This window comes from Microbacterium sp. UNCCL10 (assembly GCF_000746195.1).
Taxonomy (GTDB): Bacteria; Actinomycetota; Actinomycetes; order Actinomycetales; family Microbacteriaceae; genus Microbacterium; species Microbacterium saccharophilum.
On sequence record NZ_JQKT01000007.1, the window covers coordinates 955,595 to 1,012,152 of the forward strand.

Genomic DNA, 56,558 nt, shown 5'->3' on the forward strand with positions numbered 1-56,558 from the left:
GATCGTCCCGCCGGAGATGTTCGGCCGGGTGCTCGGTGTGATCCGCACGCTCACCTGGGGGCTCTTCCCCATCGCGACCGTCGTCGGCGGCTGGGTGGGCCGCGCAGATCTGCGGATGCCGTTCTGGATCGGCGGCGCCGTCGTCGTGCTCACCGCACTGGTGAGCGCCCGCCTCGTCGTGGCAGGCACCCGCCGTGCGGGAGCAGAGTCACTCTCGGCAGCCGCCGCTGACTGATGCTCAGCCGAACTCGTCGCCGACGTCGTGGCGGACGACGACGTTCCCGGCCGCGTCGAGCTCGACGAGGACGCCGGTGTCGAGCTCGGCGATGGGCCGGCCCTCGAGCCACGTCAGCGTCCAGCGCGGCCGGGGCTGCCCGAGCTGATCACCCGGCATCGCGGCATCGACCGCCGCGATCTGCGGCCGCAGGACGGCCGGGACCGCGGTCGGCGGCTCGTCGCCGCTCGACCAGCGCGTTCCGAGCTGCATGTCAGGCCTCCTGCACCGTCAGGACGATCTCCGTCACGGCGATCGACTCGCCCGTGCCGTAGGTGATCTCGCCGATCCGGCCGACGGCCTTGAGGTCGCCTTCCGCCGTCTGGATCGCGGCGATCGCGGCCTCCGGGCCCGTGATCGTGAGCGTGTCGACGGGGGTCTTCTGCGAGGCCTTCGCCTCGGTCTTCGCGCGGCGGACGCCGATGAGCGCCTCACCCACGGTGCGCAGGACCGCCGGGTCGCCCTCGATGCCGAGCGGCTCGGGCCAGCTCGCGTTGTGCACCGAGCCCTCCTCGAACCACGACCACGCCTCTTCGGCGGCGAAGGACAGCACGGGCGCGAGGAGCCGCAGGAGCGTCGACAGCGCCAGGCGCAGGGCGAGGGCGGCGGAGGCCTGCCCCACGTCGGTCTGGTTGTACGCGCGCTCCTTGACGAGTTCGAGGTAGTCGTCGCAGAAGGTCCAGAAGAACCCTTCCGTGAGCTCGAGGGCGCGGGCGTGGTCGTAGGCCTCGAACGCCTTCGTCGCCTCCCGCACGACGCCGTCCAGGGTCGCCAGCATCGACGCGTCGAGCGCGTGCGTCACCTCGGCGCCCTCGGGAACCGGGAAGGACAGCACGAACTTCGCCGCGTTGAGCACCTTGATCGCGAGACGGCGGCCGATCTTGACCTGCGTGGGGTTCTGCGGGTCGAACGCCGCGTCCGCGCCGAGCCGGCTCGACGCCGACCAGTAGCGCACCGCGTCGGTGCCGTGCGTGTCCAGGATGTCGGCGGGCGTGACGACGTTGCCCTTGGACTTCGACATCTTCTTGCGGTCGGGGTCGACGATGAAGCCGGAGATGGCGGCATCCGTCCAGGGCGCGCGGTCGTCCTCGAGGGCGCTGCGCACCATCGTGGAGAACAGCCATGTGCGGATGATGTCCTGCCCCTGCGGCCGCAGGTCGAACGGTGCGACGAGGTTCCAGAGCTCGCCGTCGCGCTCCCAGCCGCCCGCGAGCTGCGGGGTCAGCGACGACGTGGCCCACGTGTCGAAGATGTCCTTCTCCCCGTCGAACCCGCCCGGCACGCCGCGCTGGTCCTCGGTGAAGCCCGGGGGCACGTCGGTCGTCGGGTCGATGGGCAGACTCGCGTGGTCCGGCGTGAGGACGCGGTCGTAGTCGCGCTCCCCGTTCTCGTCCAGGGCGTACCAGACCGGGATCGGCACGCCGAAGAAGCGCTGGCGCGAGACGAGCCAGTCGCCGGTGAGACCGTTGGTCCAGTTCTCGTAGCGGACGCGCATGAAGTCGGGATGCCAGTTCATCTCCTGCCCGAGGGCGATGAGCTTGTCGCGCAGCTGCGCGTCGCGCGCGCCGTTGCGGAGGTACCACTGCCGGGTCGACACGATCTCGAGGGGGCGGTCGCCCTTCTCGTAGAACTTCACCGGGTGCGTGAAGGGCTTGGGGTCGCCGATGATCTCGCCGGACTCCTGCAGGAGCTCGACGATGCGCTTCTTGGCGCTGAAGACCGTCTTCCCCGCGATCTCGGCGTACGCCGCACGCGCGGCATCCGTCACGATCACGTCCGGAGCCTCCGCGAGGACACGGCCGTCCTTGCCGAGGATCGTGCGGTTGGGGAGGTCGAGCTCCCGCCACCAGATGATGTCGGTGACGTCGCCGAACGTGCAGATCATGGCGATGCCCGAGCCCTTGTCCTTCTGGGCGAGGGGATGCGCGAGGACGGGGACCTCCACGTCGAACAGCGGCGTGCGGACCGTCGTCCCGAAGGACGCCTGGTACCGCTCGTCGTCGGGGTGCGCCACGAGCGCGACGCACGCCGCGAGGAGCTCCGGACGGGTCGTCTCGATGTGGATGTCGCCGGTGCCGTCGGTGCGGTGGAACGCGACGCGGTGGTACGCGGCGGGCTGCTCGCGGTCCTCCAGCTCGGCCTGCGCGATGGCGGAGCGGAAGTCGATGTCCCACAGCGTCGGCGCCATGGCCTGGTACGCCTCGTCGCGCTCGAGGTTCCGCAGGAACGCGAGCTGGCTCGTGCGGATCGTGTCGTCCGAGATCGTCCGGTAGGTCTGCGTCCAGTCGACGGACAGGCCCAGCTGACGGAACAGCGCCTCGAAGTGCTTCTCGTCCTCGAGGGTCAGGCTCTCGCACAGCTCGATGAAGTTGCGGCGGCTGATCGCCACCTGGTCGGCGGGCTTCAGGCTCTTGGCGTCGCCGGCGAACGGCGGGGTGAAGTCAGGGTCGTAGGGCAGCGACGGGTCGCAGCGCACCCCGTAGTAGTTCTGCACGCGGCGCTCGGTGGGCAGGCCGTTGTCGTCCCAGCCCATCGGGTAGAAGACCGTCTTGCCGCGCATGCGCTCGAAGCGCACCTTGACGTCGGTGTGGGTGTAGCTGAAGACGTGCCCGATGTGCAGCGACCCGGATGCCGTCGGCGGCGGGGTGTCGACGGAGAAGACGCCGGCGCGACCGGCGGCCTTCGCGGCATCGCGGTCGAACAGGTACGTGCCCTGCGCGGCCCAGGCCGCGTCCCACTTCTGCTCGAGGCCCTCGAGGGCCGGCTTGTCGGGAATGTGCGCGTTCGTCATGGGACTCCTCGAGCCGTATATGCGGCACTGTGTGAGCGTGCCTGAGTGTGGGAATGTCCGGCCATTCTACCGGGGTCCCGGGGCGGCGCCGGGTCGGCCGGGTCAGCCGAGGACGCGGATGCCGAGTGCCCGCGCGAAGGCGCCGGCGTGCAGCAGCAGCTGCGCCGCGGACATCGTCGCGCCGCGGAGCGCCGCGGGCTCGGTGTAGGACAGCGCCTCCAGGCCGCGCAGGTCGAGGTCCGTCGCCCGGAGCCCCCGCGTGTCGACCTCGTCCACGCGCGTGTCCTGGAAGGCCACGCGCGTCACGTCGGCCTCCGGCAGATCCATGGTCCCGATGACGCAGCCGACGAACTGCAGATCCGCGATCCGCGCGGAGGGGAGGCTCAGGTAGTCGATGCGGACGTCCCGCAGCACGACGCCGTCCAGCTCGCCCCGCAGCAGGTCGAGCGTGCCGATCCGCCCGCCGACGATCTCCACGCTCCGCCACCGCCCGTCGCGGGCGACGATCTCGGTCGCGCGCGGCTCGGCCAGCCGGACGTCGGTCAGCACCGCCCCCGTCAGGTCCAGCCGGTCGGCGCTCATCCCCTCCACCACGGATTCGGTGAGCCGGCAGTGTGCGGCATCCACCGCGCCGGTGACATCCGCGACCCGCGCGCCGAGCAGATCCCCGTGCCGGGCGAGGCCGGTGACGGCCTCCAGCCGGGCGGGCAGATCGGGTGCTGCATCGCGGGGAGGGACGGGGGAGTCGGTGCGCCGGGCCATGCCGGGACCCTATCGCGCGCGTATGATGGGACGACCAGCATCGATCCGGCCATCACCGGGGAGCTTCCGGAAGAAACCCCACGGGGGAGTAGAACCGGACGGGGCAGGCCCGTCACAGCCGCAGGGAGAGTGGCCCTCCGGGGCAAGCGGGGTGGTACCGCGGTCGTCAGATCGTCCTCGCAGGAAGCACCGCGACCTGCTGGAGAGACATGACCTACCCGAAGCCCTCATCGTTCGGCCCCGCCGCCGATCTCGTCGCGAGCCCGCGGTTCCCGCAGATCGAGCAGGAGATCCTGGCCTTCTGGAAGGACGACGACACCTTCCGCGCCTCGATCGCGCAGCGCGCGGACGCACCCGAGTGGGTCTTCTACGACGGCCCGCCGTTCGCGAACGGCCTGCCGCACTACGGCCACCTCCTCACCGGCTACGCCAAGGACCTCTTCCCGCGCTTCCAGACGATGCGCGGCCACAAGGTCGACCGCGTCTTCGGGTGGGACACGCACGGCCTGCCCGCCGAGCTCGAGGCGATGAAGCAGCTCGGGATCACCGAGAAGAGCGAGATCGAGCAGATGGGGATCGCCGCGTTCAACGACAAGGCGCGCTCCTCCGTCCTGGCCTACACGCGCGAGTGGGAGGACTACGTCACGCGGCAGGCGCGCTGGGTCGACTTCGAGCGCGGCTACAAGACGCTCGACCCCGGCTACATGGAGTCGGTGCTGTGGGCGTTCAAGACGCTGTGGGACAAGGACCTCGCGTACGAGGGCCACCGCGTCCTGCCCTACTGCTGGCGCGACGAGACGCCGCTGAGCAACCACGAGCTGCGGATGGATGACGACGTCTACAAGATGCGTCAGGACCCGTCCGTGACGGTCACGTTCCCCCTCGTGGGCACGAAGGCGGAGGCGCTGGGGCTCACCGGCGTCCGCGCCCTCGCCTGGACGACGACGCCCTGGACGCTGCCGACGAACCTCGCCCTCGCCGTCGGACCGGAGATCGAGTACGCCGTGCTCCCGGGCGGCCCGGAGGGTGTCGCCGACGTGCACGAGGACCGCGCCGAGGCGGACGCGCACCGCTACCTTCTGGCATCCGCCCTGCTCGGCGGGTACGCGAAGGACCTCGGCTACGCGTCGGCGGAGGCCGCGCACGCCGCCGTCGAGCGGACGATCCTCGGCGCCGAGCTCGCCGACGTGCACTACGACGCCCTCTTCGACTACTACGCGGATGCCGCGACCTGGGGCACCGAGCGCGCCTGGCGCATCCTCGTCGACGCCTACGTGACGACGAGCGACGGCACCGGCATCGTCCACCAGGCCCCGGCCTACGGCGAGGACGACCAGCGCATCACCGAGGCCGCCGGCATCCCGCTCATCATGAGTCTCGACGACAGCGGCAAGTTCCTGCCGCAGGTGACCGATGTCGCCGGGCAGCTGTGGATGGATGCGAACCGGCCGCTCATCCGCCTCATCAAGGCCGAGGGCCGGCTGCTGCGCGAGGCGAGCTACGAGCACTCCTACCCGCACTGCTGGCGGTGCCGGAACCCGCTCATCTACAAGGCCGTCTCCAGCTGGTTCGTGCGCGTCACGGCCATCAAGGACCGCCTCGTCGAGCTCAACGAGCAGATCACGTGGGCGCCGGAGAACGTCAAGCACGGACAGTTCGGCAAGTGGCTCGAGGGCGCGCGCGACTGGTCCGTGAGCCGCAACCGGTTCTGGGGGTCGCCGATCCCGGTGTGGAAGAGCGATGACCCCGAGTACCCGCGGGTCGACGTGTACGGCTCGCTTGCCGACATCGAGCGCGACTTCGGCCGCCTCCCCGTCAACGAGGCGGGCGAGGTCGACCTGCACCGCCCGTACATCGACGACCTGACGCGCCCGAACCCCGACGACCCCACGGGGCGCGCCACCATGCGCCGCATCGAGGACGTCTTCGACGTGTGGTTCGACTCCGGCTCGATGCCGTACGCGCAGGTGCACTACCCGTTCGAGAACCGGGAATGGTTCGACGAACACGCCCCGGCGGACTTCATCGTGGAGTACATCGGGCAGACACGCGGGTGGTTCTACGTCATGCACGTGCTCTCCGGCGCGCTGTTCGACCGCCCGGCGTTCACGGGCGTCGCGTGCCACGGCATCGTGCTGGGCAGCGACGGGCAGAAGATGTCCAAGTCGTTGCGGAACTACCCCGACGTCAGCGAGGTGTTCGACCGCGACGGTTCGGACGCGATGCGCTGGTTCCTCATGGGATCCTCCGTGCTCCGCGGCGGGAACCTCGTCGTCACGGAGGAGGGGATCCGCGCCGGAGTGCGCGAGTTCCTGCTGCCGCTGTGGAACGCGTGGTACTTCTTCGCCACGTACGCCGGCGCCGCCGGCGGGCCGGACGGCGCCGGCTACGACGCGCAGTGGCGCACCGACTCGACGAATGTGCTCGACCGGTACATCCTCGCCCTCACCGGCGACCTCGTCCGCGACGTCGCGACCGACCTGGAGGCGCTGGACTCCACGATGGCCGCGGCCAAGCTCCGCGACTTCGCGGAGGCGCTGACGAACTGGTACATCCGCCGCTCCCGCGACCGGTTCTGGGTCGGCGTCTCGGCCGACGAGACCTCCACGGAGGCCTTCGACACCCTCTACACGGTGCTCGAGACCCTCACGCGCGTCGCGGCGCCGCTCATCCCGCTCGTCGCCGAGCGTGTCTGGCAGGGGCTCACCGGCGGGCGCAGCGTGCACCTGCAGGACTGGCCCGACGCCGACGCGTTCGCCCCCGCGGCCGACATCCGCGTCGCGATGGACACCGTCCGCGAAGTCTCCTCCGTCGCCAACGCGCTGCGCAAGCGCGAGGGCAAGCGCGTGCGGCTGCCCCTCGCGAGCCTGACCGTCGCCGTCGCGGACGCGGCAGGCCTCGCGCAGTTCGAGGACATCCTCCGGGAGGAGCTCAACGTCAAGCGCGTCGAGGTCGTCGAGCTCGTCGAGGGGCTCGCCGAGCGGTACGGCATCAGCCAGCGGCTCGCCGTCAACGCGCGCGCGGCCGGACCGCGCCTCGGCAAGCAGGTGCAGCACGTCATCGGCGGTGCCAAGGCCGGTCTGTGGTCCGTCGTCGACGGTGTCGTCGTCGTCGACGGGATCGCCCTCCAGGAGGGGGAGTACGAGCTCACGCTCGAGGCGGGCGGAATGGCCGCCGGCACGGCGATCGCGCTGCTGCCCGCGGGTGGCTTCGTGCTGCTCGACACCGCCACGACGCCGGAGCTGGAGGCCGAAGGCCTGGCCCGCGACGTCATCCGCGCCGTGCAGGACACCCGCAAGGCCGCCGGCTTCGAGGTCAGCGACCGCATCCGCCTGCGACTCGTGTTCGCCTCGGCGGCGGACGCGGATGCCGTCTCCGCCGCCTTCGACACGGCCGCCGTCGCGGGGGAGACCCTCGCGCTCGAGCACTCCATCGCCGTCGAAGGACGCGACGTGCCGGTGCGGGGCGGCGAGACCGACGAGTCCTGGCAGCGCGCCGCGTTCGGCGCCGCGCCGGAGCACGTCGCCTACCAGCGCGAGGGCCTGTTCGCCAACGAGGGCGGCTTCCACGTCGCCGTGTCCCGGATCGGAGCATCCGCATGAACGACCGCGCGAGAGCGGATGCCGTCTACGCGGCGCTGCTGACCCGGCAGGGCGAGCGCTGGGTGCAGCCCCGCGTAGAGCGCACCAGGCGCGTCCTGGAGCTGCTCGCCGACCCGCAGCACACCTACCGGGTCGTGCACGTCACCGGCACGAACGGCAAGACGTCCACGAGCCGCATCATCGAGACGATCGTGCGCGCCCACGGCCTGCGCACCGGGCTGTTCACGAGCCCGCACCTGGAGCGCTTCACGGAGCGGATCATGATCGACGGGGAGCCGATCGCGGACGCCGCGATCGCCGACGCGTGGGAGGAGATCTCCCCGTTCGTCGACCTCGTGGATGCCGAACTCGCCGCCACCGGCGAGGCGCCGCTGACCTTCTTCGAGCTTCTGACGGTGCTGGCGTTCGTCGCCTTCGCAGACGCCCCGGTGGACGTCGCCGTCATCGAGGTCGGGATGGGCGGGGCGTGGGACTCCACGAACACCGCGGACGGCGACGTCGCCGTCTTCGCGCCCATCGACATCGACCACGCCGACCGGCTGGGCGACACGATCGAGGCGATCGCCACCGTGAAGTCCGGCATCATCAAGCAGGATGCCGCCGTCGTCTCCGCCGCCCAGGACCCGGCCGCCGCCGCCGTCCTGCGTGCCGCGGCCGCCGCGCACGACGCGTCCCTCGCCGTCGACGGCGACCAGTTCGCCCTCACGGCGCAGCGGCTGGCCGTCGGCGGGCAGCAGATCTCGGTGCGCGGCCTCGCCGGCACCTACGACGAGCTGTACCTGCCGCTGTACGGCGCGCACCAGGGCCGAAACGCGGCCCTCGCGATCGCCGCCGTCGAGTCGCTCATCGGCGCCGGGACGCAGCCGATCGCGCCCGACGTCCTCGCCGATGCCCTCGCGAACGTCACCTCGCCGGGCCGTCTGCAGCTGATCGGCGTCGCGCCGACCGTGTTCGCCGACAGCGCCCACAACCCGCACGGCGCGGCCGCCCTCGTCGCGGCGCTCCGCGAGTCGTTCGACTTCGACGAGTGGGGCCTCGTGCTGGGGGTGTTCGGCGACAAGGACACCGCGGGCATCGTCTCGACCCTCGCCCCGGCCGCCGCGCACGTGTTCGCCACGGCACCGGACTCCGAGCGCGCCGCCGACCCGGAGCAGATCGCCGACCTCGTGGAGGACGCCGGGTCGCCGGTGACCGTGCACCACGGCCTCGCCGACGCGGCCGAGGCCGCCCGCGCGTGGGCGGCCGCGTCCGACCGTCGCGCCGTCATCATCGCCGGCAGCGTCGTGCTCGCCGGGGAAGCCGTGATGCTCGCCGCGGACGACGACTGGAAGAGCGGGTGGCAGGAGTGAGCGAGCGCGTCCGGCGACCCCGCCGTCCCCGCGGCGCCGCCGAGTCGCTGGCATCCATCGTGCTGGCCGCGGAAGCCCTCGTGGTCTTCCTCGGCGGCATGGTCGCCTACGGGCTCGGCGCCCTCCCGGACGGGGTCCCCGGCTGGTGGGCCATCGTCGCGGGCAGCGTCCTCGCCGTCCTCATGGTGGCCACCGGAGCCGTCGCGCGCCACCGCTGGGGGATCGCGCTCGGCTGGGTGTGGCAGCTCGTCGTCGCACTGGGCGCCATCGTGCTGCCGGCGCTGCTCCTGGTCGCCCTCGTTTTCGGTGCCATGTACGCGTATGGCACCATCAAGGGCGGCGCGCTGGACAAGCGCAACGCACAGCTGGCCGCTCAGGCGGAATCGAACGGAGACTGACATGCACACGGAAGAGACCCTCGTCCTCGTCAAGCCGGACGGCGTCGCGCGCGGACTCACCGGCGCGATCCTCGCCCGCATCGAAGCCAAGGGCTACGCGCTCGTGGACATCGCCCTCGTCGAGCCGGAGCGCGACACGCTCGAGCGGCACTACGCCGAGCACGCCGGCAAGCCCTTCTACGAGCCGCTCCTGGAGTTCATGATGTCGGGTCCCTCCGTCGCGATCCGCCTCGCCGGCAACCGCGTCATCGAGGGCTTCCGTTCGCTCGCCGGCACGACCGACCCGACGACGGCCGCGCCCGGCACGATCCGCGGCGACTTCGGCCGCGACTGGGGCCTCGCGGTGCAGCAGAACCTCGTGCACGGCAGCGACAGCCCCGAGTCGGCCGCGCGCGAGCTGGAGATCTGGTTCGGCTGAGCCGGGATCCGGCGTCCGTGCGGAGCCGCGGATGCTGTGACGCCGACCCGCCGCATGTCCCGCCATGCGCGGGTGCGGCGCGGCGCGACCCGCATGAACCGGGACACGGCAGGGCGCGCTGCGGTTACAGGGTGCCGATCCAGTCCAGCCGCAGCTGGGCGATCAGTGCGATCACGGCGTAGCTGAGGATCGCGAGGAGCGGGACCCACCCGAGGAGGGTGTCCGCCGCCGCGCGCACGCGGCCCGGTGCCGGTGCGACGCCCGAGCGCAGCACGTGCAGGGTGACGGCATAGAACGTCGGGATCGTGACGATCCACGTCACCATGCACCACGGGCAGAGGGTGCCGAGGACGAACACGCTCTGCGCGATGAGCCACACGACGAAGCCGAACGCGAACGCCGTGCCGGCCCAGAACAGCCACCAGAACCAGCGGGCGAACCGGGCGCCCGCGAGGATGGCGACGCCGACCGCGATCGGGGCGACCCAGCCGACGAGCCCGAGGAGCGGGTTCGGGAAGCCGAAGACCGCGCCCTGCCAGGAGTCGAGGTTCTTCCCGCACTGCACGACGATGTTGACATCGCAGGATGCCGTCGACCCGGGCTCGGCGAGGAGGTGGAACTTCTCCACCGTCAGCTCGAAAGCGGCCAAGAGGCCCACGGCGCCGGCGATGATGAGCCATACCGCGAGCGCCCGCGGACGGGTGTGCGTGAGGCGGGTGGGCATGGTTGCGATTATCGCATCGACCGGCGAACGGACTCCCGGCACCGCACCGGCACGCGCCGCGGACAGCGAAACGAGCATTCGGGCACCGAAAGTGCGATAATGGTCGCCGATGCTCCCCGCGGCCGCGCCGCGACCGGACATCACCGAAGACTTCGGGCGATGAACGCCCTTCGCAGCACGAGCCACGGCCAGATGAGCAAGCTCCCGCTGCAGACCGAGTGAGACCGCGGCTCCTCCGAACCGGAGCGGCGCCGCCAGATTTTCGCCGGACGGCGCGCGGTGCCGTCCCGCTAGGAGTAAGCCAGTGATGGCCGATGAGCACACCGAAGATTCCCCGTCCGACAACGAGCAGCCCGTCACGCTGAACGACGCGCCCGCCGCGGAGCTCGCCGATGTCGTGACCTCCGTCGAGGCCGTCGAGGAGCACGCGCCCGCCGCCGACGACGCGACGCCTGCGCCCGAGGCCGATGGTGCGGCCGACGCCGAGCCGGAGACCCCGGTCGAGCCGGAGACCTCGGCCGAGCCGGCGACCCCGGTCGAGCCGGAGACCCCGGCCGAGCCGGAGACGCCCGCTGAGCCGGAGACCCCGGCCGAGCCGGAAGCGCCCGCCGAGCCGGAGAAGCCGTTCACGGCCGTGAGCCTGGGCCTCCTGCCGGAGAACTTCGTCTCCGCCGTCTCGACGCAGCTGGTGTTCTACGCCCCGGCGATCGCGCCCCTGCCGCCCCGCCACGACGACGACTCCCGGGAGGAGCAGGACGCCGAGTCGCCCTCCAGCGCCCGGCGCCGCAACCGCCGCCGCGGGGGAGCGAACGGGGCCGACGCCCCCGACGAGGCGCCCGCGCAGCCCCGTCGTCGCGCCGTCGAGCTCATCACCGAGCCGCAGCGCATCAAGGGCTCCACGCGCCTGGAGGCCAAGAAGCAGCGTCGCCGTGACGGTCGCGAAGCCGGCCGTCGCCGCCCCGTCGTCACCGAGGCCGAGTTCCTCGCGCGCCGCGAGGCCGTCGACCGCGACATGATCGTCCGCTCCAAGAACGGCCGCATCCAGATCGCCGTCCTCGAGGACAACGTCCTCGTCGAGCACTACGTCGCCCGCAACCAGGACGCGTCCCTCATCGGCAACGTCTACCTCGGGCGCGTGCAGAACGTGCTGCCGAGCATGGAAGCCGCGTTCGTCGACATCGGCCGCGGCCGCAACGCGGTGCTGTACTCGGGCGAAGTCGACTGGGATGCCGTGGAGACCGGCAACCAGCCCCGCCGCATCGAGCTCGCCCTCAAATCCGGCGACCGCGTCCTCGTGCAGGTCACGAAGGACCCCGTCGGGCACAAGGGCGCCCGGCTCACGAGCCAGATCTCGCTCCCCGGTCGCTACCTGGTGTACGTGCCCGGCGGCAACATGAACGGGATCTCCCGCAAGCTCCCGGACACCGAGCGGGCGCGCCTCAAGCGCATCCTGAAGGAGGTCCTCCCGGAGTCCAGCGGCGTCATCGTCCGCACGGCCGCCGAAGGCGCCACGGAGGAGCAGCTCACGCGCGACGTGCAGCGCCTCACCTCGCAGTGGGAGCACATCAGCGCGCAGCTGGAGAACATCCAGGCGCCCGCTCTCCTGCACTCCGAGCCCGACCTCCTGGTCAAGATCGTCCGTGACGTCTTCAACGAGGACTTCCGGAAGATGCTCATCCAGGGTGAGGACGCGCACCAGACGATCACCTCGTACCTCGCCGGCGTCGCGCCGGACCTCATCGAGCGCATCGAGAAGTACGAGGACGAGCAGGACCCGTTCGACCGGTTCCGCGTCACCGAGCAGATCGAGAAGGCGCTGGACCGCAAGGTCTGGCTGCCCTCCGGCGGCTCGCTCGTCATCGACCGCACCGAGGCCATGACGGTCGTCGACGTCAACACCGGCAAGTTCGTCGGAACCGGGGGCAACCTCGAGGAGACCGTCACGAAGAACAACCTCGAGGCGGCGGAGGAGATCGTCCGGCAGCTGCGGCTCCGCGACATCGGCGGCATCATCGTCGTCGACTTCATCGACATGGTCCTCGAGTCCAACCGCGACCTCGTGCTGCGTCGCCTCGTCGAATGCCTGAGCCGTGACCGGACGAAGCACCAGGTGGCCGAGGTCACGTCGCTGGGCCTCGTGCAGATGACGCGCAAGAAGCTCGGACTGGGCCTCCTCGAGACCTTCAGCGAGGCGTGCGAGGTCTGCGCCGGTCGGGGCGTCATCGTCCACCACGACCCCGTCGTCAAGCACCGCGCCCCGCAGCAGAGCAGCTCCGCCCGCCGCCCGCGGCAGGCGCCCCCGGCTCCCGCCGGCGGCAACGGCGGCACGCACGTGATCACCGAGGGCGCGAAGTCCGCCCTCGCCCAGATCGCGGCGTCCACCATCCACACCGCCGCCGACGACGCGGGGGAGCAGCCGGTCGTGGAGACCGCCGAACCCGTCGAGCGCCCCAAGAAGTCGCGCAAGAAGAAGACGGATGGCGCGCCGCCCGCCTCGCGAGCTCCCAAGACCGAGAAGGACCTGCTCCTGGAGACCGTCCTGAGCGCGCTTCCCGAGCCGAAGGCTCCCGGGCAGGGGCGTTCGCGCCGCCGCGTCACGACGGCCGCGCTCAGCGGCACGCCGGTCAGCACCGCGCCGTCCGAGGACTGATCACCCGGCGCCGCGGGCTCTGCGCGTCAGAGCCCGCGGCGCTCGCGTGCTGTCACCCGCAGGCCGGAGCCGATCAGGCGTCGGACGAGCTCGTGCCCGCTCACGCGCTCGGCGCCGCCCGCGACGAGCCGCTCCAGCGCGTCCTCCGGGACGTCGTAGTGATCCAGGTCGAACGCCCGCGGGGGGATGCCGTGCGCCCGCGCGAACGCGTGCAGCTCCGCCAGATCGCTGTCGCTGACCATGTGCGACCACAGCCGGCCGTGCGCCGGCCAGATTGCTTCGTCGACGAGGATGGCCACGTCCCGATCCTAGGCATGGCGCCGATTCCGACACGCCAGACGCGTGCTTTTGCCCTCCTGCACGGCATCCGGTAAAGTGGACCCTTGGTGCGTCGCGTGTCGCTGGCCTATGGCGACCGAGAGCTTTGCTTCCGCACCAAGACTTCCCAGTCTCACAAAGACAGACGGAGCCGTGCGCTCCACAGAAGAAAAACAGGTGTGAAGTGGTTTACGCAGTTGTGCGCGCCGGTGGCCGTCAGGAAAAGGTCGAGGTCGGCACCATCGTCGTGCTGGACCGTCAGGCGGCGAAGGTCGGCGACAAGATCGAGCTGCCCGCCGTCCTCTTCGTCGACGGCGACGCCGTCACGACCGACGCCGACAAGCTCGCGAAGGTCGTCGTGACCGCGGAGGTCCTCGGCGAGGAGCGCGGCCCGAAGATCGTGATCCAGAAGTTCAAGAACAAGACCGGCTACAAGAAGCGCCAGGGCCACCGTCAGGACCTCACGCGCGTCAAGATCACCGGCATCAAGTAAAGCCAGGGAGACGCAGAGATGGCACACAAAAAGGGCGCAAGCTCCACCCGTAACGGTCGCGACTCCAACGCCCAGCGACTGGGCGTGAAGCGCTTCGGCGGCCAGACCGTCCTCGCCGGCGAGATCATCGTCCGCCAGCGCGGAACCCACTTCCACCCGGGCGCCAATGTCGGCCGCGGTGGCGACGACACGCTGTTCGCTCTCGAAGCGGGCGCCGTGCAGTTCGGCACGAAGGGCGGCCGCAAGGTCGTCAACATCGTGGCGGCCGCAGAGTAGTCGTACACACTTCCTTGGCGAGGGGCGGGCTTCGGCTCGCCCCTCGCCTGTTCCCGTCAGGAGACATTCCATGGTGACCTTCGTCGATCGCGTCACGCTCCATCTGAGGGCGGGCAAGGGCGGCAACGGTTGCGTCTCCGTCAAGCGCGAGAAGTTCAAGCCCCTCGCCGGTCCGGACGGTGGAAACGGCGGCCACGGCGGCGACGTGGTGCTCGTCGCAGACCCGCAGGTCACGACCCTGCTGTCGTACCACCACTCACCGCACCGCTCCGCCGGCAACGGCGGCTTCGGCATGGGCGATCACCGCTCCGGCGCGCTGGGCGAGCCCCTCGAGCTGCCTGTGCCGGTCGGCACCGTGGTCAAGGACGTCGACGGCGAGGTCCTCGCCGATCTCGTCGTCCCCGGCACGCGGTTCGTCGCCGCTCCCGGCGGTCAGGGCGGGCTCGGCAACGCGGCGCTTGCGACCACCAAGCGCAAGGCGCCCGGCTTCGCGCTGCTCGGCACGCCGGGCTGGGAGGGCGATGTCCTCCTCGAGCTGAAGACCGTCGCCGACGTCGCGCTCGTCGGCTTCCCGTCGGCCGGGAAGTCGAGCCTCATCGCGGCCGTCTCCGCCGCCCGCCCCAAGATCGCGGACTATCCGTTCACGACGCTGCACCCGAACCTCGGTGTCGTGCAGGCCGGCGACGTCCGCTACACGATCGCCGACGTGCCCGGCCTCATCGAGGGGGCGAGCGAGGGGAAGGGCCTGGGCCTGGAGTTCCTCCGCCACGTGGAGCGCTGCACCGCCCTCGTCCATGTCCTGGACTGCGCGACCCTCGAGCCCGGCCGCGACCCGATCAGCGATCTCGACGTCATCCTCGCCGAGCTCGCGGCCTACCCGGTCCCGGAGGGTCAGCTCCCGCTGCTGGAGCGTCCGCAGCTCGTCGCGCTCAACAAGGTCGACGTCCCGGAGGCGAAGGACCTCGCCGACCTCGTGCGCCCCGACCTCGAGGCGCGCGGCTACCGGGTCTTCGAGATCTCCACGGTCAGTCATGAGGGCCTCCGCCAGCTGAACTACGCGCTGGGCGACATCGTCGCGCAGCACCGCGCCGACCTGGCCGCCGCACCGGCGCCGGAGCGCGTCATCATCCGCCCGCAGGGCTCGCGCCGCGAGTTCGAGATCCGGGTCGAAGGCGGCACCTACGGCAACGTGTACCGGATCCTCGGCGCGAAACCGCTCCGCTGGGTGCAGCAGACCGACTTCCAGAACGAGGAGGCCGTCGGCTTCCTCGCCGACCGGCTCGAGAAGCTGGGGGTGGAGGACGAGCTCTTCCGCGTGGGAGCCGAGGCCGGGTCCACCGTCGTCATCGGCGAGGGCGACGGCATCGTCTTCGACTGGCATCCGACGCTCTCCTCGGCCGCCGAGCTCATGACCGCACCACGCGGCACGGACCCGCGACTGGATCTCAACCCGCGCCGTACGACGTCGCAGCGCCGCGACCGCTACCACGAGCGCATGGATGCCAAGGCCGACGCACGCGCCGAGCTCGAGGCGGAGCGACTCGCCGTCCGCGGCGGGGAGGACGAGGACGAGCTGTGACCGTGAGGGAGCGCGCCGGCCTCGCCGGGGCACGTCGTGTCGTCGTGAAGGTCGGCTCGTCATCGATCAGCGGCGAGAACGCGCACAAGATCCAGCCGATCGTGGAAGCCCTCGCAGCCGCGCACGCCCGCGGCACCGAGGTCGTGCTCGTCTCCTCCGGCGCGATCGCGACCGGGATGCCGTACCTGCTCCTGGATGAGCGTCCCGTCGACCTCGCGACCCAACAGGCGGCCGCCGCCGTCGGCCAGAACGTGCTGATCTACCGCTATCAGGATGCGCTGCGCCCCTTCGCGATCGTCACCGGTCAGGTCCTCCTGACCGCGGGGGACCTCGAGAATCCCACGCACCGCTCCAACGCGCGCCGCGCCATGGAACGGCTGCTGGGCCTGCGCATCCTCCCCATCGTGAACGAGAACGACACGGTCGCGACCCATGAGATCCGCTTCGGCGACAACGACCGGCTCGCCGCGCTCGTCGCGCAGCTGATCGGCGCCGACGCGCTCGTGCTGCTGAGCGACATCGAGTGCCTCTACACGCGCCCGCCCGGCGAGCCGGGCGCCCGCCCGATCGACCGTGTCGAGTTCGGCGACGACCTCCACGGGTTCGAATTCGGCTCGGTCGTCGTCAACAGCGTCGGCACCGGGGGAGCGGCGACCAAGGTGTCCGCCGCCCGACTCGCCGCCACCGCGGGCGTCGGCGTGCTCGTCACGAGCGCCGACCTCGTCGAGGAGGCACTGCGGGGCGCCGAGATCGGCACCTGGTTCGCGCCGAACCCGGCCGCTCCGGTCCCGGCCGGCACGGCGCCCGTCCACACCTCGTCGACGATCTGAGCCGGGCCGCTCCGGCGCCCCGCCTCGGTAGACTGGCGGGATGACCGTCATCGCCGCCACCGCGCGGGAGCGCATGCTGCTGGCCAAGGACGCCTCGCGGAGCGTCGGGCTTCTCACCGACGCGCAGAAGGCCGACCTGCTGCGCGCCATCGCGGACGGCATCGACGCCGCGGCGGCGGAGATCGTCGCCGCCAATGCCGAGGATCTCGAGCGCGGCCGCGCGAACGGCCTCTCGGCCGGCCTGCAGGACCGCCTCCGCCTCGACGAGGCGCGCGTGCACGCCCTGGCATCCGCCGTGCGCGACGTCGCCGACCTGCCCGACCCGGTCGGACGGGTCCTCGACGAGCGGACGATCGCCGGCGGCGTGCGGCTGCAGAAGGTCTCCGTGCCGTTCGGCGTCATCGGATCGATCTACGAGGCACGCCCCAACGTCACCGTCGACATCGCCTCGCTCGCGCTCCGGTCCGGGAACGCCGTGGTCCTGCGCGGCGGCAGCGCCGCCCAGTCGTCCAACGCGGCCCTCATCGCCGTGATGCGGGGCGTCCTGGCCGCGCAGGGTGTCGACCCCGAGGCGATCCAGACCGTCGACGACTTCGGCCGCGACGGCGCCCGCGAGCTCATGCGCGCCCGCGGACTCGTCGACGTGCTCGTCCCGCGGGGGAGTGCGGAGCTCATCCGCACCGTCGTCGCCGAGTCGTCGGTCCCCGTCATCGAGACGGGAGCCGGCGTCGTGCACATCGTGCTCGACTCGTCCGCGCCGCTGGACTGGGCGCGCGACATCGTCGTGAACGCGAAGGTGCAGCGGCCCAGCGTCTGCAACGCCGTCGAAACCGTCCTCGTCCTCCGCGACGCCGCCGAACGGCTGGTCCCGCCCGTCGTCGCGGCGCTGCAGAGCGCCGGCGTCACGGTGCACGGCGACGCCGATGCCCGGCGCCTCGCGCCCGGCATCGTGCCCGCCACCGAGGAGGACTGGGCGACCGAGCACATGAGCCTCGACCTCTCGCTGCGGATCGTCGACGACCTCGACGAGGCGCTCACGCACATCCGCACGTACTCCACACAGCACACCGAGTCCATCATCACGACCGACGATGCCCACGCCGAGCGGTTCCTCGCCGAGGTGGACGCCGCCGTCGTGATGGCGAACGCCTCGACGCGGTTCACCGACGGAGGCGAGTTCGGCTTCGGTGCGGAGGTGGGCATCTCGACGCAGAAGCTGCACGCGCGCGGGCCTATGGGCCTCCCTGAGCTCACGAGTGTGAAGTGGCTCGCCCGCGGGTCCGGGCAGATCCGGTCCTGACCGCCTAAACTGGGCCGAGCGCCACCCGAACCGAAACGGAGCACGAATGACCCTCGCCACGATCGTCGCCCTCGCCACCGAGGAGCACCACGGCAACGTCCAGGCGGAGACCTTCGTCTTCGGCATCATCGCCTTCGTCGTCTTCCTGCTGCTGGGCTTCGTCACGCTGTCCTACCGCAACGTGGCCAACCGCCACGCCCACAAGGCGGAGGCGTACGCGCAGGCTCACGGCGCCGAACTCCAGGCAGGGCACCACCACTAGGCCGCGCGGATGGCAGCCACGCGCGCCCCGCGCATCGGTGTGATGGGCGGAACGTTCGACCCGATCCACCACGGGCACCTGGTGGCGGCCAGCGAGGTCGCCCAGTCGTTCGACCTCGACGAAGTGATCTTCGTGCCGACCGGCATCCCGTACCAGAAGGAGAAGGTCTCGCCCAGCGAGCACCGCTACCTGATGACGGTGATCGCGACCGCATCCAACCCGCAGTTCACCGTCAGCCGGGTCGACATCGATCGGACGGGCCCGACCTACACGATCGACACGCTCCGCGATCTGCACGCGCAGCGACCGGACTCGGAGCTCTTCTTCATCACCGGCGCAGACGCCATCGCGCAGATTCTCAGCTGGAGGGACCATGATGAACTCTGGGACCTCGCTCATTTCGTCGCCGTCTCCCGACCGGGGCACGTCCTGAGCACCGCAGGACTGCCCACCGACGATGTGAGCATGCTCGAGATCCCCGCCCTGTCGATCTCGTCGACGGACTGCCGGGCCCGCGTCGGACGCGGACACCCGGTGTGGTACCTCGTCCCTGACGGCGTCGTCCAATACATTGCGAAGCACCACCTTTACCGGAGCGAGGCATGAGCACACCCGACCAGCCGGAGACTCCTCAGCTGACCCGCCGCCAGCTGCGCGAAATACGCAACACCGCATCGACCCCCATCATCACGCCCGACATGGCGCGCGCCGAGACCGGGGAGACCCCGGTGACGGATGCCGCGGCGGAGGCCCCGGCGGAGGTTCCCGCGCCCGCGTCCGCGCCGGTCGCACCGCTTCCGCGCGCCGCCGTGCCCGTGGACATCCCCGAGGCGCCGATCGCCGACTCGGCCGTCGACCTGGGCGGCCACGCCCTCACCCGCCGCGCCGCCCGTCAGCAGGAGCGGCTCCGCACCGCGGCGATCCCCGTGCAGTCCGCCGCTCCGGCAGGCGACGCCCCGGCCGACGGGGCCGCCGGGTCCGCCGGGCAGGATGCCGGAGACCCGGTCGAGGAGCTCGTCGCCACGCGCGACGACGCTCCCGAGGACTCCGCGTCGACCGGCCCCGTCACGGCGGTCATCGAGGCGGAACCAGACGTGGCCGAGGACGCAGAACCGGCATCGGCGGAGGCAGCGGAGACAGCGGTCGACGAGGCACCGGCGTCCGACGACTCCGTGCCCGTGGCGGCCGAAGATGCCGAGCCCGTCGAGCCCGGCGAGCACTCCGACGCAGCCGAGCCCGAGGAGGCCGCGCCCGCTGTCGCCGGTGCGGCGTTCGGCCTCGGGCGCAGCGATGAGCCCGCCGAGGTCGACATCGAGATCGCGCTGCCGCCATCCTTCGACCAGATGCTGCCCCGCGGCGGCAACAGCGGCGCGTCCCTGTCGACGGCGAACGCGCTCATCCTCTCGCAGACGCCCGAGACCGGATCGCTGGTCTCTCCCGTCGCCGCGACCGGCGAGGTGCTCATCACCGGCACCTTCGCCCTCCCGGACACCTACGGCTCCACCGGACGTGTCCCCGGCTCCGCCGACGGCAAGGACGTCGACGCCGTCCTGCTCGACGGCGAGCTCCCTTCCGCCTCCTCTCCGACGCCGATCGCCGCCAGCGCGGCGGTCAGCACCATCAAGAGCGCTGAGGACATCATCCGTCCCCCGGCGCCGGAGAAGGGCAGCAAATTGATGATGGCGCTGGCCATCACGGCGGGCGTCCTCGCGCTCGCCCTGGCGGGGGTCCTCATCCTCGCCTTCGTGACAGGAGTGTTCTGATGGCAGCAAGCGAACAATCGCACCGGATGGTGCAGATCGCGGCAGCCGCCGCGGATTCCAAGGGCGGGGAGGACTTCGTCGCCTTCGACGTCTCCCAGCCCCTCCCGCTCGTCGACGCGTTCCTGCTGGTCACCGGCCGCAGTGAGCGCAACGTCGCGGCGATCGCCGACGAGATCGAGGACCAGCTCCTCCAGGCGGGCTTCAAGCGCCTGCGCCGTGAGGGCCGGCAGGAGTCCCGCTGGGTGCTCCTGGACTTCGGCGACCTCGTCGTGCACATCTTCCACGAGGAGGAGCGGGTGTACTACGGCCTCGAGCGGCTGTGGAAGGACTGCCCCGTCATCGCGGTGGACATTCCGACCCACACCACCGCGCAATAGGCGTCGTGGTTCGCGGCACCCCTCGGCGTGTAGTAATCTAGTGGGGTTGCCGCGAGCGGCGACGGAGGGCCTGTGGCGCAGCTGGTAGCGCACCTGCATGGCATGCAGGGGGTCAGGGGTTCGAGTCCCCTCAGGTCCACCAAAACTCCCGGTAAAGCACTGAATCTTCACTCCCTGATCAGGGAGCTTGAATGTTGGGTAGTCGTTTACTGGACACTTCGCCGGGTCGCCGCAGTGCGCTCTCGGACCTTCTCGAAGTATCTGGAAGGTACGCGGCACCGCCCGCGCACCTTCGCTATATGGACGGCGTTGGCACCTCAGAGTCGGGACACGGGAACTACGTGTCGTTGGCTGAGCTCGCCGCGCAGCTGAAAGTTTCCGTGCAGACGATTTACGACCTGCGGAGCAAGGGTCGCGGACCGCGCGGCTTCCGTATCGGCACGCAGCTGAGGTTCCGTGAGAGCGAGATCGATGCGTGGGTCAAGCGCATGGAACTGGCCGACGGGCAGCGTCACGCCGGTGGTGCGTCGTGAACGGCGGGCGGCCACGCACCCTGATCGGCTCGTACGGAACCATTAGCGTGACCAGGCGCGGATCGTCGTACGTGGCTTTGGCGCGCATTCGCGACGCCGACGGGCGCCTGCGCAGAGTGACGGGCGCGGCCCGCACAGACTCGGCAGCTCGGGCGAGGTTGAAGCAGCGTCTGCTCGAGCGGCCGGGTTTCGGCACCGGGGGATTGCTCGACCTCACCAGCTCGTTCCGGGATCTCGCCGACCTCTGGCTCGAGGACCTCGATCTGCAGAAGCTCTCCGATGGGACAAAGGAGAACTACCGCGACGATCTGCGCCTCCACGTGCTGCCGCAGTTCGAGCACTTCACTCTGGGCGAGATCACGACGGGGCGCGTCGAGTGGTTTCTCCGCTCCGAGCGCGCGGTGTCGTACTCTCGCGCGAAGCATTCCCGAACGATGCTCAACCTGCTGTTCGGGTTCGCCCTTCGACACGATGCCATCCTTCGGAACCCTGTTCAGGGGACGAGTCCGTTGCGCCGGCCGAAGGGCGAGCCGCAGGCGCTGAGCCTCGACCAGATCACCGCAATTCGCGACGCCGCGAGTCGCTGGCGGACCGGACGCGAAGTGAAGGGACCCAAGCCCGACGGTCAGGTTCGCGACATCATCGAAGTGCTCCTCGGAACCGCGCTGCGTATCGGTGAGTGTCTCGCCCTCCGGGTGTGCGATGTCGAGGACGGTCCCGGCGGGATGACGATCTCGGTGAAGGGGACGGTCGTGTTGCGCACAGGCAGCGGCGCCGTCCGTCAAGACCACCCGAAAACCGAGCACTCCATCCGCCGGATCGCGGTCCCCGACTTCGCTGCGGACGTCCTTCGAGCACGGATCGCCGGCATCCCGGCCACCGACTCACAACGGACCGTCTTCGCCAATCGTGCGGGTAAGCCACTGAGCCCGTTCAATGTGCGACGCACGTTCCGAGCGTTCCTCGAGCTGGCAGATCTCGCGGGGGAGGGGATCACCCTTCGCTGGTATCGGCGGACTGGTGCAACTGTCATCGCGCGCGGGGCGAGCGCCGACGCTGCCGCCACGTTCCTTGGCCACGGATCGACCGCCATCACAGAGGGGCACTACATCGAGCCCGATCGCAGCGTGGATCGGGGGCCAGCAGGAATCCTCGAACGGACCCTGCGACGCGTGAATCCTGACACCTCGCTGCTCTCGACCGATGACGGAGCGGTCGATGATCCGGCGCTCGACTTCCTCGACAGCGAAGACATCGAAGCGGCCTAGTAACTATTCGATCAGTTGGCCTCAATCGTTCATGCCCAACTCGCGATCGGCCCGCCGTTGGGGTCGTGGTTCCGCAAGAACTCGCCGTGGACCCGTTCGCATGCGAGGCGGAGGGTCGAGGACCAGCCGATGGCCTCACCCCGGAAGCTGACACGGTAGCGAACTTCAGCGGCGTTCACTCGACGGAGCTCAATCGTGGCGTACACGCAGTCGAACCCGTCCACCAAGGTCCACGTGCCAGCGGGACCTTCCTGCGCTACGAGCAGCTGGTGCCATCGGTGCGGTTCGGCCATGGCGCACCCTCCTCCGGCCGAACACGCATGCAAATAGACCGACCAATAGACATCGCCGTGCGAGCTGTTGGGCGCGGGATGCGCACCTTCCTGCCATGACCGATCGTGAGCGTGCTGACGCCGTCCTGGAGCACGTGGCTGTGCTCGCGTTCCTGTATTACCCCGGTATCGAGGTAGATGATCCGAGCTACAGCCTCGCCGAAGATATCGATTGGTGTCTCGCGCGGCTCGGTGACGTGTCCGACGTTGAGCGGGAACGAATGGGCGCGCTCTTCGCGCGAGCGATCATCGACCCCACCGCGACGCGCGAGGAGCTGTTCACGACGCTCGCTGAGCTCGACGGCGTGCTCATGGTGGATCCGATATGAGTGACGCCCAGCCGAGCGATGACGAGCGTGCTGCGCGCCTGGCCGCACAGCGGAAAGCATGGAACGAGGCCCACCCGACGTACTACGCCGAGTACCGCGCGCGGAACCGCGAGGACATCCGCCGCAAGAACCGGGAACGCGAACGTGATCGTGCTCAACGCGAGCGGGAGGAGAAGGCGCGGCGTCAGAAGGGGATCGATCGCGCGAAGGCCTGGGCCAAGGAACACCCGGAGGAACGCCAGCAGGCGCGCGCGCGATACAAGCAGAAGCACCCGGAGACGTACAAGCAGGCGCAGCGCGACTACTACTACCGCAATCGCGCCGCGATCGCTGAGCGCCAGCGGGCACGTGAGGCTGCTGACCCGGAGAAGGCGAACGAGGCGCGACGCCGCGCGGTCGACCGTGCCCGTGGTGTCGGCCGCGCCCCTGCGTCGTCGCCCACTCCTGACCAACGCGCGACGTATCGCGAGCGGGAGAACGAAGCACGGCGCCTGCAGCGTCGCCGCGCACGCGCCGGGTTGCCCGAGCGTCGGCTTCACCGGGTACTAACCCCGGAGCGACGTCACAACGATGCAGCGGCCGACGCCTTCTTCTCGCAGAAGCGGGGCGGTGAGGACATCGCCCGAATCAGAGATCAGGATGAGCCGACTCCTCCCGACTTGGTGCACGCGTTGCAGGAGCGTTCCGAGAACCGGCGCGTTGTGCGCGAGATCCTTGCGATCGCCGAGGAGTACTTCACCGATCATGAGGTCGAGTTGCGGGCGAGGGTCGCCGAGATCTCGCGACAGCGCTTCCGCGCAGGTCTTCTCCCGCTCGATGTGTACACCGAGCCGCGTCGGCGTGCACTCGAGGTGGCGAGCACCGGATACCTCCGAAGGAGCGCGGTCTCGCCGGCGACGTCCTTCGCGACGTTCCGGTGGCTGACGGCGGATCTAGCAAAGCAGGACCCTCGCATCACGCTTTAGTCAATCTCGATTGGAGTGAACTAGCAACCGTGGACGGCGTTGAGATGCTGGGTACCCCTGGGCTCGACGCTGCATGACGAATCGTGTCGATGACTCCGACTGTCGCGATGATTCCCAACTGTGAGGACTATCGGTCCACCAGCCCCCCGGCGGCCTTGGACGTGCGTGGTGACGTTGAGTTCACTGCTCTCCTCGGTGGCGTTCGTGTCCCAGTGGGAGAACAGTGAATCGAGACAAACTGAGCGGATCACGTATCGGGGAGTTGCGCGATCGCGGTCAGCCCACCGGAGTGAAGGGGTTCCTTCACGGGCTCTTCGTCCCGCACTCCCACGACGCAGCGGACTCGATCGATGACGCGTTGGAAGCGAACAAGTCGGGCATAAGGGCGCTCAAGATCAGTCTGCTCATCCTGCTCGCCACGACCGTCCTGCAAGCGATCGTTGTCGCTTTCAGCGGCTCCGTGGCCCTCCTCGCCGACACCGTCCACAACTTCTCCGACGCTCTCGCCGCCGTACCTCTCTGGGCCGCGTTCATCCTCGGACGACGAGCCGCGTCACGCCGATTCACATACGGTCTCGGTCGCGCCGAAGACCTCGCCGGACTGTTCATCGTCTTCGTCTTCGTCTTCGTCGTCGCCCTCTCCGCCGTCGTCGCCGCCTGGCAATCCATCGACCGAATCCTCCACCCGCAACCCCTCGCCAACATCGGCTGGGTCATCGCCGCAGGCACGAAATCGTCGCAATCTACCGCATCCGCGTCGGCCAACGCATCGGCTCCGCAGCGCTCGTCGCCGACGGCATTCACGCCCGAACCGACGGATTCACTTCACTTGCAGTTGTCGCCGGCGGAATCGGCGTCCTCTTCGGCTTCCGCCTCGCCAACCCGATCGTCGGCCTGATCATCTCCGCCGCGATCTTCATCCTCCTCATCGGCACCATCCGCAGCGTCGGGCGCCGCCCACTCGACGGTGTCGAGCCCGAGCTCGTCGACAGAGTCGCGCACGCCCTCGCGGACGTCGACGGCATCGACCGCGTAGACCGCATCCGGCTTCGCTGGAACGGGGACCGCCTCGAAGGCGACGCAGTCCTCACCGTGGATTCCAGGGCCTCACGAGAACGACTCGACCAGGTCAGTGCCCAGGCCGCTCGCAGCGTCCGCGAACACCTCCCGAACGTCGACGAACTCCTCGTGGACACGACAGGTGCCGGCGGTCTCGGAGTTCGCGTACCTGTCGACTAGCGCCGTAGTCCATGCTTGAACTCTCGGATCTTCCTCTCTGGTGAATGGATTGTCGTGCCGTCTGCTATCAAACGTCCTGCCAAACACGAACGCTGGACCTCCACTCAATTCGTTCTCTACGCCTTCTCGTTCAACGGGTTGTGCTTGATAGTGCTGCTGGCGAATCTCCTCACCGGCAACGTCTGGTGGAAGGTCGCGGTCCCGATCGCTGTCGTCTGCCTTCTCATCGGAGGGCTGGCGGGCTTTCAAGCCCGGCGGTTGCGGCTTAAGTGTCGTTAGGAGTGAACCCAGAGTTGTAGGTAGTTCTAGTCGCCGCGTCCCCCTGCGCTCTGGCGATCGCTGTCCCGGTGACGGTGATCAGCGCCATCGGTGCCGCATCCAAGTTCGGTGTCGTCATCAAGTCGGGTGAGGCGTTCGAGCAGCTGGGCACCGACGGATCATGACCGCCAACATAGCCCTCGCTTTGGCGATCATCATCGTCCTGTTTCCCCTCGCCTTGTTCGGGGTGCTGGGACTGGCCGGGGTGGTCCTGGTTCACGAGATCGCCGAGTTGATCGTCATCGCCAACGGTGTCCGCGCGGCCCGCCGCCCCGCCCTTGCCCGCAGCATGTCCTCCACAGTCGCACCAGAACCCGCGCTGACGGCTGCCTGATTCTGGGCACCGCACCCGGGTGATTCGCGCAAGGTAGGCTACTCGGGATGATCTCGGCCACTCGGACACAGGATGCTGTGATTCTGAGTGAGCGTCTATTGATAACGAGGATCATTACGAGCGTGGCTCTCGCGCTACTGCTTGTCGTCGGGGCATGGATGGCGACCCACACCGAGCCCGATGCGGTCGCACCGACCGCATCGTCCGTCACGGTGCATGGAGACGCGCACATCGCCGCTGGTACACCGGTGATCGACCACGGCACGACGAACCCCACGCTGTTCGGCGTCGCGATGTGTGCGCTCGGGGTGTTGTGCGGGCTGCTGGTGGTTGTGGTGACCCGGTGGGTCCATCGCACCCGGCGACCGCAACCCGAGCGAGGACTGTCGCCGCTACTGAGAGCGCTATTGCCCGTGCCTGCACCGCCCCGCGCGGCCGCGTTCACGCTGGCACAGTTGAGCATTTCCCGAACCTGACACCTGGCACGCCACCGTCTGTGGTGGCGCCCTTCTCCGGCGCGCCCGCCGGGGAGATCTCTCTCATGCCCATGTGTCGTGACCGTTCGGAGTGCCCAATGAAAACCCCCGTGAAAGTGACGTTGATCACTGTCGCTGTTGTCGTCGCCTTGATTCTGGCGGCGGTCATCTATGTCCTGGTCAATCAACGCTCGACGCCTTCCCCGGGCGGGGAGGGGGAGCGGGCATCGGTGGTGCGACCGAACTCACATGTGTTGGACGACGGGGGTGAAGGTGCGGTCACGGTGGTGGAGTTCCTCGACTTCGAGTGTGAGGCGTGCGGAGCGTTCTACCCGATCGTCGAAGACATTCGAGAGAAGTTCGCGGGGCAGATCACCTATGTCGTCCGCTACTTCCCGCTCCCCGGTCACACCAACTCCACCAACGCGGCCTTGGCTGCGGAGGCCGCTGCCGGGCAGGACCGCTTCGAGGACATGTATCACCGGCTGTTCGAGACACAGGCCGAATGGGGCGAGTCGCAAGAATCCCGCGCTGATTTGTTCCGCGGATTCGCGGAGGAGCTCGGGCTGGACATGGCTGCCTACGACGCGGCGATCGCGGACCCGGAGACGCTGGCCCGGGTGGAGATGGACCTCAACGAGGGTCAGGCGCTTGGTGTTTCCAGCACCCCGACGTTCTTCGTGGAGGGGGAACCGCTGGAGCTGCAGCAGTGGAACGACCTCGAGGACGCCATCACACAAGCATTGAGCACGGCCGAGTGATGCCTACCAGTCTTGCGCGCCGCCGCGCGATCATCGTTGGCGCCGGCCAGTCGGGCCTTGCTGTCGCTGCGGCGCTCAGCGCGGAAGGGCTGCGGCCGCAGCAGGATTTCGTCGTGATCGACGCAGCGGCGCCTGGACATCGCAGCTGGTCATCGCGATGGCACTCGATGGTACTGCTTAGCGACGCCCGACACAGCGCCCTCCCGACTCGCCGGTATCCCGGGGATCAACGATCGCACCCCAGGGTGGATGAAATGGTCGACTACCTCAAGGTGGTTAAGGCCAGCATCGGCGTGGAGACAGCCTGGGGTGTCCGCGTCACCGGGGCCGAGCGACGTGGCGACGGATCTACGCTGCACCTGTCCACCACCGCGGGTGAGGTGCAGACCCGCAACATCGTTTGCGCCACGGGCGCTGCAGCCCACCCCCGACTTCCCGAGTGGGCCAGCGCGTTGACGGTCCCCGGTGTCGCGATCCACAGCAGCAGCTACCAGTATCCTCGTCAGATTCCCACCGGGGATGTGCTTGTCATCGGCGGTGGTAACAGCGGTCTGCAAATCGCACGGGAACTTGCCGCTTCCCACACGGTGACCATGGCGGTGCGTACCCGCCGCTCGCACCGGTCGTTGGCGAGCTACCCGTTGGCCGCCGGCGGTCGGCGGCCGTTGTTCGGCGGGGATCTTCGTCCCGAGCCGGTGTTCGGCGACAGTTACGAACGGCTGCAACAGGCCGGGGTGCGAGCCGTCCCCGCGGTAGCGGACGCGCGGGGCGGTGCGGTGACCTTCGCGGACGGGACGACGGCATCACCGGGTTCGGTGATCTTCGCGACCGGCTACCTCCCCGGAGACGACTGGCTCCCCGATGAGGCACGCATCCGTGGGCCGCGGCGCACAACGACACCCGTTCCGGGGCTGTTTGTCGCGGGATTCCCGCAGTACAGCCGCCGCGGCGTCGACACCATCGCCGGGGTCTCCGCGGACGCGACAGCGATCGCACACCACATCATCAACCGGCCGTAAGAGAGGGACCAACATGGGCGCTGGACACAGCCACGACACGGGCGAAGCCACCCCCCGGAACAGGTTGCTGATCGCGTTCTCGATCACCGCATCGGTGTTCGTGATCGAAGTCATCGGCGCAGTCATCACCGGCAGCCTCGCGCTGCTCGTGGACGCCGTGCACATGCTGACCGACCTGATCGGGCTCGCCATGGCGGTCACCGCCGCGCATCTGATGAACCGGCCCCCGTCTGACCGGTACACGTTCGGGCTGCGGCGTGCGGAAGTGCTCGCCGCTCTCGCCCAGGCCGCCCTGCTCCTCGGTGTGGGGATCTTCGCGCTGGTTGAGGGCGTAAGGCGACTGTTCGAGCCGCCCGAGATCGCGCCGGGCAGCCTGTTGTTCTTCGGGATCGTCGGCCTGGTCGCGAACATCGCGTCCCTGCTGGTGCTGATGAGCGGTCGCACACGCAACCTGAACATGCGCGCCGCGTTCCTCGAGGTCTTCAATGACGCACTCGGCTCCGTCGGCGTCATCGTCAGCGCCATCCTGATCGCCACCCTCGGCTGGTACCAGGCAGACGCGGTCGCCGGCATCCTGATCGCTCTGTTGATCATCCCGCGCACCTTCATCCTGCTCCGCGCCTCCGGCAGTGTCCTGCTCGAATCCACCCCTCCCGGCCTTGACCTGGCGGAGGTACGCCGACACATCCTCGATCTCCCGCAGGTGGTCGCCGTGCACGACCTGCACGCCTCCCAAGTTTCCACGGACCTCCCCACTCTGACCGCACACGTCGTCGTCGACGACACCCTCACCTCGCAACAGTCCGCCCGGCTCCTGCGAGAGCTCCAGGAATGTGTCGCCGACCACTTCCCGGTGAGCATCGAGCACGCCACGTTCCAGATCGAACCGCAATCCCACCCCGGAGAACACACCACCCATGCCTAGCCCCCGCCGCTCACTCATCACCACCCTGGCCACCCTCCTCCTCGGAGCGGGACTAACCCTGGCGGTGGCGACCCCCGCCCAAGCACACGACGAACTGGTCTCCTCCTATCCGGCAGCGGACTCCACAGTCTCCGATTCACCGGCAGAGATCACCCTGTCCTTCAGTGGTGAACTCATTGCGGGAATGCAGTCCGCGGCCGTCGAGGTGATCGCCCCGGATGGGCAGAACATTGCCACCGATGCCCCGTCAGAGGATGGCACCTCCATCACGCAGCACCTCACCCCGAACCCGCCGGCAGGCATGTTCACGGTCCGGTGGAAAGTCGTCTCCAGCGATGGTCACCCGATCAGCGGCGAATACACCTACACCGTCGCACCCGGCGACACCGCCGCGAGCAGCCCCACCGCCACACCGAGCACGGCTCCGCAAACTCCCGTACCGTCCGCGGCCGCGACCGAAACGTCCGCTGACAACGGGTACGGCGGCGAGACCTCCGGCGGCGGCGACGCCTTCCCGATCCTCGCTGCCATCGGGGGAGCGATCATCCTCGGCGGCTCCCTCATCGTTGTGTTGATGGTCGGCAGGGAACGGCGACGCCGCGACCGTGCCGACGCCGCGCGAGCCGCCCGGGACACGACCGCGGGGAAGGACTCGACGGATGAGTCCTGACCAAGCACGCAGGTTCGCTCTCGCCTGCATCGCAGCAGCAGTTGTGGTGCTGATCGATCGGGCCAGCAAGGCGGCCGCGTTATCCACGCTCAGTGAGGATGAGCGGATCCCGCTGCTGGGTGAACTGCTCGGCCTGCAGCTGGCTTTCAACCCGGGAGCGCTCCTGTCCCTCGGGTCCGGGGCGACGTGGCTGCTCACCCTGCTGGGGGTGGCCGCGACCGCCGTGCTCATCGTCGCCGCCACTCGCGCCCGCACCACCGGCTCGGCGTTGGGAATCGGGCTGATCCTGGGCGGCGCGATCGGCAACCTCATCGACCGGCTTTTCGCCCCGCCGGCGTTCGGCCGCGGCCATGTCACCGACTTCCTCGCCTACGGCAACTGGTTCATCGGCAACCTCGCCGACGTTGCCCTCGGCGCCGGCGTGGTCGTCCTGGCCGGAAGTCTCTGGATCCGTCACCGCCGCACTCACACAACGGCAACGGATGATCCCACGGCCTCGGGTACCACCGTGGAGGCGGGACGATGACGGCGAAACAACGAACCCCCTCGACCTACCAGCGCAATGCGTTCGCGCCGAGCCTGCTGGCCGCGGCCGCCCTGTTCGTTGCCCCCGCGCTCATCGGCAACGACTGGTTTTTGGCGGTGCTGTTCCTGACCGCCATCCTGGGCGTGATCGTGGCGTGGTTCGCGGTGCAGGCGCGACAGTGGTGGTGGGTGCCCGTGTTCGCGGTGATCGTGGTGATCTGGAATCCGGTGTTCCCGTTCCCGTTCGCAGGGCCCGTCTGGACGGCCGCGCAACCGGCCGCAGCCGTGGTGTTCCTCGTCGCCGGTGCGCTGATCAAAGTGCGCCGCCCATGACCATCCGCAGATGCGGGACCCGGAGGGCTGTCGCCCTGCTCCTCGCCGCGACGTTCCTCACCGGGTGCGCGGCGGATGATTCGCTCGCGCAGCAGTACCGCGACGGCAACGAGAAGGGCTACATCTCCGGCGATTTCCAGGTCGTGGAGATCCCGCAAGCGGAGCGGGGTGATCCGGTCGTGTTCGAGGGGGTGACCGAGACCGGTGACACGGTGACCAGCGACGACTACCGGGGCGGGGTGCTGGTGGTGAACTTCTGGTACGCCGCATGTGGTCCGTGCATCGTGGAAGCGCCGCTCCTGGAAGAGGTGTGGCAGGACTACCAGGACCAGGGTGTCGCGTTCCTCGGAGTGAACACCTACGACCAGCCCGCCACCGCGCTCTCTTTCGCCCGCGACAACAACATCACCTACCCGAGCGTGATCGACGTGAACGACGGTCAAGTCAAACTCGCATTCGCACAGCTCACCCCCATCCAAGCCACCCCCACCACCCTCGTCATCGACCGCGACGGGAGAGTCGCGGCCCGGATCATCGGACAGCTGGCCACCGCATCCATCCTCTCCACCCTCGTCGCCGACACCCTCGCGGAAGACACCCCGTGAACCCGGGGACGGCGATCGTCGACGGCGCCCTCTGGGTGGCTGTCCCGGTCGCGGTGCTCGCCGGGCTGGTGTCGTTTCTCTCCCCGTGCGTGCTGCCGCTCGTGCCCGGCTACCTTGGCTACCTCGGCAGCACCACCACCGACATCCGAACAGTCGGAACCGGGTCAGGGGTCGCGGTGCGGACGGAGCGTGCACGGCTGTTGCTCGGGGTGGCGCTGTTCATCGCTGGGTTCACCGTCGTCTTCGTGGCCGTCACCATCCTCGGCGGCGCCTTCGGATTCCTGCTGCTGCAGTACGCGAACGTCCTCACCCGGGTGTTTGGGGTTGTCATCATCGTTCTCGGGCTGGTGTTCCTCGGACTGTTCGGGCTCGCCCAACGCACCCTCCGCCCCCGCACCCGAGGACGCGCGGGGTTGATCGGCGCGCCGTTGCTCGGCTTCGCGCTCGGTGTCGGCTGGACGCCGTGCATCGGCCCGACCCTCGCGGCGATCATCTCCATGTCGTGGAACCTGGGCGACCCGGCTCGCGCCGGCCTGCTCGGCCTGGCATACTCTCTCGGCCTGGGGATACCGTTCCTGATCCTCGCTGCCGGCTGGGGATGGGCATCCCGGTCCGTGACATTCCTGCGCCGCCACATCCGCGCTCTGAACATCATTGGCGGAGTGATGCTCATCCTCCTCGGGCTGCTGATGGTCACCGGACTGTGGACGGCGCTGATGTCGGCACTGCAACAGGTGGTGATCAATGTCCCCCTCCCGCTCTGAGACCGACACGACGAACAAGGCGGTCGATCCGCTCCGACCCCGCGACCACGCCGACAGCGACGACGGTGACAATGCCGCGGACGTGACCTCCCCGGCGCTCGGCATCGTGGGCTGGGCGAGGTGGGCGTGGCGGCAGCTGACCAGTATGCGTACCGCCCTGGTGCTGCTGCTGTTCCTTGCGATCGCCGCCGTACCGGGGTCGCTGTTCCCACAGCGCACCGCCGACCCCAACGGCGTCATCCAATGGGAACGAGATAACCCGGACGTGTTCCCCGTCGCGGACGCGATCGGGTTGTTCGACGTGTACCAGTCGCCCTGGTTCTCCGCGATCTACCTGCTGCTGTTCACCTCCCTCATCGGCTGCGTGATACCCCGCGCAAAGCACCACTACAAAGCCCTCCGGTCCCAGCCGCCCCGCACCCCCGCCCGCCTCTCCCGCCTCCCCGACTACCGGGAGGTCACCGTATCCGCAGGGGCGGCGGCCCAGAACGCGGCGGAAGAGGCCGTTGAGCTCGCGGAGCGACAACTGCGCCGCGCTGGCTACCGGGTGCACAGGTACGACGGCCGCGGATGGGCATCCGTCTCGGCGGAGCGCGGCTACCTGCGAGAAACCGGGAACCTCGTCTTCCACATCGCTTTGATCGGGGTGCTGGTCTCCGTCGGCATCGGCGGCGGGTTCGCATACACCGGACAGCGGGTCGTGGTGGAGGGCACCACGTTCGTCAACGCCCTCAGCGACTACTCCTCCTTCAACCCGGGCCGATTCATCGACGGAACCGGCCTCGCCCCGTACTCGATGACCCTCGACGAGTTCGAGGTCACCTATCAGCTGCCCGGTACCCCCGGCGCGGGGCAAGCAGGGGACTTCTCCGCCAACGTGACTATCCGCCAACCCGGGCAGGACGACCGCAGCGAGAGCGTCATCGTCAACTATCCGATCACCGTCGAAGGTGACCGGATCTACCTGCTCGGAAACGGGTACGCGCCCACCCTCACCATCCGGAACCCGGAGGGGCAAGTTGTGTACAGCGAATCGCAGCCGTTCCTGCCGCAGGACTCATTCATGACCTCCTTGGGAGTCATCAAGGTCCCGGACGGGATGCCTGAGCAGCTCGGCCTGGTCGGATTCTTCTACCCCACCCAAGGCGTGCTGCCTTCCGGCGCGTACACATCGGTGTACCCGGATGCGATTAACCCGGTGCTCACTCTCAACGTGTTCAGCGGTGACCTCGGGATCGATGACGGCACCCCCCGGTCCGTCTACACCCTCGATGTCGACGGGCTCACCCAGCACACCGGCGCCGACACCGGCGCCGAGTCGCTCGAGCTCACCCCCGGCGCGACCGCTGACCTTCCCAATGGGTGGGGGACGATCACCTGGGAGGACGACACCGCGGTGGTCGGTGAACCGGTGAAACGGTTCGCGTCGCTGCAGATCCAAAATGACCCCTCCGGTACCTGGGTGCTCGCCTTCGCCACCCTCGCCACATTGGGACTGATTGCCGGGATGTTCGTCCCCCGCCGCCGCGTGTGGATCAAAGCCCACGCCACCCCTGCGGGCGTCCGCGTCGAGTACGCCGGCCTCGCGCGCGGCGAGGACCCGACCCTCCACAAAGCCGTCCGCGACATTGCGGACACTCATGCCGCCGCGTTGACCGACACCACAAGCCACATCCCTCCCGAAGGAGAAGACCGATGAAATGTCCCATTGACGATGCCCTGCTCGTGGTGACCGAGCGTTCCGGTGTCGAGATTGACTACTGCCCGCAATGCCGTGGCGTCTGGCTGGACCGCGGCGAACTGGACAAGATCATCGACCGCACCTCCGACTCCCGCGCACCGGAATACCCCGCACCACCATCACGCGACTCCCACCACGGCCGTGGTGACTCCTCCCGAGGCAGAGACGATTCCAGGGACGTCCGAGGAGGGAAACGCCGCCGGGAGGGGTTCCTCGGCGAACTCTTCGACTTCTAACACTCAACCGAGATGACACCGTGAACGACTGGATCCCCGGAGCTGGGCCGACACTGCTCGGCTTCCTCAGCCCTGTGCCGTTGCCGTTGCCTCTGCTGCCGCTCGTGGCCGGCGTGCTCGCGGTCGGCTACCTGGCCGGCGCGGTGCGGCTGTGGTCGCTGGGGCGTCGGTGGCCGGTGTGGCGCACGGTCAGCTTCCTGCTTGGCTGCATCGTCCTCGCCGCGGTCACCGGGCTCGGAGTCGAGGGGTACGGGTACGCGCTGTTCTCGGTGTTCATGTTCCAGCAGCTCACCCTGATGATGGCAATCCCTCCGCTGCTGGTTCTCGGCTCTCCCGGCACGCTGTTGCTCCGCGCCACCCCCCACCACGGCGCCGGCCTCCTGATACTCCGCGCGGCACATGCGGGGCTGCGCAGCCGGACCGCCCGGTGGCTGCTCAGCCCGTGGCTGGCGGTCCCGTTGTACCTGGCCGCGTTCTACGGCCTCTACCTGGCGGACTTCGCCGACCCGATCCTTGCCACCGTCACGGGCCACACTCTCCTCGAGGTCGGGTTCCTGGTTGCCGGGATGCTCTTCACGATCCCGATTCTGTCCTCAGACCCCCTCCCGGTGCGGATGAGCCACGGTGGACGCGCTCTGGATGTGTTCGCCGAAGCCGCCCTGCACGCGTTCTTCGGCGTGTTCCTGATGATGGCCACCAGCATCCTCGTGCAAGGGTTCGCCGGGCCGACGAGCGCGCTGGGAATGGACCCGATCGAAGACCAACGCCTCGCCGGTGGCCTGGCCTGGTCCTACGGCGAAGCTCCCACCCTGCTGATGCTCATCTACGTGATGCACCGCTGGTTCCGCGAGGACACCGCCCAGGCCGTCGCCGCCGACCGCCGCGCCGACGCTCACGGTGACCCCGAACTCGACGCATACAACGACTACCTGACCCGACTGCACCAGAAAGACACCTGACCGATGCCCACGACCCTGCCCCCTCCTGCCCCGGCTGCTGCGCCGGAGCGCGGGACGCCACAGCTTGCGCCGTCATGGTCGATGCCGCTCTGGGCGGCGGTAGCTGCGGCCGCCGCTGCCGGGTTCTTCCTGGATGTGGCGTCCGCGCCGGTCGGGTGGTGGCCACTGACTTTCGTGAGCGTCACGGCCGCCCTGCTGAGCCTGATCGGCCGCAGCATCGGCGGTGCACTGCTGGTCGGCACCGTCTTCGGGACCGTGTTCTACACCGCCCACTTGGTATGGGTGGGGGAGTTCCTCGGCCCGGTGCCGTGGCTTGCCCTCGCCGGGCTGGAAGCGATCTTGTTCGGCGTTGGCGCGGTGCCGATCGCCCTCGCCTACCGGTGGACCGCACGTCACCGGCCACGCGGCGCCGTGCAGCTGCTCGCGGTGCCGCTACTGGTCGGGGGGCTGTGGGCGGTACGCGAGGTGGTGATGGGAGCGTGGCCATACTCCGGCTTCCCGTGGGCGCGGATCGGGATGACGCAGGTCGGCGGGCCGTTCGTCGAAGTCGCGTCGTGGACGGGCGTGACCGGCTTGTCGTTCCTGATCGTGATGGTATGCGCCGCCGTGGTGCAGTGGCTGCGTGCGGGCGGGTTCCGATTCGCCCGCGGCCTGCTCCCCGTCGGCGTCGTCATGGTTCTCCTGGCTGTGATGCCGCAGTTCCCCACGACCGAGGCCGGGGCATTCCGGGTCGGATGGGTGCAGGGCAACGGCCCGACCGGGTACTTCGACGTAAAGGCGCCCGGCGACATCCTCGCCGCTCAGACCACCGCGACGCGCCCTCTGTACGGGCAGCCGATGGATCTGCTGGCCTGGCCGGAAGGCGGCGTCGACGCCGACCCGCTCAGCGACCCCGCCGCCGCTGCGGCGCTGGACCGTGTCGTGAAGGCAGCGGGAGCACCGTTGTTGATGAACGCCGCCACTACCCGCGGCGACAGGATCTTCAACACGTCTCTGCTGTGGACCGCAGATCCCGCGGACCGGCAGTGGCATGACAAGGTCAACCCGGTCCCGTTCGGGGAATACGTGCCCGACCGGTGGTTCTACGAACTGATCGTCCCTGACCTGGTCGGTCTGATCCAACGCGAATACACCCCCGGCACCAACCCCCCGCTCGTGCAGGTCGGAGACGTCGGTGTCGGGTTGGCGATCTGCTTCGACGTGATCTACGACACCGTCATCTGGGACGGCGCCCAGCAGGGTGCGCAAATGTTCGTGTTTCAGACCAACAACGCCGACTTCCGTGGCACCGACGAGAACCTCCAGCAACTCGCGTTCGCCCGCATGCGCGCCATCGAAACGGGCCGCGCCGTCGTCAACGTCTCGACGGTGGGCACCAGTCAGGTGATCGCCCCCGACGGCACCACCATCGACAGCATCGGCGTCGATACCGCCGGTGCGTCGATCAGCACCGTCCCGCTGCGCACCGGCCTCACCCCGTCGACCGTGCTCGGCCCCTGGCTAACCGGATTCCTCGTCCTCGCCTCCGGTACCGCTCTCGCGGCGGCCGGATTCTCCCACCGCGCTCACACACGGGCGGGCGACACGGATCCGACCGGCCAAGGGAGGCGCCCATGACCGCATCGCAGGTGATCCCCAGCGAGGCCCCTGGGGAAGGTGTGCGGAGGGCCGAGGACTGCGGGGCGCCCCTACACTCGCAGAGATCCGAGTGCTCCGGCCGGGTCTCCGCCGACGCACCCTGCTGGGCGGCGGGGACGGCCGGCCTGGTCGCCACGATGATGGCGGCCCACTGGTGCCGGCTGCGTTCGCGGCCGCCTATCCGTCCTGGGACGTGCACTTCGAGGTGTATCCCGACGGAACCGCCGTCGACTCGCTGGCGTGGCTGCAAGCGGACGCAGGCTGACCCATGTCCCCGTATCCGCAGCGTCGCCACGCTTTGCCCCATCCCTTGTACGCAACGATGAAGAGGACCACCCTGTCATGACCGGACCCGACGCGCTCTCCCTCGACGGCATCTCACTGCTGCTGGTATGGACGGCGATCGCCACCTACCTGCTCGCATTCATCGCGTACGCCGTGGACCTCGCCCAACGCTCCGTCCCCGCTAACATCCCGCAGCGAGAGCCGCTCCTGGTCGGCGCGGGCACAGCCGACAGCTCGCAAACGAAGACCACTCAAGCTGACCCGGTCGCCGGTATGCCCACGCCGCCCGCCCAGCGGCAACGACTGCTCTGGGCGCGGATAGGGACGTCGGTGACGGTCCTCGCGTTCCTATTCCACCTGGCCGGCACCATCCTGCGCGGGATCGCCGCGGAACGGGTGCCGTGGGCGAACATGTACGAGTTCGCGCTGACCGGCACCGTCCTGATTGTCGCGGTGTACCTGGCGGTGCTCCGCCGCGTCGACCTCCGGTTCTTGGGGACGTTCCTGATCGGCATGGTGGTGCTGCTCCTTGGCGGGGCGACGATCACGTTCTATGTCGACGTCGTCCCGCTGATGGATCCGCTCAAGAGCGTGTGGCTGGTCATCCACGTCTTCGTCGCCTCGCTCGCCACCGCCCTGTTCGCGATCGCGTGTGGCCTCTCCATCACCCAGCTGATGCAAACACGCCGTGAACGCCGCGCCCAGGCATCCTCGGAAACCGCCCGCCGCTCCGGCCCCGGGTTCCTGCGCACTCTGCCCCCCGCCGACGCGCTCGAATCACTCGCCTACCGGTTCGCGATCGTGGGATTCGTGTTCTGGACATTCACTCTGATCGCTGGCTCGATCTGGGCGAACGACTCCTGGGGCCGCTACTGGGGCTTTGACACCAAGGAAGTGTGGACGTTCGTGATCTGGGTGCTCTACGCCGGCTACATCCACGCCCGCGCGACAAGGGGATGGCGTGGCAGCCGCTCCGCGTGGCTGTCCATCATCGGGTTCGTCGCGGTGCTGTTCAACTTCACCATTGTCAACATGTTTTTCAAAGGACTCCACGCCTACTCCGGTTTGGGCTGAGCCCTCCGGCAGGCGGGCCGCACAATGCTGTCTGGCTGATCTGCGGCGTCTATGACCAACCCGGTGCCGAATGAGAACGCGGGCCACTCCATGGAGCACAGCGCCGTGTGGACAATATATGACCCCGACGAGGTCGCGGGCGATGACCTCGCGGCACTCAAAAGCCACTTGCCCTCGTCCTATGTCGTTCTTTGCCACTATGAGGGTCTGGATACGCCGAGCGTGATGTCCAACTGGAACCAGCAGCTGAAGGTTGACTCGGCCGACGACGAGCGCATAAGTGAGTCCTTGAGGAGTACTGGCGCAGCGAGAACGCCCCGAGTCGAACGCCGTCTGCACTGGCGCGTACGACGCCCCGGGAAGCAATGAACCGCAGCGAGAACGTACACGCGGCCCCAGCCCGAGGATGGCGTCGGTGGCGGAAACGTCATCCTTGTACTGCTCGCGATCGGCGCGCTGGCGTTCGCGTTGAGATGGCACATGGGATCTGTATGACGACAAAGTACAGCTTGACGAACGTCATGATCGCGCTTCGACCCTCGACCGCCGCCGCGCGTTGTCACGCGACCAGCGAACACCGCCTTCGTCTGCGCCGTGTCGAGCTTGCGAGGATTTGGGCGTCGTGGGGTGGCGAGGGACGAATACCCCGCGTCGGCGTCGGTCACGCCAGCAGTTCGCTAGCCCGCACGTACATCGTTGACGTGGCGCCATTGGCAGCATCAGGTCACATCGGAGGTCTGGAGGACGATGGATCTCGATGCTCCGGGAAGACTTGACGAACTACTCGGAAGCGTCGGCCGCTGCCGCGATGAACGCGTCCTCGATTGCCCGCCTTCGCGCGACGTCTTCGACGACGAACCCGCGGAAGTCAGCTGCCCGATCGATGATCGTGACCTCTTCGACCGACGTCGCCGGTTCCTCCCCGGGCCAAGCCGTCTGACGTGTAGTTCTGTCGCGGTCGAGGCGCGAGCCGCAGGCCGTGACCCAGTCGTGCAGGCGTTCGCGGGCCTCGGCGAAGTCCTGGTGCCAGCCGAGGGGAGCGGAGCCATGCTGTTCTTCGTCGTAGGCGCATAGCCAGTGCAGGTGTAGGGCGGAGAGTTCCCAGACCAGTTCGGAGTGGCGATGCCACAGCGGCGGGATGATCGACGGGCCGAGCCCGTAGTTACGTCGCAGCCAGTTGACCCACCTGTCGAGCTCGACCCACTCGAATGCCGCTCGGTCCGAGGTGAGCACGTTCCAGTTCACTGGGTGGGGCACGCTCGGCAGGCCATCCGCCTCACCGTCGGGGCCGTCCGGCGGTGGGGGCTCGAACTGGTACCCGAGAAAGTGCAGGGGCTCGTCGGCGGTCATCAGGCGCTCAGATGGCCACGGGGCGGACCGCCGGCTTTGCCGTCGACGGGGCGGATGCCGCCACAGATGGAAGTGCGTTGCGGCGGCGTTGCAGGATGTAGTTCGTGCGCGCGGAGTCATGGCCGAGGCGCTTCGCGACGAACTCCTCGGTCTCGACCGTTTCGCCGTCGCCTTCTCGCGTCGAAGTGTGCGTGTAGCCCTCGGCGATGAACACGTCGCCCTTGTTGAACATCGCGTATGCCCGTTCCGCGTTGCGTCGGAACATGACTAGGTCGTGGTAGGTGGTTTCGGTCTGAATGAAGGTTCCGTCTTCGTTACGTTCGAAGTGCTCCTGCCCGACGCGCACCCAGAAGCGGGCTTCGCCTTTCGCGTTGAATGCGAGTTGAGGCTGCGACGCGATGAACCCGGAGAGAGATTGCTGGGTGTGGATAGTCATCGGATGCTCCTACCAAAGGGCCGCAGGTCGGCCATCACCTGATAGGTGCGTCGCCTATCCCCGCCGCAGTTGTTCCTCGACTCGAGCCCGATCGGCACGGAGGTCGGCGGCATCGGGTCGGGCAGTCCATTCGCGCATGCGCGTGACGATTGGTGGCGCCGACCTCAGCAGTAGGAGCGCCGTGCCGTACGGCATCGTGCGAATCACGTCGGGCGGCATGATCGGAACACGGCGCGTTGATCGCTGGTTGGAGCGCATGCCGCGTTCACCGATAGTGATCGAGTCGGTAGTCTCGTCGCGGTCGCCAATCAGGATGGCGATGTCTTGGAGGTCTCGAGACCCTGAGGCGCCGCCGAGCACGATCTTGGCGATGCTCGCGTCCCATATCGCCGTGGCTGCGTTGTCGCCCCACCGCTGACGGGCCTGCGCGAGTGACTGAAGCACCGGCATCGTGGTGATGCCGGTGCCCCCACCTTCGGCCATCAAGACAGGCAGTGACGGCAGCGGGGCAAGATTGCCAATCTCATCCAGCGCGAGAAGCAGCGGCGGGTCGAGGCGGGCGCCTGGGGATCTCGCGGCAACCCGCCTTGCTGTCTCGACGAGGTCTTCGACCAGTGCGGCGACGAGTGAGGAGGAAGCGCCGGCACCGGCACCCGTCGCGAGGAGGTACAGGGTGCCGTTACGTCGGAGAAAGGTCTCCGGATCGAACTGCTCGTCCTCGCTCGGGCTGACTGCATCGAGAACACGAGGGTCAGCCAGCGCCGCCAACGCCAGGGAGACGCCCTGCCAGATCGAATCGCGCGTGCGGGGGTCGGCGTCGATCATCGCTTCAAGCGACTCGGCCCATCCCGTCGCGGCGGCAGGGTTGGATGTGAGGATCGCGACGGCATCCTTCGCCGCGGCCGGGTCGAGCGTCCAGCGAAAGAGCTCACCGGGTGAGCGGCTGTCGAGCGCTGCGGCGTGCAGCAACGCCTGAAGGGCTGTACGGGTCTTGCCTTCCCAGAAGCCGCCGTTTTCCACCCCAACGCTCGACAGGCCTGTACCGGCTGCGAGTCCCGCGGCGCGAATCATCGCGGTGAGTGGGAGCTCGCAGCCGCGTACCGGCGACCACCGCAATCCTGCCGGTACTCCCGGAGCAAGACGCTGCGGATCGAACACGGCGACGGGCCCACGTCTCATACGCGAGCGAATGGTGGCCGTGAGGTTGTCCGGCCTGGTGGAGGTCGTGACGACGGCGCCAGGTGCATCGAGGATCGCGTTGATGACGATGTGGGCGCCCTTCCCTGACCGTGGAGGGCCGATCACGAGGATCGAATCCTCGACCGACGTCCACACCTTCGTTCCTCGTGCCACGCCCACCAGGTAGCCGACGTCCTCGGATCTCGGCTCGTCGACGGACGCGCGAAGGTGAGCAGCGCGCTTCAGCAGCGCGTGATCGGAGGCGGCGCGTCGCACGTCGGCCGAAGTCGCGATCCCAGCAATCCGGTTCGGGTCGGACCTGGCGCGATGAGTGTGGTTCCGGATGGCGCGCCATACCCACCATCCCGAAACGCTGAGAAGCGCCACGAATGCCACGACGACGGCCCAGTACGCCCCGGCGTTTAGCCCAGGAGATCCGAGTGGCGCCCCCGGGTCAGTGGGGGAGCCGAAGACACCGAGTCCCGCTGCCAGGCCCCCTGTCGGTTGCGCCGCTCCCGATAGGAAGGCGGCGAGATTTCCGCCCACTCGCAGGATCCCGGCGATCGCAACGGCCCCGCCCAGAGCGAGCAACGCGACGTTGGTCAGCCCGTCGGGACCGGAGACACCGACACCGTGGGGACCCGTCATGTGACGATCCCGAAAACACACGTGCCGGAGATTCTCCCCACGAGGACGATCTCGCCCTCGGCGGTCACGCGGCAGAGCCCCGGTTCCAGCAATGCGCGAGCGGACCCGTCTGCCGACGCTTTGACGTGACGCACGATGATCGCTAGGGCTACCTCTTCGCCCGGGAGGAAGCCTTCTTCGCCGTAGACAACGCGAGGCGGCTCGATCCAGGGTGTCGCATCGATGAGTGCTGCAGGTGCGGCCAGTGGCTCCGCCGGAGCGCCCGATCCTCCGTCCCGGACCTGCGGTGGCGCACTCGGGGCGACCGAGCCCTGCAGCGGCCGGGTGATGAGGTCGGTGAAGACCGTGCCGTCTGCCTCGTGGACGACGACCCGCACCGGCGACCCGCGAGCGAGCAGGACCGTGTCTATGACTTCCGCAAAGGACGCGCGGGCCCAGGGTGCCCCGAACCGAGGTGGTTCCAACGGCGTCCCATCGACGGCGACGGTCATCGTGCCGTCCGCCGAGATCGTCATGGTGATCACGGGAAGTACCGCCGGCACGCGGATCGCGTCGGTGGATCGTCGTAATGCGTGCGCTGTCGTCATTTCACGCCCTCCGTCATCCGGCTCGTCGTGTCGAATGCTTCGAGCTCCGCGGGGTGTAGCTGGTGCTGGACCACGAAACTGCGGTCTTTGATCCTCCAGAGGCCTTGGCCTGTGGCCAGGCCGGGCAACAGGCTCTGCTCGGTGCTGGTGAGGCCCAGCGCGGTCGCCGTCGCTCCGAGCTGGTCGGATTCCTGACGGTAGATAATTCGGGTCTCCGCGTTGGCGAGGAGCGACGATGCGATCGCGCGCATGGCGGAGCCCTGGTCGCCGACGTTGTCCAGGTCGGAGAGCTTGTGGAAGACGAGCAGGTTCGCGATTCCGTAGTGGCGCGCGAGCCGCCACTGCGCATCCATGCGTCGCAGGAGGGCGGGATGCGACATGAGGCGCCAGGCTTCGTCGTAGATGACCCAGCGCTGCCCACCGTGAGGGTCCAGGAGGGCGGACTCCATCCAGGCGGATGAGCACGTCATGAGGACCGAGACGAGCGTCGTGTTCTCGGCAACGCGCGACAGGTCGAGCGAGATCATCGGCAGAGTCGGGTCGAAGGTGACGGTGCTGGGACCGTCGAACAGTCCGGCGAGATCTCCGGCGACGAGCCGACGGAGTGCGTGCCCGACGACCCTGCCGTCCTCGACGACGCGGCGGTCGGATTGCTGAGATGCGTCCGGGGAGAGGATGCGTTCCACGACCATCGGCAGGATCGGGGTCTCACATGTGCGGACAGTGTCCGCGAGAGCGAGGTCGATCGCAGTGTGCTCCAGTGGGCTCAGTGGTCGTTCGAGCACCGTTTCGGTCAGGGCGCCGATGAGGTCGCGGCGACGAGAGGCGACCTGACCAGCCCAGCTCTCGTCAGAGACGCCGGATGGTCGATGCCCTTCGTCGAGCGGATTGAGTCGGTTCGCCATGCCGTGCCCGAGCACGATTGCCTGCCCACCGACCGCTTCGGCGACGGCAGTGTGTTCGCCCTTCGGGTCGCCGGGTACGTAGACGCGGCGGCCGAAGGGGATCGAGCGCGTGTAGAGGCTCTTCACGAGCGATGACTTACCGGAGCCCACGATCCCTGCCAGGACGATGTTCGGCGCGGTGATCATCCCACGTGAGTACAAGACCCACGGGTCATAGACGAATGACGCACCCGAGTAGAGGTCCTGGCCGACGAAGACGCCTTGCGAGCCGAGTCCGCCTTCGGCGAGGAACGGGTAGGCTCCGGCGAGCGTCGCACTGGTGTCCTGGTGGCGCGGTGTCCGCAGGCGGCCGGGGGTTCGGAGCGCCGCGGGCCGCGACTCCCCGGCGGCAGGCAGGTAGGACGTCGCGCGTAGATCCGCGCGCTGCGCTTCGACCTCGGCCCGGTCGGATTCGGTGGTGGCAGCGCGAGTGGCGGCACTGAGACGCTGGGATGCCTTTCGTCGGGCACGACGCTCCTTCCTACGTTCGCCTGCCGGGTCCACGAGCGTTGTGGTGTGTATGCGCTCACCCCCTTGCGCGTTCACAGCGACATCCCGTTGCGGCGGTGAACTTTCGCGCCAGACCCCTGGAAGGCGAAGGGGCCAGGCCGCTGAAACGAGTCGTTCGGATTGACGCGGGGCGCAAGCGATTCCGAGACCGGCGGCGCGGCAGCGGCGGAGGAGCCCCATGCAATTCGGCCGGAGTGCTGAGATGCCCGATCCAAGGCCAGGCCGGCCCGGGCGACGAGGGTCGACGCACGGCGCAGCGCGAGGGCGGCTGCATGGGCTTCCTCCACCCCTGCCCAGTGATCGCCGTCGTCAGTTCGGGCGATCGGGTCCGAGCTGGTGTGCGCGAACGCGAGCTGATCGAGCACCTGTTCGAGCGATCTCAGGCCGCCCAGCAGGTCCCCGACCACCTCGTACGTCTGTGCCGGGTCATCGAACGTGCGCGTGGCGTGCGCGAGAGCGCGCAGAGCGTGACATGCTTCCTCGCCATCGACGACAGGATCCTGAAATGTAGGCATTGCGTGTCCCTTGCAACAGAAGTCGTCAGTCAGGTGCGCGAGGTGTCCCCGCGCGTCATACGGTTCGGCACAAGGGCAGCGCGGCGACGGTGAACGCCTGCGCCTGCTGACCCACGAGCCTCCGTGTTTCGCAGGCAGCTTGCACGGCGGCCTGCTCGATCGCCGCGACTGCGGCATCCAGCGCGTCGACGCTCGGCGCCGACACGGCGACGAGACCGGTGAAACGCAGCACGCCGTGACCAGCCGTGAGGTCTGACTCTTGCTGCACGACGTCGTTGTACTCGGCGGTGCGCGCGGCATCCTCGATCTGCCCGACCTTCGCCCGCTGCGCGGCATCCGAGAGAAGCCCCACTTTCTTTCTCCTGATGTCCCGCGCGGCGAGGTCGGCACGGACCGGCGTGCACGTCAGAGTGAATGTGCGTTGTATGCCCGAGGTCAGCAGCAAGGGGGAGAGGAAGCCGGGGTACACCTGCGACCGCGGCCACTCCGAGATCCAGAGAACCGCGTGGTGGGCCGAGTCGGTACGCAGCCGGTCCCAGGTTTCGGAGACTGCGATGGGGCCGGCCGTTGCGAGAGATCGACCGATGTCTCCGTGTCTCTCGAGCGCGGGAGCGGCTGCGGGGTCGTATGCGGAGCGCAGCACGACCGCGACCTCGCCTGGGCTCAGCCACCCTGTGGGCGTGAGGTCGGCTGCCCGCAGTGCTGCCGCGAATGTGGTCATCTCCTGACGCAGTACGCTCGCGGCCCCCTTCATGCCACCCCCGGCGGCGCGGATCTGGCGGGCCGCCGCGCGCATGTCGAGCGCGAGGGCGACTGTTGTCTCGTGTCGTTCGCCTGCTGGGCCGGCGCGCTCAATGAGCTCCTTGTAGGTGACCGCGGGCCAGGAGTCATCGTCGACGCCGTGCCGGGCCCACCATTCGGCGAGCCCGCTTCCGGAGCTGGGCACCGTGCGCTCGGAGATCTGCACGCGCGCGATGCGGCCCGACCGGCAGACCGTCGCGAGCACTCGCCCCCAGCCGGCCACCCGACGCTCCTGTTCGCCGCTGTCGAGAAGAACGAAAGCCGGATGCGTGATGCCGGCGATCGCCGTCAGGGTCTGAGCGTGAGGGTCTTGGATCATGGCGGCGCCCGTCTCGGGGTCGACCCACTCTCGGAGCGCGGCGGCGTCGCCAGGGAGTGCGAGCGTGCCCGCGGGGCGCGGCTTGGCCAAGTCCGCGCGGAATCGCAGCTGGCCGCCGACGCTTCGCCACACCCAGAGGGTTGAGATCGGCACCCATTCAATGAGCTTCCGACCACCCACGGGGACGAAGGCAAGAGCGACGCTTGTCACCCAGATCGGTGAGGTGAGGCCGAAGAGGATGCCGCCGCCCAGGTACACGGCGCTGGTGAACGCGATCAGTCCGATGGCGAGCGTCACGAGCTGTGCCAGGGAGAGGCCGAGCATCACGCCTCGCTTGGACAGACGGGAGAACTGAACCGGGTGCAACTGGTTCGCGCGCGGTGGGTTGTTCGCTGTCATGCTGTCGTCCTTTCGCGCGGAGTGGGGATCGGTCGCGGGGGCGGGGGCGGTGTGCGCGGCTGTGGGATCGGTTGCCCGGCAGCCGGGGAGGCTGTCGGTGCCGGTGGCATGTCTGCCGGAATGGCACCTTCGGAATGTCCCATGGCTGCTGATCCGGTGGCGTTGCCGAGCTTGGGTCCGGCGGAGGCAGCCTTGCCAGCCACCTGACCGCCGACGATGACTGCGGCGGCCGGGCCGGCGGCCGCCGCAGCTCCTGAAGTTCCTGCGCCTGACGCTGCTGCCCCAGACGCTCCCGCGCCGGCACCCGATCCGGTGGCGCTGCCGGCGGCGCTCGTTGCCACCGGGGTCGCCGACCCGCTCGAGGTGCCGCCTCCGTCGAGGATCGACTTCGCAGACTTCGCGGTCGCGGGGCTAACCGGCACCGGGACGGGCCGATTCAGCGCTCCCTTAGCCTCCTGTTCGGTCGACATCGCGTGGTACATATCGACGCCGACGAACGAGATGAACTTGTAGGTCATGTATGGCGCGAAGGCTGCGACGAGCATGAGTACGACTCCGGCCACGGGATCGCTGATGGAGGCGAGATCAAGGTCGATCGGCGCCGCGGTCTGGTTGATCGCGACGAGGAAGAGGACGACGAGCACGAGCTTGGAGAAGACGAGGGCCACAACGAACGCCACCCACTTGCCGAACCAGCCGCGGGTAGCATCCCAGGAGAATCCGGCCAGTGCGATCGGCGCGAACACGATCGCCACCAGGAGCAGGGCTTTGCGGATGAGGAGAGAGAACCACACAATCGCGGTGGCTGCGATCGCGAGTCCTGCGAGGAAGATCGTCATGATCGCGCCGACGCCGGGGCTTGCGATGTTGATCGCGACCAGCCCGGCGGCCATCAGGGCGATTCTGTCGCCCATTCCCTCCATCGTGTTTCCTGTTGCCTGGACGATCCCGATGGCCAGCTGATCCGTGATCTCCAGCAGCGTCGCCGTCAGGGCGATTGCGATGAACGAGCCGAGCACGGACTTGCCGAGCCCCACAGCAGCCCGTGAGAGCGCGGTTGGATCGCGATGCGCCAATCCGGTGATCAGTTGCAGGCAGAAGAACACGAGCATGATGAACAGCGCGACGCCGAAGAGCAGGTTGTACACCTGGGTGTACTGGTCACCGGTGACGTCGACGAGTGTGGTTGTGTCGAACACCGCCCAGACCGCTTCGAAGAACCACGCGGCGGCTGCGGCGAGCGTGTGGGCGAGCCAATCGAAGGGCGCGGCAACGAGCGATGTGACACCCGACCCGACGGTCTGGCACACCTCGGCGATCGCCGGGATATCGCAGACCCCGCCCACTCGCGTCGTTCCTCTCGATCGGCCGCGTCTCGCTCAGACGGACTGGCCGACACCCCAGAAGAAGTTCACGAGCGTGACCGACGCCCCGCAGATGAGTGCCGCGCCGCACGCTACTAGAACGCCGAGCTTGCCCCTTGAGGCGAGATGGGGGTTCGATGAGTTGGCTCCATACCCCCACGCGACAGCGGCGATGATGAGGGCGAGCACGGCGAGAATGAGCCCGACTGTCATCACGGCGCCGACGATGACGCGGAGTTGCTCGATGCCGGGAAGTCCCGACCCGTTGGGAACGATGTCGATCACGGTCGTGCTCCTTGTCTGCGCAGAAACGAACCTGCGTACAAGGTGCGTGCGGCGTCCCCGAGATCCGTCGACGTGCCCAGTCCATGTACGCACTCTGGCTAGAGCTGTTGCCCGACCCCAATGAGGAAGTTCATCCAGGCGACCGCCGCGCCGGCAAGTGCCGCTGCGCCGACGGCGACAAGGAGGCCGGTACGGGCTCGCATGGCCGACTGGTAGTTCCCGCTCGTAGACGCGATCGCCCATGTGGCGGCGCAGATGAGGATCGCAAGTACCGCGAAGATCAGAACGTACATGAGGAGCGCGCCGACGATCGCGCGGAGGTCGCCAGCTCCTCCAACCGCTCCGAAGTCCGGGAAGATGTCCATTTCGGTCACCTCATGCGCCTGACGCGCACGCTGTCCTGCCAGCGGTAGCGGCGTCCAATCCTTCCGCCCCGTGCTCGGCGAGCCACGGGTCTGCGTCGATAGCCGGTTCGAACGCACCGCCGGGACGGATCTCGAAGTGCAGGTGCGATCCCGTGGACTTGCCGGATGACCCGACGTCACCGATGTGTGCGCCGGCGGTGACGCGCTCGCCGACCGTCACGTGGACACCCGTTGGCCACATGTGCGCGTAGGCCGACGCCACCCGCTCTCCGTTGACCGTGTGCTCGATGACGATCAGCTGTCCGTAACCCCCGTACGGCCCTGCCCAGCTGACGATCCCGTCCGCGATCGAGAAGATCGGTGTGCCGTCTGCCGCAGAGAAGTCGGTTCCTGCATGGAACGCAGGTCGACCCGTCATCGGGTCGGTTCGCCCGCCATAGCTGCTGGCCCGCACCCACGTGTCGCTCGGGAGGGGAAAGACGATGCGGGCCGTCTCGGGGACCGAATCGAGAGGTGCGCCGCCTCCGGTCGCCGACGCGATCGGCCGGGTCAGCGCGACGAGGACGGCTTCCGCGACGGGCTGATACTCCTGATAGCGGTCGGGGTAGGCCGAGCGCTCGACTGCTTGCGCAGCCGAGCCGGGATCGGCTGCCTGCCAGCCCGGGATGTCGAGGAGCCCCGCTGGGGAGGGAAAGTTGGGTCCTTCTGCTCCGCCGAAGAATGCGCGCACCTGGTAGTCCGGATCCATGAGCTCATCCACGGTGCCCCAGCCGGCCGTCGGGCGCATCTGAAACAGGCCGAGTGAGTCGTGATCGCTCCCGATGCCGTCGTTGGGCATGCCCAGCGATGCGGGATGGGCGGCGTTCGCGAGCATGCGCAGGGTCGACTCGGTGAGTGCGGCTATCAGCCCGATCAGCACCCCCTGCCGCCCGACACCCTCAATACCGCTGCCGACCGTGATGATCGTCGCGGCACGGGTGAGTTGTGTGTGCCCGAGGGTTACCGGTACCCCGTCGCTCCGTGTCGCCGTCAGGTTCTCCGGCACCTCGGTGACGACGAGCTGGCCGGATGCCTGGCAGGCAGCGAGCGCGGCGGGGGAGAGGACGAGGGGGAGCGCGATCAAGCCGGCGAACGGCAGGGTGATCAGGGCGACGGCGAGGGCGATGACGAGCTTCTTCATGCGGACGTCCGTCACCGGAGCGGATTGTCGACCTCGGAGAGCCGGAGCAGGCGGCATTCGTCGAAACTCGGCTCGCAGGCGATGAAGAGTGTGAACGCGATCGGTCGAGACGTCTCCTGCGCCTGGGTCCCGACGATGCCCGCGCGGTGGCGTGTACCCGTGATTGTGTACGCGATGGTTCCGGGAAGGATTTGGCCAGGTGTCGCTTGATCGATCGCGTCGTTCCAGGATGCCGGTACGAACGCTTCATCGATGGTGAGCCACTGGCGCGTGCCGTAGGTGCGCAGCGTCATCCAGGCTTCCGCGGTCGGCAGGTAGATGCGCACATCGGAGGCAAGCCCGGCGGTCTCGGCTCCGGAGGGATCCCCGGCGTCGACGATGACCTGTGCGTAGTCGACCGGATCGAAGTCGGTCGCGGTGTTCCAATTGATGAGCGCATGCGCTGCGTCGCGCGCGAAGGACTCGGCATCAGGTGTCGAGCGGATCGGGGGAAGCTCTGCTCTCGAGGCGCTCGGTTCGGGATCAACAGGCGGGGTAGCCGGCGCTGCTGGATCGACAGCAGTCGTCGGCGTGCTTGGCGTCGGCGCTAGGACCAGGCCGTACAGCCCGACGCCGACGAGTGCGGCCAACACTCCGAACCCGAGGGACAGGAAGAGGATGAGGCGCCGCCGGGGGCTCAGCGTGGCGACCATTACGCGATCTCCCGCCTCAGTTGCACCCTCGCGCTGCGCAGCGCCGCGAAGAACTCTACGGTCGACGAGAGAGTCGATTCGAACTGCTCGAGTTGCTCGTCAGTCAGGTCGGAGGCCACAGCTGCGACGTCGAAGTGTGTCCACCAAAGGTCGAGGTCCTCCCACACACGCACGAACGCCCGGACGGGAAAGACATGCGTCGCCGGGGCGCGGGACCGGGGAGTTCGCCGATTTCGCCTGGCCTCCTTGACTCTCGCGAGGGCCGCGCTCGCCAATTGCTCGAGTTCGTCGGGCGGCTCGAAATCCTCGGGCGCTTCGAAGTCCTCGAACTGCTGTGGCGGCTCCGGCTCGATGAGTTGCCGGATTCGCGCGTGCGACGCGGCGACACTTCCGCCCTCGTCGATGAGTCGCAGCTCTTCGCTCGCCTTCTCTTTCAGGGCTGGGTCGGCGCCAGGGTCAGTGACAAAGCGCTGCAGTTCGGCGATGCGCTCCAGCGTCGTGTACGACGCCTTGCCGGTGACCATCTGGGCTGCCTGCGTGCGACTCTTGCCCGACTTGAACTGCGGTGGTGCCACGGTGGCACCACCGTCACTTCCATTCCGCGCCTCGGGACGGCCGAAGCGGGTCGCGGCCTGACGGCGAGTCGCGTCGTCGGCGATGTGATCCTTCAGTTCGGTGTAGAGGGCGGCCGCCTCTGTCGGCGTGAGCGGCTTGTGGAGGAGGTTCTCAGCCTGCTCCGCCAACAGCTCGGCGAGCCGATCCGAGATGCCAGACCGCACCCACACCTTGATCGTCTTCTCGCCCAGCCGCTTCAACGCTTCCAGCCGACGAGCGCCACACACCAAGACGCCTTCCGGGGTCACGGTGACCGGCTGCAGCAGGCCGTCGCGGGTGATCGAGTCGGCGAGCTCGTCGATGTCCCCGTATTCGGTGCGGTGTCGCTTCCCGACGATGATCGATTCGATCGATCGTTCGAGCTCGATGTGGCCGGTGTTGGTTCCCACGGTCACCGCCTCGACCGCTCGGCGGGTGCGGCGAGACTGACCGCGAGGACGAGGTCGTCATCCGTCAGGAGAGAACGCAGCGGCTCGCCGATCAGCAGGCGAAGCAGGATGCCGCGGCCAGCTGTCGTCCGTGCGACCTCCGGTTCCGGGTTGCCGAGGACGGCGCGGAGCAATCCATTCCACGACGCGGACGATAGGTCGAGGAGGGTTCTTCCGTGAACGTCGCGCCGGAGCGATTCCCAGGCCGTCGCACGCGAAGGGACCTCGCTGAGCCGCGCGCAGATGTACTCCATCGCGGTGCGCGCTGGAGTACGCGGCCAACCGAGCAAGGTCATGAAGGCGATTGCATTCTCGACTGCCTCACCGATCCCGGCGCCGTCAGTTGAGCAACCATCGTCGGGTGAGTCCCCGATCGACTGCACACGAAGTGCCGGGTGATAGTCGCTCAAAGGGTTCTCTCGGTCGCTGAATCGCTCGGGGTCATGGAACGACGAGAACTCGGGTCGGCGCGCCTGGTACACGGAGCACATCAGGCCGTTTGCGCGCTCCTCCGCGATCAGCGTCACCTGTACGGCCCGCGTGACTACGGCCCAGGGGTCGTCAGCGTTGCGCACGGCCGACGAGCGCATCGCGTCGAATGCGGCCGCCGCGGCATCCCATGGATCGAGTCCGTGCTTGCGCGCCAGCTTTGCGTAACGCCGAACGACATACTCCATGAGCGCCGCGGCTTCGGCGTCGCGACGCCAGGCGCCACGGTCCTGCGCGGCGAGGCGTTCGAGCACTTCGCGCAGCCCCTCGGAGCTCTCAAACGCGGCGGGCACGCTCGCCGACTCGGACGAGTCCGGAACGCGTTGCGAGTGAACCGATGCGGCGGCAGCTGAGCGGGAACCCTGGCTCGACATGGCAACCTCGCTACCGACCGATTCCAGAACGACGGACGGACCCGTGATCAGCGCGGCCGTTTCCGAACGCCTCCACCGGCGGGAGGTGAAGGGCCCGTTCTCGGATTGCGCGGCGAGTAGCCGCAACCCCCTGCGTCGGGAAAGCGCGCGCTCGCCGGGCGAGCGAGGACTCGAGGTCGATTCCCTGGCCCGCGACGCGCCCGGTGACGGCGGGAACGAGTTCCGTAGGCCGCATCCAGACGACCTCACTTCGAACCTGCTCGGCGCCGGAGAGGGAGAGCGGCTGCCTCGCGAGTGAAGGATCGCCGTGCCGCGCCAATTCGGAGACCTCTTCGGGTGACCACTTATCGACGAGTTCACGTTCACGCTCGGACGCGTCCAAGCGAAGCGGCAGGCCGGGTCGCTCGACTCGCTCGTATTCGTTCATGACGTAACCTCCTTCTGAACCTCAGGTGTGCCGATCGTCCCCGCGAACCACCGGCCGACTGTCGACGGATGAACTCCCGTGGCGCTCGCAATCTCCTTGTTCGACATCCCGCGCTGACGCATCAGCGCGGCAACGCTTCTACGGGCACCCTTCTCCGGAACCTCGACCAGCGAGCGAATCGGAACGACTTCTGTGGACAGGTCTCGTGGCGTCTCTGCTGTGGAGGAAACGTGGAGGCGGAATCGCTGGGTGAGAACGACCGTCAGGTGAGTGATCGCGAGAAGCACCAGCGGCGGTACTGCGGCAACCGACGCTGCAAGCACAGGAAGAACATTGGCATCGGCCGCGACGACGGCATGGATCGAGTTTGCGGTGACCGATACCGCAGCGCCGATCATGAGCAGCATCCACGGATACCACGCACCCCGCTGTCCGGCGAGCGCGACGACGGCAACGGTTCCGACGACGATGATTCCGTCCACAATGAGCGGCCACGCCCACGCCTGCGTCGCCGCGATGCCGGACGCGTGGGCGAGATCCGCGAGAGCGGTGAACGACAACCAGAACGCACCGACAGCGATGAACACGGTGCCGACTACCGCGGTCCATACGGCAATCCGTCCTGACCGCGGGTCGGTCGTAGCGGGGATCACGAGATCACCTGCCCGCTGAGCGAGCGGGATGCTGAGCTGCCACCACTGATGCGAAAGGGTGGCGTCTGCCTCACCACCGTTCGGTACGCAGATCGGATGGTCGTCAGGATCTCAGCCTGATGCAACCCCGCGTGCTCCGCAGCAGGCCCGAGTACATTGCGCGCGCTCTGATCGGTGACCCCGTTCTCCGCGAGCCGGCATGCGGCCCAGTACAGGGCGCGGTTCCGTTCGCCCTCAGCCCGTGCGGCCATCCAGGCCGCGATACGCTCTGCGTCAATATCGTGGCGGGCCTCCGCGGGCATCTTCACAGCAGGGGTCGGCCTCGGGTCAAGGAACTGTCTGAGCGCCGATCCGTCGATAGACACGGCGTCCTCGCGTCCAGCGCCGATCAGCGCATATGCAGACCTGTTGCCTTCGAACAGCACCAGCGACGGCGGCACGATGACGTAACCGCCCTCGCCCCGAAAGTCGATGCCGGCGCTGGCGGCCTGCCACGATGCCTGAATGCGATCAGGGTCTGCGGGGTAGTAGGCGTGCATCCCACCGGATGCCGTCTTCACCAGCGCCTGCCAGCGATCCACGAGACCTTCCCGGCGAGCGAGCTCGAAGGCAGCGAATCCGCGCACCCGCCCGTGCACATCGATGTCTACGACCTCGACGGCGGAAGCGCGCCCGGTCGGCATTCCGATGTTCGCTTCGGGCCATCGAGCCCACCATCGGGCAATCTGCCGGTCGTCGGAGGTCGCGTCGCGGAACCCGTGCTCTGTGAGCGGTCGCTTCTCCGCTGGCTTGCAAGGGAAGATCGGGACTCCTGCCGCAGCGAATCGAGCGGCGCCTTCCCGCGGCGAGAGGCCGATCATCCCGGCGAACAGGGCGACGGTGTCCATCACAGAACCCGGGCCGAGATCGCGGCTTTGGGGGACGAGTTCCGAGCGTTCGCGATGCGGACATCATCGAACCGTTCCGTCGGAGCGGCCCCGGTTGGCTGAAGTGCACCCCGCTGCGCTTCCCTCGTCAACCCCGGTGGGTCGCCCGTGCCGGCTTGCACCGTCGGCAGTCCCCTGAGGATCGTGACCGTTGCCGCCCGGACTCGCTCACCAGTCGTTTGCACGACTTCCACCGGCGTCTTGCCATCGACGGATGCTGCCCAGGTCGCCACGTAGGGAATGGTGTAGCCGGATGTGTCGAGGCCGTGGGCCGCTCCGATCATCAGAGCAACGGACTCCGCTTCGACCTCCCCGATCCCGCGATGGAGCACGGCATCCGCGTTGTCAGGGCCGTGCAGCATCACATGCGCCAGCTCGTGCGCCAAGGTCTTCGTACGCGCCGCGGGGTCTATGTCGCCTCGAATGGCAACGCTCCGAGTGAGGTAGTCAGTCATGCCGTTGGCTCCGCCGAGATCGCGATCGCTCCCAACAGTGCGCAGCGTGTACCCGTGTTCGCGTACGAGGGATGCAAGACCATCCCAGAGACCTTTTGGCGCCTCGCCCGCGAGCAACTGCGGAGTGGGGGCATGGGGGATCGGGACACCGCTCGTCTGCGAGGCATCCCACACGTATGCGGGCCGCACCCCGACCATTCGAGTGCGCACTTCGTCGTTGCGTCTCGGGATCTCGCGAGGCGCAAGACGACGCCATGACTCGGTGACCTCTGGGGTGGGGGAGGTGAACCGCGCGTGGATGGGCGCAAAGATCATGTACCCGGTCTGGCCGCGATCGACCGACCTCCCAAGCGCGCGCCATTGCCGGAACCCCGCGACGTACGTCGGCCTGGGCTCAGCCACCCTGCCCTGCTCGAACGCAGCGAGGTGTTGCAGCCAGATGAGCATGGTGTTGTTGAACGAACGAGAGCGGAATCGCGCGGCGAACTCAAGAGCTCGCACCCAGTCATCGCTCGTCACCAGCGTGGCCACGGCATCCGCCAGCTGAGCGTGCAGCCGTTCGAGCTTCGCCTCAGTGGAACCGACGGCGTGGAGTTGGTGAGTCATGGCGGGGGCACCTCCTTCTGATCAGCCGACAGAGCGGCTTCCTGTGGGAGGTACGCGCGATCTCACCGGAGCCGAACAGCGCGCGCGCGAACGGCCGACCCGAGATGGTCGCATAACGGTTCACGCTCGCGCGGGGCGGCCTCACGAAATTCGGGCGCGCCCGCGAGCCGGCTGTGCGGGGGTGGAGTGCCGGCAACTCCGCTGATCCGTCCTGGGCGATGACCTCCTCTTTGAGCATGCTCAAATTGCTTAGGAGTCGTTTCTAGCACCGACATTGATCATGCGCAATGATTGATTTGAGCATGACCAACGAGTACATTGAGCATTCTCAACGCCAGTCGACGGGCGCTCACAACCGACAAGCCTTGCCTCACCCGAGGGGAAGGGTGGTCCACCGAAATGACAGAAGACGAGAGCAAAGTGGCCGCGGAAGACCTCGCGAAACGCCTCAGGCTGCTCCTCGACGTCGCGATCACCGAGTCGGGTTCCGAACCGACCTACGCCCAGATCGCCGCGTTCCTCGAGAGGCGCGGCATCAACCTGTCGAGATCTCGATGGACATACATGGTCAACGGCCATCGCTACGTGCAAGATCCCGCGCTGTTCGAAGGGCTGGCTGCGTTCTTCGACGTGGATACCGCGTTCCTGCTGGGCGAGGACGGGGTAGCGATTCCGGACAAGGTCACCGCGCAACTGGATCTCGTGCGGGCGATGCGGGCAGCGAAGGTGAAGTCGTACGCCGCGCGCACGCTGGGGGACATCTCCCCGAAGGCTCTTCAGGCGATCAGCAGATTCCTGGATGAGGAAATGACACATAACTGAGCAGTGCCCTTGCCGGTCCGTTGTGGCCCCCCACCGGCACATGCTCCCCAGACGGGAGTGACATCGTGAATATCGAGCAGACCGTGTCGACGGCCGTCGCAGACCTTGCGCTGGGTAGCACCTTCACCTTTGACGATCTCGTTGGGGCAATCCAGGATCACCGGCAGCGCACACTCAGAATCGTGGAACTTGCGGATCTCGGCGACCACGATGGCATCTGCGCGGTGTGGCTCATCACCGAGAGCGAAGACCTCGTCCTTCACGCGCACAGCGACTCCGTCCTCCATCGCCAGCAGTTCGTCCTGCACGAGTTCGCCCACATGATCCTCGGGCATGGAGAAGACGACGAATGTTCGACGGAAGACTTCCTGCTTCCCGACATCCCCGCCCGGACTCGGCGTCGACTACTCACTCGTCAAGATTTGGACTCTCACACCGAGATCGCGGCGGAGGCCTTGGCTGATCATCTCGCTGCGGCGATCAGAGGCTCGGTGTGCGGCGAATCGCGCTATCTCGAGATCTTCGGGTGATGCAGACCTTCGTCGCGGTGCTGATGTGGCTGCTCGTGGCGAGCCTGCTCATCTTGCGCCGCGGACGAGCCGAGCGGAGCATCACCTACGCGGCGATCACGATCGCTGTCGCTATGACGATCAACGTCGATGCGGTCTACCGCTTCATCGATGCACTCCTCGGCGGCTCGAATGTCGCCACCCTCATCGGGGACTGTGCGCTCATGGTCGGGATCTTCTTCCTTGGCCGAGGGATCATGAAAGCGGGGGAGTATCAGCCCGGCCCAGTTCGCATTGCGCTGGGCCCCGTTGCCCTCCTGGTTGCGCTGAGCGGCGTCGGGATCGCCTTTCTGCTCATCGACCGTGGCGCCACGACGACCAACTTCATGATTGATCTCGGAGCGCAGCCTGCCGCAGCTGCGTACTCCATGATCCAGTTCACCTACTACGGGATCGTCGTTGGCACCATGGCAGTCCTCGCGAGTCGCCAGTATCGGCTGAGCGTTGGTCTACAGCGTCTGCCGGCCGGCTGTCTCGTCGTCGGCGCGCTCCTCGGAGTGGTTCTCTGTGTCGTCGTCCTCATCATGGACATCGCACACGTTGCCGGGCGTGTAGACGTGATGGCGGACGTGTCTATCGCGTATGGACCGCTTTACATATTGACCTTCCTCTTCCTCTGCGTCGGACTCGCGGGGCAGCCGACAGTGCGCTACCTGAGCGCGCGCCGGAGGGCGGCGCGAACACGCTCGCTCATCAACGAACTGTCGCCCGCATGGCGAGCGGCGACGATCGTTCGCCCGGGATTAAGTCAGACGGATGCGGCGTCCGTGCAAACCGATGGCCTCGAGGCACAGTTGCATCGTCAGGTCGTAGAGATCCGCGACGCGATGATCGACCCGCGCGTGTCTTTTTCTCTCAACGCAGGCGACCGCCTCGTCCTTGAACGTGCGGAGCAGCATCTCCTCGGAACCGACGAAGCTCGACTTCACGCGTCGGCTGCGCCGGCCACACGGCGCACGTCTCAACGAGGGGCGGCATGAGAGGCCCGATGGCGCTGGGGGGCGTGATGGCCGCCACAGCGTCCCTATCGTTGGGACTCGGTTTGGTGATCGCGCGGCGCCTGACCGCGCCTTCGCGCACGCGCCGATTCGACCTGCCCATCCGTGCCGTCGAACAGGATGGCGA

The 56,558-nt window shown here is 68.2% G+C and carries 61 protein-coding genes, 1 tRNA gene and 2 pseudogenes (2 of these 64 running past the window's edge); 42 read left to right on the forward strand and 22 right to left on the reverse strand.

What is annotated here, in order from left to right; all coding sequences use genetic code 11:
• Positions 1-235, forward strand: partial view of an MFS transporter gene (locus BR85_RS04835; protein WP_081782664.1) — the end only. 1,049 nt of this gene lie to the left of the window's left edge; 235 of the gene's 1,284 nt are visible here — the last part of the coding sequence; its start codon lies beyond the left edge, outside the window; its stop codon occupies positions 233-235.
• Positions 236-238: 3 nt separating this feature from the next.
• Here BR85_RS04835 and BR85_RS04840 read toward each other — a convergent pair whose 3' ends face one another.
• The 3 genes from BR85_RS04840 to BR85_RS04850 form a co-directional block, all read right to left on the reverse strand.
• A complete protein-coding gene (locus tag BR85_RS04840) occupies positions 239-487 on the reverse strand; it encodes a hypothetical protein (RefSeq protein WP_028495511.1) in 249 nt (82 codons plus the stop codon).
• A gap of 1 nt (position 488) precedes the next feature.
• Positions 489-3,065 (reverse strand): valine--tRNA ligase, encoded by a 2,577-nt coding sequence (gene valS, locus BR85_RS04845; protein WP_028495512.1) that lies wholly within the window; start codon positions 3,063-3,065, stop codon positions 489-491.
• Between the two features lie 102 nt (positions 3,066-3,167).
• Positions 3,168-3,827: a pentapeptide repeat-containing protein gene (locus tag BR85_RS04850; protein ID WP_028495513.1), complete on the reverse strand. Its 660-nt coding sequence runs from the start codon at positions 3,825-3,827 to the stop codon at positions 3,168-3,170.
• 209 nt (positions 3,828-4,036) lie between these two features.
• Here BR85_RS04850 and ileS point away from each other — a divergent pair, with 209 nt between their 5' ends.
• The 4 genes from ileS to ndk are packed head-to-tail and all read left to right on the forward strand — an operon-like array spanning position 4,037 to position 9,594.
• Positions 4,037-7,429: an isoleucine--tRNA ligase gene (gene ileS / locus BR85_RS04855; protein ID WP_028495514.1), complete on the forward strand. Its 3,393-nt coding sequence runs from the start codon at positions 4,037-4,039 to the stop codon at positions 7,427-7,429.
• Complete coding sequence (locus tag BR85_RS04860) at positions 7,426-8,778, forward strand: bifunctional folylpolyglutamate synthase/dihydrofolate synthase (RefSeq protein WP_028495515.1); 1,353 nt, start codon at positions 7,426-7,428, stop codon at positions 8,776-8,778. The genes ileS and BR85_RS04860 overlap by 4 nt, the downstream gene beginning before the upstream one ends.
• Positions 8,766-9,176, forward strand: coding sequence for a DUF4233 domain-containing protein (locus BR85_RS04865; RefSeq protein WP_028495516.1), 411 nt, complete (start codon positions 8,766-8,768; stop codon positions 9,174-9,176). The genes BR85_RS04860 and BR85_RS04865 overlap by 13 nt, the downstream gene beginning before the upstream one ends.
• Before the next feature lies 1 nt (position 9,177).
• The gene (gene ndk, locus BR85_RS04870; RefSeq protein WP_028495517.1) at positions 9,178-9,594 is read left to right on the forward strand and encodes a nucleoside-diphosphate kinase; all 417 of its coding nucleotides are present in this window, start codon (positions 9,178-9,180) and stop codon (positions 9,592-9,594) included.
• Between the two features lie 124 nt (positions 9,595-9,718).
• Here ndk and BR85_RS04875 read toward each other — a convergent pair whose 3' ends face one another.
• On the reverse strand, positions 9,719-10,318 hold the full coding sequence (locus tag BR85_RS04875; protein WP_028495518.1) for a vitamin K epoxide reductase family protein: 600 nt from the start codon (positions 10,316-10,318) through the stop codon (positions 9,719-9,721).
• Positions 10,319-10,625: 307 nt separating this feature from the next.
• Here BR85_RS04875 and BR85_RS04880 point away from each other — a divergent pair, with 307 nt between their 5' ends.
• Positions 10,626-12,968: an Rne/Rng family ribonuclease gene (locus BR85_RS04880; RefSeq protein WP_028495519.1), complete on the forward strand. Its 2,343-nt coding sequence runs from the start codon at positions 10,626-10,628 to the stop codon at positions 12,966-12,968.
• Positions 12,969-12,994: 26 nt separating this feature from the next.
• Here the strand turns inward: BR85_RS04880 and BR85_RS04885 are convergent, their stop codons facing one another.
• The gene (locus tag BR85_RS04885) at positions 12,995-13,267 is read right to left on the reverse strand and encodes a DUF4031 domain-containing protein (protein ID WP_028495520.1); all 273 of its coding nucleotides are present in this window, start codon (positions 13,265-13,267) and stop codon (positions 12,995-12,997) included.
• Between the two features lie 203 nt (positions 13,268-13,470).
• Between BR85_RS04885 and rplU the strand changes: the two genes are divergently transcribed.
• The 32 genes and pseudogenes from rplU to BR85_RS15625 all read left to right on the forward strand — a co-directional run bounded on the left by rplU (position 13,471) and on the right by BR85_RS15625 (position 37,864).
• Entirely contained in the window at positions 13,471-13,779 is a 309-nt protein-coding gene (gene rplU / locus BR85_RS04890) for a 50S ribosomal protein L21 (protein ID WP_028495521.1), read from the forward strand.
• Between the two features lie 18 nt (positions 13,780-13,797).
• Positions 13,798-14,055 (forward strand): 50S ribosomal protein L27, encoded by a 258-nt coding sequence (gene rpmA / locus BR85_RS04895; protein WP_028495522.1) that lies wholly within the window; start codon positions 13,798-13,800, stop codon positions 14,053-14,055.
• Between the two features lie 70 nt (positions 14,056-14,125).
• A complete protein-coding gene (gene obgE / locus BR85_RS04900) occupies positions 14,126-15,634 on the forward strand; it encodes a GTPase ObgE (protein ID WP_028495523.1) in 1,509 nt (502 codons plus the stop codon).
• A complete protein-coding gene (gene proB, locus BR85_RS04905; RefSeq protein ID WP_028495524.1) occupies positions 15,631-16,464 on the forward strand; it encodes a glutamate 5-kinase in 834 nt (277 codons plus the stop codon). Before obgE ends, proB begins: the two co-directional genes overlap by 4 nt.
• Before the next feature lie 40 nt (positions 16,465-16,504).
• On the forward strand, positions 16,505-17,764 hold the full coding sequence (locus BR85_RS04910; protein ID WP_028495525.1) for a glutamate-5-semialdehyde dehydrogenase: 1,260 nt from the start codon (positions 16,505-16,507) through the stop codon (positions 17,762-17,764).
• Between the two features lie 46 nt (positions 17,765-17,810).
• On the forward strand, positions 17,811-18,026 hold the full coding sequence (locus BR85_RS04915; RefSeq protein WP_028495526.1) for a hypothetical protein: 216 nt from the start codon (positions 17,811-17,813) through the stop codon (positions 18,024-18,026).
• Between the two features lie 9 nt (positions 18,027-18,035).
• Complete coding sequence (gene nadD / locus BR85_RS04920) at positions 18,036-18,632, forward strand: nicotinate-nucleotide adenylyltransferase (protein WP_028495527.1); 597 nt, start codon at positions 18,036-18,038, stop codon at positions 18,630-18,632.
• On the forward strand, positions 18,629-19,789 hold the full coding sequence (locus BR85_RS04925; RefSeq protein WP_028495528.1) for a hypothetical protein: 1,161 nt from the start codon (positions 18,629-18,631) through the stop codon (positions 19,787-19,789). The genes nadD and BR85_RS04925 overlap by 4 nt, the downstream gene beginning before the upstream one ends.
• Positions 19,789-20,166 (forward strand): ribosome silencing factor, encoded by a 378-nt coding sequence (gene rsfS, locus BR85_RS04930; RefSeq protein ID WP_028495529.1) that lies wholly within the window; start codon positions 19,789-19,791, stop codon positions 20,164-20,166. The genes BR85_RS04925 and rsfS overlap by 1 nt, the downstream gene beginning before the upstream one ends.
• Before the next feature lie 66 nt (positions 20,167-20,232).
• Positions 20,233-20,308: transfer RNA gene (locus BR85_RS04935), tRNA-Ala, on the forward strand.
• A gap of 199 nt (positions 20,309-20,507) precedes the next feature.
• On the forward strand, positions 20,508-20,699 hold the full coding sequence (locus tag BR85_RS04940) for a helix-turn-helix transcriptional regulator (RefSeq protein WP_197018586.1): 192 nt from the start codon (positions 20,508-20,510) through the stop codon (positions 20,697-20,699).
• A 71-nt stretch (positions 20,700-20,770) separates the two neighbouring features.
• Positions 20,771-21,967, forward strand: coding sequence for a tyrosine-type recombinase/integrase (locus tag BR85_RS04945; protein WP_166657791.1), 1,197 nt, complete (start codon positions 20,771-20,773; stop codon positions 21,965-21,967).
• 388 nt (positions 21,968-22,355) lie between these two features.
• Positions 22,356-22,628 carry a hypothetical protein gene (locus BR85_RS04955; RefSeq protein ID WP_028495531.1) on the forward strand — a complete coding sequence of 91 codons (273 nt, stop codon included), beginning with the start codon at positions 22,356-22,358 and terminating at the stop codon, positions 22,626-22,628.
• Positions 22,625-23,593 carry a hypothetical protein gene (locus BR85_RS04960; RefSeq protein ID WP_028495532.1) on the forward strand — a complete coding sequence of 323 codons (969 nt, stop codon included), beginning with the start codon at positions 22,625-22,627 and terminating at the stop codon, positions 23,591-23,593. The genes BR85_RS04955 and BR85_RS04960 overlap by 4 nt, the downstream gene beginning before the upstream one ends.
• Positions 23,594-23,882: 289 nt before the next feature.
• Positions 23,883-24,263: pseudogene (locus BR85_RS15840) on the forward strand (cation transporter); the annotation flags it as partial.
• Between the two features lie 98 nt (positions 24,264-24,361).
• Positions 24,362-24,832 carry a cation diffusion facilitator family transporter gene (locus BR85_RS15845; RefSeq protein WP_331280845.1) on the forward strand — a complete coding sequence of 157 codons (471 nt, stop codon included), beginning with the start codon at positions 24,362-24,364 and terminating at the stop codon, positions 24,830-24,832.
• A 430-nt stretch (positions 24,833-25,262) separates the two neighbouring features.
• Positions 25,263-25,484: pseudogene (locus tag BR85_RS04970) on the forward strand (heavy metal translocating P-type ATPase); the annotation flags it as partial.
• A gap of 47 nt (positions 25,485-25,531) precedes the next feature.
• A complete protein-coding gene (locus BR85_RS04975; RefSeq protein WP_028495534.1) occupies positions 25,532-25,960 on the forward strand; it encodes a hypothetical protein in 429 nt (142 codons plus the stop codon).
• 98 nt (positions 25,961-26,058) lie between these two features.
• The gene (locus BR85_RS04980; protein WP_028495535.1) at positions 26,059-26,721 is read left to right on the forward strand and encodes a DsbA family protein; all 663 of its coding nucleotides are present in this window, start codon (positions 26,059-26,061) and stop codon (positions 26,719-26,721) included.
• Entirely contained in the window at positions 26,721-27,740 is a 1,020-nt protein-coding gene (locus tag BR85_RS04985) for a flavin-containing monooxygenase (RefSeq protein ID WP_028495536.1), read from the forward strand. Before BR85_RS04980 ends, BR85_RS04985 begins: the two co-directional genes overlap by 1 nt.
• A gap of 13 nt (positions 27,741-27,753) precedes the next feature.
• Positions 27,754-28,665, forward strand: coding sequence for a cation diffusion facilitator family transporter (locus BR85_RS04990; protein ID WP_028495537.1), 912 nt, complete (start codon positions 27,754-27,756; stop codon positions 28,663-28,665).
• A 64-nt stretch (positions 28,666-28,729) separates the two neighbouring features.
• Complete coding sequence (locus tag BR85_RS04995; protein WP_166657792.1) at positions 28,730-29,335, forward strand: copper resistance CopC family protein; 606 nt, start codon at positions 28,730-28,732, stop codon at positions 29,333-29,335.
• 43 nt (positions 29,336-29,378) lie between these two features.
• Positions 29,379-29,861 carry a signal peptidase II gene (locus tag BR85_RS05000; RefSeq protein WP_231478566.1) on the forward strand — a complete coding sequence of 161 codons (483 nt, stop codon included), beginning with the start codon at positions 29,379-29,381 and terminating at the stop codon, positions 29,859-29,861.
• The gene (locus BR85_RS05005) at positions 29,858-30,193 is read left to right on the forward strand and encodes a DUF6804 family protein (protein ID WP_028495539.1); all 336 of its coding nucleotides are present in this window, start codon (positions 29,858-29,860) and stop codon (positions 30,191-30,193) included. The genes BR85_RS05000 and BR85_RS05005 overlap by 4 nt, the downstream gene beginning before the upstream one ends.
• Entirely contained in the window at positions 30,190-30,798 is a 609-nt protein-coding gene (locus BR85_RS05010; RefSeq protein WP_036272249.1) for a TlpA family protein disulfide reductase, read from the forward strand. Before BR85_RS05005 ends, BR85_RS05010 begins: the two co-directional genes overlap by 4 nt.
• A complete protein-coding gene (locus tag BR85_RS05015) occupies positions 30,795-31,562 on the forward strand; it encodes a cytochrome c biogenesis CcdA family protein (protein WP_028495541.1) in 768 nt (255 codons plus the stop codon). Before BR85_RS05010 ends, BR85_RS05015 begins: the two co-directional genes overlap by 4 nt.
• Positions 31,543-33,261 (forward strand): cytochrome c biogenesis protein ResB, encoded by a 1,719-nt coding sequence (gene resB / locus BR85_RS05020; RefSeq protein WP_036272251.1) that lies wholly within the window; start codon positions 31,543-31,545, stop codon positions 33,259-33,261. The genes BR85_RS05015 and resB overlap by 20 nt, the downstream gene beginning before the upstream one ends.
• On the forward strand, positions 33,258-33,539 hold the full coding sequence (locus BR85_RS15150; protein WP_081782668.1) for a TFIIB-type zinc ribbon-containing protein: 282 nt from the start codon (positions 33,258-33,260) through the stop codon (positions 33,537-33,539). Before resB ends, BR85_RS15150 begins: the two co-directional genes overlap by 4 nt.
• Positions 33,540-33,559: 20 nt before the next feature.
• A complete protein-coding gene (locus BR85_RS05025; protein WP_036272253.1) occupies positions 33,560-34,498 on the forward strand; it encodes a cytochrome c oxidase assembly protein in 939 nt (312 codons plus the stop codon).
• Between the two features lie 81 nt (positions 34,499-34,579).
• The gene (gene lnt / locus BR85_RS05030) at positions 34,580-36,115 is read left to right on the forward strand and encodes an apolipoprotein N-acyltransferase (RefSeq protein ID WP_036272255.1); all 1,536 of its coding nucleotides are present in this window, start codon (positions 34,580-34,582) and stop codon (positions 36,113-36,115) included.
• 363 nt (positions 36,116-36,478) lie between these two features.
• A complete protein-coding gene (gene ccsB, locus BR85_RS05035; RefSeq protein WP_028495544.1) occupies positions 36,479-37,495 on the forward strand; it encodes a c-type cytochrome biogenesis protein CcsB in 1,017 nt (338 codons plus the stop codon).
• 90 nt (positions 37,496-37,585) lie between these two features.
• Positions 37,586-37,864 (forward strand): DUF3105 domain-containing protein, encoded by a 279-nt coding sequence (locus BR85_RS15625; protein ID WP_231478612.1) that lies wholly within the window; start codon positions 37,586-37,588, stop codon positions 37,862-37,864.
• A gap of 411 nt (positions 37,865-38,275) precedes the next feature.
• On the opposite strand, the gene BR85_RS05040 is transcribed toward BR85_RS15625, so the two are convergent.
• The 17 genes from BR85_RS05040 to BR85_RS05120 all read right to left on the reverse strand — a co-directional run bounded on the left by BR85_RS05040 (position 38,276) and on the right by BR85_RS05120 (position 54,042).
• Positions 38,276-38,845: a hypothetical protein gene (locus tag BR85_RS05040; RefSeq protein WP_051526152.1), complete on the reverse strand. Its 570-nt coding sequence runs from the start codon at positions 38,843-38,845 to the stop codon at positions 38,276-38,278.
• A 7-nt stretch (positions 38,846-38,852) separates the two neighbouring features.
• On the reverse strand, positions 38,853-39,281 hold the full coding sequence (locus BR85_RS05045; RefSeq protein ID WP_028495545.1) for a single-stranded DNA-binding protein: 429 nt from the start codon (positions 39,279-39,281) through the stop codon (positions 38,853-38,855).
• A 54-nt stretch (positions 39,282-39,335) separates the two neighbouring features.
• Positions 39,336-41,108, reverse strand: coding sequence for a type IV secretory system conjugative DNA transfer family protein (locus BR85_RS05050; RefSeq protein ID WP_028495546.1), 1,773 nt, complete (start codon positions 41,106-41,108; stop codon positions 39,336-39,338).
• Positions 41,105-41,695 (reverse strand): hypothetical protein, encoded by a 591-nt coding sequence (locus tag BR85_RS05055; protein WP_051526153.1) that lies wholly within the window; start codon positions 41,693-41,695, stop codon positions 41,105-41,107. Before BR85_RS05055 ends, BR85_RS05050 begins: the two co-directional genes overlap by 4 nt.
• Complete coding sequence (locus BR85_RS05060) at positions 41,692-43,161, reverse strand: ATP-binding protein (RefSeq protein WP_424960588.1); 1,470 nt, start codon at positions 43,159-43,161, stop codon at positions 41,692-41,694. The genes BR85_RS05055 and BR85_RS05060 overlap by 4 nt, the downstream gene beginning before the upstream one ends.
• A 20-nt stretch (positions 43,162-43,181) precedes the next feature.
• Complete coding sequence (locus BR85_RS15515; protein WP_051526154.1) at positions 43,182-43,664, reverse strand: hypothetical protein; 483 nt, start codon at positions 43,662-43,664, stop codon at positions 43,182-43,184.
• Positions 43,665-43,719: 55 nt separating this feature from the next.
• Complete coding sequence (locus BR85_RS05070) at positions 43,720-45,183, reverse strand: SCO6880 family protein (RefSeq protein WP_028495549.1); 1,464 nt, start codon at positions 45,181-45,183, stop codon at positions 43,720-43,722.
• On the reverse strand, positions 45,180-46,529 hold the full coding sequence (locus BR85_RS05075; RefSeq protein WP_028495550.1) for a conjugal transfer protein TrbL: 1,350 nt from the start codon (positions 46,527-46,529) through the stop codon (positions 45,180-45,182). Before BR85_RS05075 ends, BR85_RS05070 begins: the two co-directional genes overlap by 4 nt.
• Before the next feature lie 33 nt (positions 46,530-46,562).
• A complete protein-coding gene (locus BR85_RS05080; RefSeq protein ID WP_028495551.1) occupies positions 46,563-46,832 on the reverse strand; it encodes a DUF6112 family protein in 270 nt (89 codons plus the stop codon).
• Positions 46,833-46,930: 98 nt separating this feature from the next.
• Positions 46,931-47,197, reverse strand: coding sequence for a DUF6112 family protein (locus BR85_RS05085; RefSeq protein WP_028495552.1), 267 nt, complete (start codon positions 47,195-47,197; stop codon positions 46,931-46,933).
• A 10-nt stretch (positions 47,198-47,207) separates the two neighbouring features.
• Positions 47,208-48,392 (reverse strand): M23 family metallopeptidase, encoded by a 1,185-nt coding sequence (locus BR85_RS05090; protein WP_231478568.1) that lies wholly within the window; start codon positions 48,390-48,392, stop codon positions 47,208-47,210.
• Entirely contained in the window at positions 48,389-49,069 is a 681-nt protein-coding gene (locus BR85_RS05095) for a hypothetical protein (protein WP_028495554.1), read from the reverse strand. The genes BR85_RS05090 and BR85_RS05095 overlap by 4 nt, the downstream gene beginning before the upstream one ends.
• Positions 49,069-50,073: a ParB N-terminal domain-containing protein gene (locus BR85_RS05100; RefSeq protein WP_028495555.1), complete on the reverse strand. Its 1,005-nt coding sequence runs from the start codon at positions 50,071-50,073 to the stop codon at positions 49,069-49,071. Before BR85_RS05100 ends, BR85_RS05095 begins: the two co-directional genes overlap by 1 nt.
• Positions 50,074-50,075: 2 nt before the next feature.
• The gene (locus tag BR85_RS05105) at positions 50,076-50,975 is read right to left on the reverse strand and encodes a hypothetical protein (RefSeq protein ID WP_231478569.1); all 900 of its coding nucleotides are present in this window, start codon (positions 50,973-50,975) and stop codon (positions 50,076-50,078) included.
• Between the two features lie 423 nt (positions 50,976-51,398).
• Positions 51,399-51,989 carry a DUF2637 domain-containing protein gene (locus BR85_RS05110; protein WP_231478570.1) on the reverse strand — a complete coding sequence of 197 codons (591 nt, stop codon included), beginning with the start codon at positions 51,987-51,989 and terminating at the stop codon, positions 51,399-51,401.
• 62 nt (positions 51,990-52,051) lie between these two features.
• Complete coding sequence (locus BR85_RS05115) at positions 52,052-52,942, reverse strand: bifunctional DNA primase/polymerase (RefSeq protein WP_036272257.1); 891 nt, start codon at positions 52,940-52,942, stop codon at positions 52,052-52,054.
• On the reverse strand, positions 52,942-54,042 hold the full coding sequence (locus tag BR85_RS05120; protein WP_051526155.1) for an ArdC-like ssDNA-binding domain-containing protein: 1,101 nt from the start codon (positions 54,040-54,042) through the stop codon (positions 52,942-52,944). The genes BR85_RS05115 and BR85_RS05120 overlap by 1 nt, the downstream gene beginning before the upstream one ends.
• Positions 54,043-54,462: 420 nt before the next feature.
• Here BR85_RS05120 and BR85_RS05125 point away from each other — a divergent pair, with 420 nt between their 5' ends.
• From BR85_RS05125 to BR85_RS05140, 4 genes are all read left to right on the forward strand, one after another.
• Positions 54,463-54,864, forward strand: coding sequence for a hypothetical protein (locus BR85_RS05125; RefSeq protein WP_331280840.1), 402 nt, complete (start codon positions 54,463-54,465; stop codon positions 54,862-54,864).
• Between the two features lie 65 nt (positions 54,865-54,929).
• Positions 54,930-55,394 carry an ImmA/IrrE family metallo-endopeptidase gene (locus BR85_RS05130; protein ID WP_028495559.1) on the forward strand — a complete coding sequence of 155 codons (465 nt, stop codon included), beginning with the start codon at positions 54,930-54,932 and terminating at the stop codon, positions 55,392-55,394.
• A complete protein-coding gene (locus BR85_RS05135; protein ID WP_231478571.1) occupies positions 55,394-56,413 on the forward strand; it encodes a hypothetical protein in 1,020 nt (339 codons plus the stop codon). The genes BR85_RS05130 and BR85_RS05135 overlap by 1 nt, the downstream gene beginning before the upstream one ends.
• A gap of 8 nt (positions 56,414-56,421) precedes the next feature.
• Positions 56,422-56,558 carry the start of an alpha/beta hydrolase family protein gene (locus BR85_RS05140; RefSeq protein WP_231478572.1) on the forward strand. The gene runs 1,003 nt beyond the window's last position, so only the first 137 of its 1,140 coding nucleotides appear in the window; it begins with the start codon at positions 56,422-56,424; the stop codon falls past the right edge of the window.

Coding starts and splice junctions, on each gene's coding strand:
- BR85_RS15150 (WP_081782668.1), top strand. CDS start 33,258: ATGAAATGTCCCATTGACGATGCCCTGCTCGTGGTGACCGAGCGTTCC.
- BR85_RS05085 (WP_028495552.1), bottom strand. CDS start 47,197: ATGGACATCTTCCCGGACTTCGGAGCGGTTGGAGGAGCTGGCGACCTC.
- rsfS (WP_028495529.1), top strand. CDS start 19,789: ATGGCAGCAAGCGAACAATCGCACCGGATGGTGCAGATCGCGGCAGCC.
- BR85_RS05005 (WP_028495539.1), top strand. CDS start 29,858: ATGACGGCGAAACAACGAACCCCCTCGACCTACCAGCGCAATGCGTTC.
- BR85_RS05105 (WP_231478569.1), bottom strand. CDS start 50,975: ATGTCGAGCCAGGGTTCCCGCTCAGCTGCCGCCGCATCGGTTCACTCG.
- ileS (WP_028495514.1), top strand. CDS start 4,037: ATGACCTACCCGAAGCCCTCATCGTTCGGCCCCGCCGCCGATCTCGTC.
- BR85_RS04860 (WP_028495515.1), top strand. CDS start 7,426: ATGAACGACCGCGCGAGAGCGGATGCCGTCTACGCGGCGCTGCTGACC.
- BR85_RS05050 (WP_028495546.1), bottom strand. CDS start 41,108: ATGACGGGTCCCCACGGTGTCGGTGTCTCCGGTCCCGACGGGCTGACC.
- valS (WP_028495512.1), bottom strand. CDS start 3,065: ATGACGAACGCGCACATTCCCGACAAGCCGGCCCTCGAGGGCCTCGAG.
- rpmA (WP_028495522.1), top strand. CDS start 13,798: ATGGCACACAAAAAGGGCGCAAGCTCCACCCGTAACGGTCGCGACTCC.
- BR85_RS04850 (WP_028495513.1), bottom strand. CDS start 3,827: ATGGCCCGGCGCACCGACTCCCCCGTCCCTCCCCGCGATGCAGCACCC.
- lnt (WP_036272255.1), top strand. CDS start 34,580: ATGCCGCTCTGGGCGGCGGTAGCTGCGGCCGCCGCTGCCGGGTTCTTC.
- ndk (WP_028495517.1), top strand. CDS start 9,178: ATGCACACGGAAGAGACCCTCGTCCTCGTCAAGCCGGACGGCGTCGCG.
- BR85_RS05010 (WP_036272249.1), top strand. CDS start 30,190: ATGACCATCCGCAGATGCGGGACCCGGAGGGCTGTCGCCCTGCTCCTC.
- BR85_RS04925 (WP_028495528.1), top strand. CDS start 18,629: ATGAGCACACCCGACCAGCCGGAGACTCCTCAGCTGACCCGCCGCCAG.
- BR85_RS15625 (WP_231478612.1), top strand. CDS start 37,586: ATGGAGCACAGCGCCGTGTGGACAATATATGACCCCGACGAGGTCGCG.
- BR85_RS05040 (WP_051526152.1), bottom strand. CDS start 38,845: ATGACCGCCGACGAGCCCCTGCACTTTCTCGGGTACCAGTTCGAGCCC.
- BR85_RS05055 (WP_051526153.1), bottom strand. CDS start 41,695: ATGACGACAGCGCACGCATTACGACGATCCACCGACGCGATCCGCGTG.
- BR85_RS04975 (WP_028495534.1), top strand. CDS start 25,532: ATGATCTCGGCCACTCGGACACAGGATGCTGTGATTCTGAGTGAGCGT.
- BR85_RS04955 (WP_028495531.1), top strand. CDS start 22,356: ATGACCGATCGTGAGCGTGCTGACGCCGTCCTGGAGCACGTGGCTGTG.
- BR85_RS04840 (WP_028495511.1), bottom strand. CDS start 487: ATGCAGCTCGGAACGCGCTGGTCGAGCGGCGACGAGCCGCCGACCGCG.
- BR85_RS04990 (WP_028495537.1), top strand. CDS start 27,754: ATGGGCGCTGGACACAGCCACGACACGGGCGAAGCCACCCCCCGGAAC.
- BR85_RS05115 (WP_036272257.1), bottom strand. CDS start 52,942: ATGGACACCGTCGCCCTGTTCGCCGGGATGATCGGCCTCTCGCCGCGG.
- resB (WP_036272251.1), top strand. CDS start 31,543: ATGTCCCCCTCCCGCTCTGAGACCGACACGACGAACAAGGCGGTCGAT.
- BR85_RS04960 (WP_028495532.1), top strand. CDS start 22,625: ATGAGTGACGCCCAGCCGAGCGATGACGAGCGTGCTGCGCGCCTGGCC.
- BR85_RS04880 (WP_028495519.1), top strand. CDS start 10,626: ATGGCCGATGAGCACACCGAAGATTCCCCGTCCGACAACGAGCAGCCC.
- BR85_RS04875 (WP_028495518.1), bottom strand. CDS start 10,318: ATGCCCACCCGCCTCACGCACACCCGTCCGCGGGCGCTCGCGGTATGG.
- BR85_RS04910 (WP_028495525.1), top strand. CDS start 16,505: ATGACCGTCATCGCCGCCACCGCGCGGGAGCGCATGCTGCTGGCCAAG.
- BR85_RS15515 (WP_051526154.1), bottom strand. CDS start 43,664: ATGCCTACATTTCAGGATCCTGTCGTCGATGGCGAGGAAGCATGTCAC.
- BR85_RS04985 (WP_028495536.1), top strand. CDS start 26,721: ATGCCTACCAGTCTTGCGCGCCGCCGCGCGATCATCGTTGGCGCCGGC.
- BR85_RS04980 (WP_028495535.1), top strand. CDS start 26,059: ATGAAAACCCCCGTGAAAGTGACGTTGATCACTGTCGCTGTTGTCGTC.
- BR85_RS05120 (WP_051526155.1), bottom strand. CDS start 54,042: ATGACTCACCAACTCCACGCCGTCGGTTCCACTGAGGCGAAGCTCGAA.
- BR85_RS05045 (WP_028495545.1), bottom strand. CDS start 39,281: ATGACTATCCACACCCAGCAATCTCTCTCCGGGTTCATCGCGTCGCAG.
- BR85_RS05070 (WP_028495549.1), bottom strand. CDS start 45,183: ATGACAGCGAACAACCCACCGCGCGCGAACCAGTTGCACCCGGTTCAG.
- BR85_RS05095 (WP_028495554.1), bottom strand. CDS start 49,069: ATGGTCGCCACGCTGAGCCCCCGGCGGCGCCTCATCCTCTTCCTGTCC.
- obgE (WP_028495523.1), top strand. CDS start 14,126: ATGGTGACCTTCGTCGATCGCGTCACGCTCCATCTGAGGGCGGGCAAG.
- ccsB (WP_028495544.1), top strand. CDS start 36,479: ATGACCGGACCCGACGCGCTCTCCCTCGACGGCATCTCACTGCTGCTG.
- BR85_RS04915 (WP_028495526.1), top strand. CDS start 17,811: ATGACCCTCGCCACGATCGTCGCCCTCGCCACCGAGGAGCACCACGGC.
- BR85_RS05135 (WP_231478571.1), top strand. CDS start 55,394: ATGCAGACCTTCGTCGCGGTGCTGATGTGGCTGCTCGTGGCGAGCCTG.
- nadD (WP_028495527.1), top strand. CDS start 18,036: ATGGCAGCCACGCGCGCCCCGCGCATCGGTGTGATGGGCGGAACGTTC.